We start from the raw sequence: 57671 nt of genomic DNA, 5'->3' as shown, positions 1-57671 counted from the left end.
CTTTGCCGCCCATTCCACCCATTTTACGGAATACAAGCACCCAAACGAAAATAAGTATAACCATAATAATAACTGTTGGAAGAATATTATATAGTAAAGAGTTATCAGCAGCTCTCTGAATATCATATTCCATAGGTTTATCCTTATGGTTGTTGTTGTAATCAGTAATGTACTGGTCAACCTTGTCAATAAATAGCTGAGTTGATGCTAACTTATAAGTCATTGTACTTTTGTTATCAACCTTATCAATCAGCTTCATTTCGATTTCACCTGTACCGTCATTTACGGTGAAACTCTCAACATTTTGTTTCTGGAACTGATATACAACATCACTATATGTGCAGTTTGATGTACTTCTGTTACTAAACATAAAGAACATTACAAGTAGCACCAAAACCGGAATAGCAATGTAAATCAGTTTTTTCAGATTATCTTTCTTCATATGATTCTCCTTGCTCTTTATTCCTCAGTATCTGAATATACAGATTCCTTAAGAACACCTATGTATGGAAGGTTTCTGTAATATTCGGCATAGTCAAGACCAAAGCCAACAACAAAAAGGTCATCAATTTCTTGACCGGAATATTTAACCGGTACTTCCTTTTTTCTGCGACTAGGCTTGTTTAGAAGTGTAGCAATCTCAACAGATGCACAGTTCTTAGCCTTAAAATACTGTAACATAAATGACAATGTGTTGCCACTGTCAATAATATCTTCAACAATTAGGATATCCATATTTTCAGCAGGTGTGGACATATCCTTTACGATATTTACTCTACCACTGCTTTCTGTACCTGAGCCGTATGATGACACAGCCATAAAGTCAATTACACAAGGAATAGTAACATACTTCATAAGTTCAGCCATAAAGCAGATACTACCTTTTAGTAGGCAAAGCAAAACCAGGTTCTTGCCCTTATAGTCTTTGCTGATTTGAGTACCAATATCCTTGGCAATAGCAGTAATTTGTTCCGGAGTTAATAAAACTTCCTTAATATCATTTTCCATAGTGAACCTCAATTTTGTGTAATTATTATCTTTACACATTCTTTCATATTATTTTTCACAACAGCTTTTTCAGAAACTGCTATGCCCTCTATCCAATGAACTTGGTTTCCATCAGCCAAAACAAGAAGATTATCTCGCTTTTCCTCAGGAATTTTCAGTTCGTTCATCAGTTTCTTCAAACTTTTTGTAACCTTTCTTTTTGCAAGATAAATTGTGTCACCTGCAAGTCGGTTACGAAGTCTTAGACTTGGAGTAATTATATCACTACTAATATAATTCTTACTAGCGAATTTGTCAAATTTTCCGTTAATTTTCACATTCTCAAAGGAAATAACTTTGTCATTATAAACAATAGGCTTTTCTATGTTTATTTTAGCTGAATAAAATTCAGTATCATTTGTCTTTGCTATTCTAAAAAGTCCTTGTTTGTTAATGGCAGATAAATTTTTCTTTAAATTTATTTTACCCCCATTTTCGATAATAGTCAAAGTTTCTTCTATATGTTTCCTAGAATATGAAAAATTATTCTGTCTAAATAAAATTGCAATTGCCTCTTTCAATACAACAATGTTGGCATCTCTCAGTTTATTGGTTAAGTAGCCTTCCCCACTTTGAGCAATCTTTAAAAGTAGCTGACCACTTTTCTCAATATATTCTGCAATTTCACTTAATGTACTATTCATTTGCAGAACAGTATTTTCAACAGATGGATTAATTTCTTTTAGCACAGGGATAACATTGTGACGAATTTTATTCCTTGTATATTCATCAGTAAGGTTTGTACTGTCTGTCACATACTTTAAACCATAACCCTTACAATATTCTTCAATTTTCTCCCTTGAAGTATTGATAAGTGGTCTGATAATATAATCCCTAACTTTTGGAATACCGGAAAGTCCTTTTAATAAAGCACCTCTGGTCATATTATAAATTGTTGTTTCTAAATTATCATCTGAATTGTGGGCAGTTGCAATTTTAGCATTATATTTTTCTGCTAAAGAATTAAAAAATTCATATCTGCAATTTCTGCCACATTCTTCATGACTAATCTTTAGTTCATTTGATAATTTATCAATATCAACTTCTTTTACAAAAAGTTCAATGTTGTTTTGCCTACAAAGTTCTTTGCAAAACTCCATATCGCTATTTGACTCTTCACCACGCAAATGGTGGTTAAGGTGACAAGCCATAACCTTAAGGTTATACTTGTCCTTTAACAAAACAAGATTATGGAGTAAACAAACTGAATCTGCTCCACCTGAAAGTGCAACAATTACAGTATCTCCATAATCAACCATATTATATTGATTTATTGCTAATTCAATTAAATTATTCATAGTTATGTTCTAATGAAGAGAAACGCATAAACTCACCTTGCCAATGAAGTTTAACTGCACTTGTTTCACCATGACGGTTCTTGGCAACTAAACATTCTGCTGAATTAAGGTCAACTTGAGCGTTTGCAGCATCTTCTCCCTTATCTGCATAGTAACCTTCTCTGTATAGGAAAAGAACAATATCGGCATCCTGTTCGATAGAACCGGAATCTCTAAGGTCAGAAAGCATAGGCTTATGGTCAGGTCTTTGTTCACTGGCACGAGATAGCTGAGAAAGACAAATTACCGGAACATTAATGTCCTTTGCCATAATCTTTAGATTTCTTGTAATTTCTGAAATTTCTTGAACTCTGTTGTTGGTAGCTTTTGCTGAACTCATAAGTTGCAAGTAGTCGATAATTACAAGGTCAACACCTCTAAGTCTTCTTAACTTAGCTTTCATTTCCGGAACAGTAATACCGGAAGTTTCATCAAGATAAATCTCTGTTTTACCAAGAACATCACTGGCAGAAATAATTCTCTGCCATTCTTCATCATTCAGTTTACCTGTTCTAAGTTTAACGCCACCAACAAGTGCCTCAACAGAAAGTAAACGGGATGCAAGCTGTTCCTTTGTCATTTCCAGAGAGAAGAAAGCAACTTTCTTCTTACTTTGAACTGCAACACTTCTTGCAATATTTAGAGCAAAAGAAGTTTTACCCATACCGGGTCTGGCAGCAAGAAGAATCAAGTCGGAACGGTTAAGACCTGTGATAACTCTGTCTAGGTCAGAAATACCTGTAGAAATAGCCTTGAAGTTTTCATCCTCTTTACTTAGCTTTTCAAGTCTGTCAAATGTTTGGTAGATAACTCTATCAATTCTTTCAAGACCATCAACAGTTTTACCTTGACGAATATCAAAAATCTTCTGTTCGGCAGCATCAATCAGTTTATCCGGTTCAACAGTACCGGAACTTGCTGTTTCTATAATATCTCTTGACGCTTCAATTAGCTGTCTTAAATTAAATTTATCTCTTACCAGTTTTGCATATTCAACTGCATTTGTAATTGACGGACAACTGTTTGCCAAATCAAACAAATAGGTTTTGCCGGTAGCCTCATCAAAATCTTTCTCAGACTTTAAAGCCTCCAAAAGTGTAACAGAGTCAAGTGGTCTGGACTCTGCAAACATTTCGGTCATCTTACCGTATATAACCTTATGGGTTTGAATATAGAAATAATCAGGATTAGGAATAATCTCAATTATACTATCAAGGCAACTTGGTTCCATTACAAGTGCACCCAGGACTGCTTGTTCAGCCTCAGGTGAATATGGCAAATTCATACTATCATAAGTACCTATTTCAGCCATAACAACCTCTTAAGCTTCTGTTACCTGTACTTTAATATTTGCAACAATACCGTTATATAGCTTTACTGTAGCATTGTATGTACCAAAAGCCTTAATATCTGTATCAAGAGTAACCTTTCTCTTATCTACAGAAATTGCATACTGTTTCTTAATTTCTTGAGCAATTTCCTTTGATGTAACAGAACCGAATAGTCTGCCGTTAGAACCTGCTTTTGCAGTCATTTTGAAAACTTGACCCTCCAGCTTGTTCTTACTTGCAGTTGCCTGTTTAATCTGAGTATCAATCTTAAACTGCTTACTGCTTTCAGCATTCTTTAGTTCATTCATAGCCTTGTTATCAGCTTCGGCAGCTAGATTTCTTGGGAAAAGAAAATTACGAGCATAACCGTCAGATGTTTCTACTAGCTCACCTTTTTTACCTAAATTTCTAACATCTTGTTTTAAAACTACTTTCATTTTAAAATTCCTTTCTTCCTAAGTTCTTTAATTTTTGCAATTAGCATATTTTCTGCTATTTCTTGATTTTCAACCTCTAGCTGACAAGCTGCCATTGTTAAATGGCCACCACCACCCAGAGCCTCCATAACTACCTGTACATTCAGTTTACCATAACTTCGTGCAGAGATACCTATGGTTTTATTATCTATTCTAAATATTACAAATGATGAATTTACACCTTCAAAGCTAAGTAGTTCATCTGCTGCTTGAGCAGCAACTACTCTGACATTTTGTACACCATCATTTGCGTGAGAAATTGCAATAGTATCCATAACTTTTGCATTACAAACAATTTCAGACTTTGTTCTGTAGGCCTCAATATCACCTGAGAAAAGTCGCTTAACATTAATAGTATTAGCACCTTTCTGCTTTAGATAAGCTGCTGCCTCAAAGGTTCTTACACCTGTTTTGATAACAAAGTTCTTTGTATCAAGCATAATACCGGCAAGTAATGCTCCTGCCTCAAAACCACTTAAATAATCATCCCCAATATATGAAATAATTTCAGAAACCATTTCACAAGCAGAAGATGCAAGTGGTTCGTGGAAAAAGATTAGTGCGTTATTGATAAAGTTAACCATTTTTCTGTGGTGGTCAATTACAATAACCTTTTTGCACTTTTCATAAATTTCTTTACTTTCAATAAATGTACTGATGTGAGTATCTAAGATAATAAGCAAAGTACCGTTATTAATTTTCTTAAGTCCCTCAGCAGGTGTAATGAAAGCATTTTCAAGTCCATTTTCTTTTGCTGAGTCAATAAGTTGCCTTGCGTTACTTGTTTTTTCGTTACAAACTATATAGGCATTTTTGTTAAGTGACTTTGTAATTGTGCTATACATACCGATTGATGCACCGACACAGTCAAGGTCACTGTAGTTATGTCCCATTAAGATTACATTGTCAGCCTTTAGGATAGTGTTCTTAATATTACCTGCAAATGTTCTTGTACGAACTTTACTACGCTTTTCAACACCGGCAGAAACACCACCATAAAACTCATATTCATCATTAATAGAAACTGCTACCTGGTCACCACCTCTGCCAAGTGCCATTTCAAGAGCTTTCTTAGCAGCCATATCACTTTCTCTAATACTGTCCTTACCTCTACCTATACCGATAGAAACTGTAGCACTTTTGCCTTCAAGTTTAATATCTCTGATTGTATCTAGGATTTTAAACTTACCCTCAGTAATTTCTTTAATAGCTGACTCTTCAAAGATTAGCATATATCTTGTTGGTGAAATTTTGGTGTACATAGCATTGTTTTCACTTGCCCACTTCTGAACAGTTCGTTCAACTGCTAAAAGAATTTCACCCTCAGTTTCACCATCTGAGTCAGTATCAAAGTCATCTGCATTATCAAATAATACAAATGCTACTGAGGCTTTTTTGTTGTAAAAATCATTTTCAATATTTCTATAATATGTATCGTCAATATAGTAAAGTACAGTAGTTTCCTTTGATAGATTACCAAACACTCTAAAGTACTTATCATTTAATTTGAGTTTAATTGGCTTTTTAGAAATAAAGTCCCTTAATCTTCTTGTACCGATATATGTATCTATCTTATAACCTATTGGGTCTTTACCCTTTGACAGTACATTTGTAAAGCTACTGTTAGTCCAGATAATATCATTATGAGGACCAACAATCACTATAGGAAAATCAAAATTTTCCAAATATATTTTATCTACATCAGCAGTTCTTTCAACTGCACCCTTTATCAGTCCTCTAACATATTTCCTGAATTTCAAATTCATAATGAGGACAAAGGCTAAACTAGCCAAGGAAACAACAAATTCAACTATAAATAGATAAACATTATATCTAATTGAGATAAAAGACATTAAGCACATTAACACTGCAAAAATCAAAAACATAGGTGTTAGTGACCATTTCTTTCTGTTCAATTTACTGCCTCCTTTCGGCTAAAATTTTAATTATAACTTTTAATATAAATTATACTTCCATTAAGATTGGTAAAATCATAGGGCTTCTACCTGTTTTATTAAAGATAACCTTTGAAACATCATCTTTAATTCTGTTCTTAATAACACCCCATTCGTGAATGTTATTGTCACAACAATCATCAAGTACATATAAAGCAGTTGACTTAATATCCTTCATTAAGTCCTCACTTTCTCTTACATATACAAAACCTCTTGAAACAATATCAGGACCTGAAATAACATGACCGTCATATACATCAAGTGATGCAACAATAATAATCAAACCATCCTGAGCAAGGTGCTTTCTGTCTCTTAATACGATACTACCAACATCACCAACACCAAAGCCATCAACAAATACCTTACCTGCCGGTACTTTTGGTAGTTCTTTCATAAAGTTTTCGTTAAGTTCAAGCTGAGTACCAATGTCAGCTATAAAGGTATTCTTCTTGTCAATACCAAGAGAAACTGCAATATCCTGACTTTTTCTTAAATGCTTTTGTTCACCATGTACAGGAATGTAGTACTTTGGCTTTACAAGACTTGTAATAATCTTATGTTCTTCAGCACAAGCATGGCCTGAAACATGAACTTCATACATTGACTCATAAACAACTCTACAGCCTTTTTTGAGAAGTTCATCAACAACATTACCAACTGACTTTTCATTACCCGGAATTGGGTTAGCTGAAATAATAATAAAGTCACCTGTACCGACAGTAATCTTTCTGTGGTCGGAGAATGCCATTCTTGTTAGAGCTGACATTGGTTCACCCTGTGAACCTGTTGTTACAAGAACAATCTCTTGTGGTGTATATTGTGGAATTTGGTCAATATCTATAATAATATTTTCCGGAATATCAATATAGCCAAGTTCATTAGCTACTTTCATATAGTTAATCATTGACCTACCGGAAAAGGCAACTTTTCTGCCAAATTTCTTAGCACAATTAATAATCTGCTGTACTCTGTTAACATTACTTGCAAATGTCGCAATAATAATTCTTTCTTTTTCTGCCTTTTGGAAAAGGTTTTTAAAGCTATCATAAACAGTATGTTCTGTTGGTGTATAGCCCTCTCTTGATGCATTTGTTGAGTCTGACATTAAAGCCAAGACACCCTCATCACCAAGTCTTGCAAATCTGTTAAGGTCAATCATACCACCTGAAATTGGTGTACAGTCAATCTTAAAGTCACCTGTATGAACAATAGTACCTGCAGGTGTATGAAGAGCAATTGCTACTGCATCAGGAATTGAGTGGTTAACATGGATAAACTCAGCAGTCATCTTGCCCAGTTTAACCTTATCACCGGCTTGAACTGTAATAAGTTCTGTGCTTTGTAGTAGAGAATGTTCCTTTAGCTTATTCTCTACAAGACCTAAAGTTAAAGGTGTACCATAGATTGGTGCTGACATTTCTGTCAGTAAATATGGCAAACCACCAATATGGTCCTCATGACCATGAGTTAGCAAAATAGCCTTTACCCTATCTTTGTTCTGAATTAGATAAGTAAAGTCAGGTATTACAAGGTCAACACCTAACATTTCACCATCAGGGAAAGCCATACCACAATCCAGTACAATGATTTCATCTTCACATTCAAATAGTGTAATATTCTTACCGATTTCATTAAGACCACCTAAGAATGAAATCTTAATTGATGGTTTTGGCTTTTGAATAGGCTTGTTATACTTTTTGCCATTAACATTAATTCGGTTACTGTTTCTTTTACTATTACTGTTAAAATACTTTTTACCGTTACCTCTATTGTTCCTGTTACTGTTCTTGCCATTGTTGTTACGATTCTTATACTGACTTCTGTTCTGGTAATTGTTTCTTCTGTTATTACCGTTATTTCTTTTGGCATTATTTTCTGAATTCACTTACTGTCCTCCGTTTTTCTTTATAATCTTTATATTAAAAAATATATGTATTAATGTGATGACACTCTAATAATTCCGTACAGATGTATCAATTCACTATCAACCTAAATTAAAAATACCGATGAGTTAGTATTAAGTAACTAATGATACTACTCCACAATATAGTTATATTATATAATACTATTATTTATATTTAAAGTCAAGACCACACCATCCCTACATAACCGATTTACCAAGTAATGGATAAAAGTAGTATTGGCTTAATTTCTATAAATATAAGTTATTGAAATTTTTTATTTAATATGATACCATACAAAATATAGAAAAGAGGTAGCTATGAAGAAAGTAGAAATTTTTACAGACGGTGCTTGTTCCGGTAATCCCGGTCCCGGTGGATATGGAGCAATACTAAGGTACAACGGTCACGAAAAAGAAATAAGTGGTGGTGAAAAAGAAACCACTAACAACAGAATGGAACTACTTGCAGTTATTGAGTCACTAAAGCTACTAAAAGAACCTTGTGAGGTTATGCTTTATTCCGACTCACAATATGTTTGCAATGCGTTTAACCTTGGTTGGATAAAAAAGTGGCATGCAAATAACTGGATGAGAAACAAGAAAGAATCAGTTAAAAACCCTGACCTATGGAAAGAACTATATGCACTTTGTGAAAAGCACAAGGTAACATACAATTGGGTTAAAGGTCATGCAGGTCATCCTGAAAATGAAAGATGTGACACTTTAGCAGTTAATTTTTATCAGCAATACTTATAATCAAACACTAATATTACAGAGAAAAAGAGGTTATCTAAAAACAGATAACCTCTTTCTATATACCTAAAAATCCTAAAATATTATTTTTCTTTTAGTAGCTTAGTAAGTTCTTCCATAAATGTGTTTATATCCTTAAATGAACGATAAACCGAAGCAAAACGAACATAAGCAACTTCATCAACAGATTTTAGTTTTTCCATTGTTAACTCACCGATAGACTGAGAAGTTACTTCCCTATCAAGTGAACTTTGAAGTGTGCTTTCGATAGAGTCAACAATTTGGTCAACTTGTTCAAGAGAAACAGGTCGCTTTTCACAAGCTCTAAGAATACCGGCAGTTAGCTTATTTCTGTCAAAAACTTCTCTTGACTTATCACGCTTTACAACAATAATCGGTACACTTTCGATTACTTCATGAGTTGTAAATCTCTTTTTACAATTTAAACATTCTCTACGACGACGAATTCTCTCACCATCATCAGCAGGTCGAGAATCAATAACTTTACTTTCTTCGTAACCACAGTAAGGACACTTCATATTACCACTCCAAAATATAACTAAACTATGTGTTTATAATTCTATAATAAAATTATACCACAATATATAGTAGAAACAAGTTAAAGTTTCATTACAAATAGGTTACAATATATCACTTTTTCTCAGTATTTATCTATATTATTCCATAGACACAAGGGAATTTTCTATTGTGTCTAATATTAATCAACTTTTTGTAGTAATTTGTCTATTAACATACATCAGTACTAATAATGGTTATTGAATTATTATTATAGAATAATATAATGTATATAAAAAGAATGGTGATGAGATATGGATTTTCACATTAGTGTATATACCATAGAAAATATATTCCTATGGTTAATGATTTACAGTGTTATTGGGTGGATATATGAAAGCACATTATGCTCAATAACAGAAAGAAGATTTGTCAACAGAGGTTTTCTAAACGGACCTTACTGCCCTATTTATGGGTTTGGTGCAATACTTGATATTTTAATTTTAGGATGGATAGAGAACCCTATACTATTATTTGTATTAAGTGCAATTCTTACTTGCACCCTGGAATATATAACATCCTACTTAATGGAAAAGCTATTCCATGCTAGATGGTGGGATTATTCAAACAGAAAGTTCAATATTAACGGTAGAGTATGCTTAATCGGTGCAGTAGTATTCGGTACATTGTCACTAATACTGATAAAGTTAGTTCATCCACTTGTACTGAAAATGATTGGTATGATGAACGACACTTTGTTCCACACAATTGTTATTGCACTTGCAGTTATTTTTATTACCGATAATGTTATTACTATTGCAGGTTTCTGTCACTTTGATAAGAAAATCAAGAAATTTGCTGATGAATTTAAAATTCAAACAGAAAAACTTTCTGAAAATATTAAGGTTAAAACTGAAGATATTACTGAGGATATTAAAGTTAAGGCTGAAAATATTAAGGCTAAAACAGAAAATATCAAAAGTAAAACCAACATTCAAGTTCCAAGTGTATTTTCCGATATTCAAGAAAATTTAGCTAAGAAATTTAACTTCCAAGAAAAAAGAATGTTAAAAGCCTTCCCTAAATTTAAATCAGTTAATTATAACGAAGTCCTAGAGGAACTAAAAGAAAAACTAAAAATTAAAAGGAAAAAATAGTTTTAATTCAATTTTACCATTAACCACCTACAATTATGTAGGTGGTTATTTTATTTATAAGGATGTTGTAGAACTTTTTGTACTTTTGTGTTACTATAAAGAAAATAAGATATAGTATAGGTGAGAAAATGAAAGTTATTACTTTATGTGGAAGTATGAAATTTGAAAAAGAAATGAAGAAGGTAGCTTTCACTTTAGAAACAAAATACAATATGTGCGTGTTACAATGTGTATACAATGAAGATAATTTAGAAATCACAAAAGATGAAATAACGGCTTTAAATAATGCACATTTTGAAAAAATAAAAATTTCAGATGCAATTTATGTAGTTAATTTTCAAGAATACATTGGTGAACAAGTAAAGAAAGAAATAGAGTTTGCCAAAAGCCTTGGTAAAGAAGTAATCTATCATACTCAGTTTATAGCAAGATAAAAATTATAAAGAAAAATAATTTTCTTAGTACAAATTTGGGTTTGTTAGTATATTTCACATCATATTATTGGCTTACAGTCGTAGGGGCGAACAGTGTTCGCCCGTTAAAAAGTGTGATACCTATGGGATTATTGCCCTGTTTACAAACTATAAATTTATAGGACAAAATACCAATAAAAATGTTGATTTGCTCGGTCCACCAATGGTGGACCCTACACCTGTGAGTTAGAGTTTTATATGATTTTATGTGCATATTCTCACTATAATTTTCTTTATATCCGATTGAAATTAAAAGGAATTCACCTTAACCCACAATCAAAATTAAAAAACAAATCTTAATTTGTCAAACAAATAAACAATTTATTTACAAAGGTGACAAGATGGCAAATATTTTTGAATTTAAATATGAATTTTATGACGGTTATTCAAATAACCCTAGTAAATATATAATTCTTCAAACAAATAAAAATGAATCATCAATGTTAACCTATAACTATGGTAAAAAGCAATGCATAAACATTACTGATAAAGTGGATAAATTTTGCAATGATATTTCTAAATCTGAGTTTTTAGAATGGTACAACAAGAACTTTCACTCTAATATTGACTTTTTCCCATCTATCCATTGGTTATTAAGAATTAAAACTAATTCTGTGATAATATATTGTAAGGGCAGAAATATGTTTCCTAATAATTGGAAAGAATTTATTGAAATTTTGAATAACATAGGAATAATAATTTAGTAATTCTATAAATTACAAAAACGCTAGTAGAATATTAAAATTTCTACTAGCGTTTTTTATGGCGTTCCCGAGGTGATTCGAACACCCGACCTACTGCTTAGGAGGCAGTCGCTCTATCCGGCTGAGCTACGGAAACATTTTTATTTTTTATTTTAATTTTTTTAATTTTATTTTATCTATTTCCAAATTTTCCAACAATCATAATCTAGAAATAATATATTGATGTATTATAGTAAAAAAGCACTTTCATAAAGAAAGTGCTTTGGCGGAGGACAAGGGATTCGAACCCTCGCGCCAGTTACCCGACCTACTCCCTTAGCAGGGGAGCCTCTTCACCACTTGAGTAATCCTCCAAAAGAAAAACCGCCATTAAAATAAAAATGGCGGAGGGGAAGGGATTCGAACCCTTGGTACCTTTCGGTATCACTAGTTTTCAAGACTAGCTCCTTAAACCACTCGGACACCCCTCCGTGTTTCAACGATATTTATTATAGCAGAGGGTTCTCATATTGTCAAGAAAAAATTTCAACTTTTTTCAGTTTTTTTGAATTTTTATTTATTTTCTACTTCCCTATTCTTTAGTATTCCCATAAACACTCGGCTACTGAGGATTTTATAATATTTAAAAATTTTCAAAAAACTTATAAAAATACTTTTTAGGCTATTAAAAATTATAAATAATCAAAAAATAAAGCGTAAACTCTAAAAAGAATTTACGCTTTTTCTACTTACTACTTACTAAATATATTTTCTTTCTTAAATAAAATTACTGCAACAATAGAAGTTATAACTTCTGCAATAATAAAAGTAGTCCATATTAAGAAATTTAAAGAATAATTCCATTTTACAATTAATGTAAATAAATATGCAACAGGTAATACAAGTACAAATTGTCTTAACAAAGAAATAATAAGGGACGGAATACCACTATTAATACCTTGAAAAACACCTTGTAATGCAATATTTATACCTGCAAATACGAAACTAACAGAAATCACTCTCACTGCACTAATGCAAATTCTCTGAGTTTCTCCGGACAATCCGAAAATTGATGAGAGTGGACTTGCAAAAATCTCCAATGCTACAAAACCTACCAACATAACAACTGTTGTATATAAAAGTCCACACTTTACACCTTTTCTAACCCTTTCTTTTGAACCCATACCATAGTTATATGAAACAATAGGAGTAATTGCATCTCTTAAACCAAAAGCTGCAAATAAGATGAACTGCTGAATTTTGTAGTACAAACCATATGCAGTTACATAGGACTCCCCTACTTTTACAAGAATAATATTTAAACCGTAAGTCATAAATGACATTAATGCTTGAGCAATAATTGCCGGTAGACCTATTGTGTAAATTTGTTTTATTATCATTTTATTTGGTTTACAGTATTTTAAACCATTCTTAATTTCAACATTAAATTTAAGATGAAATACAAATCCAAGTACCATAGAAACAATTTGACCGATTACTGTGGCATATGCTGCACCTTTTACACCCATTTCCGGACAACCTAACAGACCATAAATCATAATTGGGTCTAGAATAACATTTGTTATAGCACCGGCAATCTGTGCAATTGTAGCAAATATTGACCTACCTGTACTTTGAAGTAATTTTTCAAACATAGCAAAAAACACAATACCAAATGAAATATTGGTACAAATTGATAGGTAATCACTTGCCATTTCTTTAATTAAGTTATTAGTTGTTTGAGTAGAAATATAAGCATTGACACCGAAAATTCCAAATAACAAAAATACAATATAAATAACTGCACCTAAAAACATTGCATTTCCGGAAGTCATATTTACCTTTTCTTTATCTCCTTGACCTAATGAGCGTGACAGTAAAGCATTTGCACCAACACCTGTACCTATACTTATTGCTACCATAAACATTTGCACCGGAAAAGCTAATGTAAGGGCATTTAGCGCTTCTTCCCCATTATGTGCCATATTTGATATAAATGCACTATCTACAATATTATATACTGCTTGAAGTACCATAGAAATTACCATTGGAATACCCATCGACAACATAAGTTTATTGACTTCCATTATACCAAGTTTATTTTTCTTTTGTTTTTCCATATTCTTTCCTCCATTTTATTGCAAAAAAATAAAGCGTAAATCCATTTCCTGGATTTACGCTTTTTCGCTACTCGGTAATTAAATTATATCAAATAAAATATTCAAAAGTCAAGAAATATTTTACTGATTTCATTATCTCATGCGTCTTGCATGTCTCATTCTGCGTCTACGACGAGCTTTCTTCTTCTCGTTAATTGTAACCAGAACAAACACACTGCCCATTACGGCAATAACAACACATAGCCATTTAATTAGCTGAGAACTACTTTCATTTGTAATAGGAGTAACCTGTTCAAAGCTTTCACTTGATGTTACACCTGCAAGTGCTTTACTTGCCAGCTGATTTGATTCTAATACAACAGACTTGTTAGTAGTTTCATCTGTTGTTGAAATTGGTTCAGCTATTGTAGTTGGTTCTTCAGTAGCATCCTTAAATGTAAAGGTTGCAAGTTGCTTTTCTTCATTATTATCTTCTGTCTTTTCTTCAGTCTTAGCTTCAGGATTTGCAACAGCATTCTTGCTGAATAAAGCTTTCTTTGTTGCACTATCTACAGAACCTGTTACCGTGATTTCGTTGTAATCCTGGAAATCCTTAATAGCCTGTTCTGTATCTTCGCCAAAGTAACCTGTTGCATTACCCTTTTCTAGGTAATTTAACTTGATAAGCTGATTCTGAATTGATGTTACATCTTTGCTATAATCACCAACAGAGATAACTTTTTCTTGTTTCTTTGTTTTTGTTGTAGTCTTTTTAGTTGACTGTTTCTTTGTAGTAGTTTTCTTCTTTGCTACAGTTGTAGGAGCTACATATACCGGAGCATTATCGGAATAAAGAATATCTCTATCTGTTTTACCACAGATACCGTCAACAACTACACCGGCAGCAGTCTGGAATGCCTTGTAGGCTTTCTGAGTGTCTGTGCCAAAGTAACCTGTAATGTCACCGTTATAGAAACCAAGTTCTTTTAGTCTCTTCTGGATTTTAGTTACCTGACTACCGGAGTCACCTAACTGCCATGCTGTTTTCTTTTTCTTATGTTTCTTATTACTTGAGGAAGAGTCTGCAGTAGAACTCATATTACTAGGTGTCTTGTTAGATGCACCATCTGAGCCAAATGAATATGTAACACCATCAATAGTTCTTGATGTATTTACGATATACTGACCATCTTCGTAATAATAATACTGTCCGGCAACTTCCTGCCAACCAGATGTAGGGTAGCTTACACCTGAAATCTTAAACCACTGAGTCCAAGATTTGTTACTAATAGAGTCAAGACATACATTAGAGATTTCGTCACGAGCATCAATACCCATGCCACCACCAACATATACACCAACATGACCATACTGATAAAGACCAAGACCATGAATTCTTGGTATTGAACTGATTGAGCCTGATTCAGGAGAAGCAGCAATCATAGATTCTGTTACTCTCTCACCACCGGCATATGAATAGATAAGTCCACTACAGTCAACAGAGCCAACTGAAGCACCACCCCAAACATACTTCCAATGTTCGTTATAAGCTCGATAAGCCCAACTTACTAGCCCGGCACCTGACCCGGATGCAGAAGCAGTTGATGTACCGATTACTGTTGCACTTGCTAAAATTGCAACACATATAATCAGCGTCAATATTCTCTTAATTTTTGTCATAGATCAACCTCCAAAAATAAAAGCGTCTACCACACGCTGTTATAAGCAAATTACAATAATTACATTACTGTAACAAAATTATAACAAATTGATTACTGCATTGCAAGGAAATCAAGGCAATTTCTCAACATTTAGTGGATATTTATATAATGTACACAAGATTATTCTATATAAGAATTATGGATTGGTAACAATTTTGTTAATATTTTTCTTTATAAGAATTATCTTTGTAACTTTTAATAAATTTAATTGTAGAATAATGTAAAAAATCACTATATAAATAGACCTTTTGTCAAAATCTATCCCTATAGTGATGTGCATTTTGCTATATGATTTTTGTTTGTAAATTTAGTTACTGTTGTGTTGAATTATAATTTAGTATGTTAGTAAAATTAATTGTTTTGATTTTGTCCTTAATATTAATATGTAGTACAAATTAGGGTTTTTCAATTTTGTCTGTGGGTAAAGGTTAGAAGGATAAATTAGGGTTTGTAGAGTTGTTTATGTAATATAAGTTAATTAGATAGTAGCCGATTAATTCATCTAATTTATAGTTTTATCCCTCCTTCAGTCGATTTATAAAAGGTAAATTGCCGTACCGTCAATTTACAATCGACAGCTCCCTCGTCTGAGGGAGCCAAACATAATATGTACAAATTTACAAGCTTGTACACAATCAAGAAATTGTAATGACTTTGTAGCTTCCCTCGCTGAGGGAAGTGTCACCGAATGGTGACGAAAGGAGTGGTTGGAATTGTAAATTCATTTACAATTCCATATTATCTGAAACTTTCCTTTATTTCTCACTATTAAATGTAACAAGAATTATGAGTTACAGTTGTAGGGTCCAACATTGTTGGACCGTTACAAACTATCCTAAATAAAGGTATTATGCCCTATGCTGATATTATAAATTTATTGTCTGCAAACAGGACAATAATCTCATAGGTATCACACTTTTTAACGGGCGAACGGTGTTCGCCCCTACAACTGTAAGCCATAATATGATATAAAAAATGGCATTGCTTTTGCTACAAAATATTGTTATATTATGAATTATACAATCTCATAGTTTACAGTTTATACAAGAATATCGTTTACACTTTTTATATTTTAATAACCCCACAAACCCAAATTTGTTTAAACAAATTGCAAGGAAAATTGAAAATAAAATTACAATATAAAATGAAATAACCACCTACTAATGTAAGTGGTTACTTTGATTATTTTTTTAGGTGAACTGTTTGCCTAGATGGCTTGAGCCACTTTATATCATTTTGACAAATAAATCTATGTCACAAAATCATTTATTAATTGATTAAACTAGGTTAACCTTATGGTGGACTTTCTTACCCTTTTTGATAACAAGTTCATTATCTGTAAAGTCATCTTCCTTAATTTCTAGGAAAATGTCAGTTACTTTAGCATCATTTACAGAGATACCGTTCTGAGTGATAAGTCTTCTGCCTTCACCCTTACTTGAGATAAGACCACACTTAACTAGTAGGTCAAGAATCTGAATACCCTCACCTAGTTCATCCTTAGTTAGGTCTGTTGATGGCATATTGGCATCTTTACCACCACCGGCAAATACTGTTCTTGCAGTATTCTGAGCCTTAGTAGCTTCTTCTTCACCGTGAACAAGTTTTGTTAGTTCAAATGCAAGAACTTCCTTAGCCTTGTTGATTTCAGCACCTTCTAGCTTTTCTAATTCAGCAATTTCTTCTAATGAAAGGAATGTTAACATCTTTAGACACTTAATAACATCACTATCATCAACATTTCTCCAATACTGGTAGAAATCGTATGGTGAAGTCTTTTCAGCAGAAAGCCAAACTGCACCTGACTGTGTCTTACCCATCTTCTTACCTTCTGAGTTTAGAAGTAGGTTAATAGTCATTGCATATGCGTCCTTGCCAAGTTTTCTTCTGATAAGTTCAGTACCACCTAGCATATTAGACCACTGGTCATCACCACCGAACTGCATATTACAACCATACTTCTTATATAGTGCATAGAAGTCATAAGACTGCATAATCATATAGTTAAATTCAAGGAAAGATAGACCTTTTTCCATTCTCTGCTTGTAACATTCAGCAGTTAGCATTCTGTTAACACTAAAGTGTGCACCTACATCTCTAAGTACATCAACATAGTTAAGGTCCATTAGCCAATCTGCATTGTTTACCATTAGAGCCTTGTCATCAGAAAAGTCAATAAATCTGCTCATCTGCTTCTTGAAACAATCAACATTGTGCTGAATAGTTTCAGGTGTCATCATCTGACGCATATCAGTTCTGCCTGATGGGTCACCAACCATTGCAGTACCACCACCGATTAGGGCAATAGGCTTATTACCTGCCATCTGTAGTCTTTTCATTAGGCATAGTGCCATAAAGTGACCTACATGTAGGCTATCGGCAGTTGGGTCAAAACCAATATAGAATACAGCTTTACCACTGTTTACAAGTTCTCTAATTTCTTTTTCATCTGTAACCTGTGCAATTAATCCTCTTGCAACTAGTTCTTCATATACGCCCATTTCTAGTTTCCTCTCATTCATTTAATTATATATTATATAGAGTATAACAAAAACATTTGATTTTGTAAAGAATTATCTTCTGCCACTTCTGTTGTGATTGTTGTGGTGTCTGTTTCTGTTTACATTTCTGTTTTTGTTTTTATTTTTGTTACGGTTATTTTGTTTGCCCTGAGAATTCTTTTGAGTTCTCATATTTTGTGGCATAGATACAAGACAGTTCTTGCCATTACCGATTAAATCGGTTCTACCGGCTTTTCTAAGTGCCTCTACAACAATTTCCTTATTCTTAGGGTTAAAGTATTGTAGCAATGCTCTCTGCATATGCTTTTCTTTCATAGTCTTTGGCACATATACAGGTTCTAGTGTATATGGGTCAAGTTCTGTATAGAACATTGCAGTACTGATTGTACCCGGTGTTGGGTAAAAGTCCTGTACCTGTTCAGGTCTAATATGTTCTTTCTTTAGGAACAATGCAAGTTCTACTGCATCCTTTAGAGTTGAACCGGGATGTGAACTCATTAGGTATGGTACAAGGTACTGTTCCTTACCAACTTGTTTTGTAAATTTATAGAATTCATCCTGAAATCTCTTGTAAGTTTCAATATGAGGCTTACCCATTTTATCAAGGACTGCTGCTGAACAATGTTCAGGTGCAACCTTTAACTGACCACTAACATGGTACTTAACAAGTTCATGGAAAAACTCTTTACTTTCATCCTCCATAAGGTAATCAAAACGAATACCTGAACGGATAAACACCTTTTTGATACCCTTAATTGCTCTCATTTCTCGTAGAATATCAATATATTCTTCGTGATTAACTTGAAGATTTCTGCAAGGCTTTGGTGCAAGACACTTTTTGTTCTTACACATACCATGTTCTTTTTGGAAAGTACAAGAAGGCAATCTAAAGTTAGCAGTTGGTCCACCTACATCGTGAATGTATCCTTTAAATCTTGGATTATCAACTAATCTTCTTGCCTCATCAAGTACACTTTCTTTACTTCTGACAGTAATCGCTCTGCCTTGATGGAATGCAATTGAACAAAAATTACAAGCACCAAAACAACCTCTGTTGTGGGTAATTGAAAATTCAACTTCCTTAATTCCAGGTACACCACCAAGTGCCTCATAACTAGGATGATAATACTTTTCGTATGGTAAAGAATACACCCAATCAAGTTCTTCTGTTGTAAGTGGTGGCATTGGTGGGTTTTGTACAAGAATATACTTACCATGTCGCTGAATAACTGTTCTGCCTCTTACTGCATCAGCCTCTTCAAGTTCTTTCCTAGCAGCAATGGCATAGTCCTTTTTGCTTTCACAAACTCTTTCATAGCTTGGCAAATCAACTACAGGACCAGGCTTATATTCACTTGTAGGTACATAGTAACAAATACCCTTAATGTCTCTTAACTGCTTAACTGACTTACCTTGTGCAAGTCTTTTTGCAATTTCAATTGTTTGATTTTCACCCATACCATAGGTCAAAATATCTGCTTGGCTGTCAAATAGAATTGACTGTCTTACAGAATCATCCCAATAGTCATAATGGGCAAATCTTCTAAGTGATGCCTCCAGTCCACCAAGAATAATAGGTGAATCAGGATATAGCTTTCTGAGAATTCTACTATACACAATTACTGCTCTATCAGGTCTTTTACCTGATTTACCACCTGCAGTATAGGCATCATCAGAACGCTTTTTCTTATTTACTGTATAGTGTGCTACCATTGAGTCAATGTTACCGGAAGTAACAAAGAAACCTAGCTTTGGCTTACCGAATGGATTGAAGTTTCTTTCATCTTTCCAATTAGGTTGTGAAAGAATTGCAACCCTATAACCTTTAGCCTCTAAAACTCTTGAAATAATAGACACACCGAAAGATGGATGGTCAACATAACTGTCACCTGTTACAAAGACAAAGTCAATTTCGTCCCATCCTCTTTCTTCAACTTCTTCTACTGTAATCGGAAGAAATGCCATAACTCTTACTCCTGTGAAGTTTTTTCTTCACTTTCTTTTCCTAAATTATTTTTTCTTTCAAGCCAATCTTGATAAGTCATTAAAACTTCTCTTGGCTTACTGCCTTGGTGTGGTCCTACAATGCCCAGACTTTCCATTTCGTCAATCATTCGTCCTGCTCTTGCATAACCAACCTTTAGTCTTCTTTGTACAAGGCTTGTTGATGCTTGTCCTGCATCAATAACAATCTTAATAGCTTCTTCTATCTTTTCATCAAGATCCAAGTCACCGTTGCCACCCTTATTGTCAGCTTCCATTCCCTCAACTGTAATCTTCTTGATTCTTGCTTCAACTTCTTCGTTGTACTGAGAACGGTGGTGATTCTTGATATATCTTGTAACACCTTCAATTTCTTGGTCACTGGCAAAACAACCTTGAACACGAATTGGCTTTGGTGCACCAACAGGAGAATATAGCATATCACCTTTACCGATTAGTTTTTCAGCACCACCAAAGTCAAGAATTGTTCTTGAGTCAATATTTGAAGAAACCTTTAGTGAAATTCTTGATGGAATGTTAGCCTTGATAACACCGGTAATAACATTTACAGATGGTCTCTGTGTTGCAATAACAAGGTGCATACCAGCTGCTCTAGCCATCTGTGCAAGACGGCAAATGCTTTCTTCTACTTCTGAAGGTGCTGCCATCATAAGGTCAGCAAGTTCATCAATAGCAATAACACAACGGAACATTTTTTCTGTTCTAACAGGTAGTCCGTTAATTTCCATAACCTCAGGTTCTTCACCTTCAGGTACATCTTGTTCTGCAATAAACTGCAAGTTACTTTCAATTAAGTCATTGTAAGAATTAATATCCTTACAATCATATTCAGAAAACAGTTGGTATCTCTGTAGCATTTCGCTTACTGCCCAGTTAAGTGCTGCTGCTGCTTTCTTAGCATCAGAAACTACAGGAATAAGCAAATGAGGAATACCTTTATATTTAGAAAATTCAACCATCTTAGGGTCAATAAGTAGGAACTTAACTTCATCAGGGGTTGCTCTGTAAAGGATACTCATTAGCAGTGAGTTAACACAAACAGATTTACCTGAACCTGTTGTACCGGCAATAAGTAGATGAGGCATTTTTGCAAGGTCAGTTGTAACAATCTCACCACTAATATCTCTACCAAGTACACAAGTTAATTTACTCTTAGCATTTCTAAATTCTTCACTATCAATCAGTTCACGCATAGAAACCATTGATACTACCTTGTTAGGTACTTCAATACCTACAGCAGCTTTACCCGGAATAGGTGCTTCAATTCTTACACCGTTAGCTGCAAGGTTAAGGGCAATATCATCTGCAAGGTTAGTGATTTTACTAATCTTAACACCTGGAGCAGGTTGAAGTTCATATCGAGTAACTGATGGACCTCTGCAAATATTTGTAATCTTAACCTTAACACCAAATGAATCTAGAGTTGAAACAAGTTTTTCGGCTTTTTCTTGCATTTCATTTCTAATATTAGATGCACTTTTGTTTTCGGCAAGTTTTAATAGCTGAATTGGTGGGAACTCATAGTTGCTATGTTTTTCGTTACCGGTTGCCTTAATTTGTTCATCAAGTGCTTTTGTTTCATCTTCAATTTCAGCAGTATCAACAGATTGGTTAGCAAGTTTTGCTGCATCTTTAAGTGCTTGAGTTTTTTCTTTGCGAACATTCTCTTTAATAGCATCTAAAGTTGATGGGTTGTCATTTTCAATCTGTTGATTTGCCTTTTTGATAATGTCAATTAAATTATCAGTTTCATCTCTCTGTTTAGCAAGAGAAGTATCTGCATTAGCATTTGTATCGCTATTATCTGTATTTTTATTTTCACTAGAAGAATTATCTTTCTTTTTCTTTCTAATCGGTCCATCTAGTGGAATATCTATCGGACCGTTATAAGTAGGTACAAGGCTTTCTTCTTCATAAGGCTTCTCAAGTTCTCTTTGCTTTTCCTTTTCAATTCTTTCTTGCTTACGAATTTCAGCTTGATGCATTGCTTTTTCCATAGGCTTTCTTGCTGCCTTTGCAATATCAAGAAGTGAAACACCTGTAATAATAAGTAGCAATACTAAAATCAAAAGTACAAGTAGAATAACTGAAATAGTGTTACCCAGTCCGTAACTCATAGGGTAGCCAAGTAATGCACCAAAAAGTCCACCACCACGACTTACAAAGGAATCACCATTAAAACCTGCCATAAATTCATGACCAAGCTCTACAAAGTAATTACCCTTTTGATAGCCACTGAAAATGTACCACAATGTACAAGCCAGAAACACTGTTAAAGCACAGAAGCCTACCTTAGCTTTTAGTCTATGTACTTCCTTTTCTTTAGCAGTCATAACTGCTATATATAATAATGAAACAGAAATTAAAACTGCCGAACCTCCAAAGATACCGTAAATAGAGTTACTGATAAAACTCCAAACAAAGTTACCTTTGATAAATAACAAACAAAAAGACAGAACAGCTAGGGCAAGTAAAATAATTGCTCTTACTCTGTAATTTGCAGGTTTCTTTTCTTTCACAGAGGAAGACTTCTGGCTTTTGCTTTTATTATTTACTTTTCCTTTACCGGAATTAGAAGTCTTTTTGGTAGGGGTTTTTCCCTTAGTTTGTTTAGTTGACTTCTTATCTGTATTTTTTGTCGCCATTAATTAACCTTCTTTTACTATAGTGGAGTGTGTGAGAAAATATTGAAACCACAATTCATCTCAATTAGTGCAATAATAATACCCACAATACCGATTACTGCAGTATAAATTGCGAATATGTACATCTTGTCTGTCTTTAAGAACCATTTAAAAATCAAAATTGCTAAGTAACCTACAACTGCAGAAACTACCATACCGATAATAAGTGGAGCAACACCAAGTTCAGCAGTAGGTGATACATTTGAACCTAGAGCATCTTTTAGTTCAAAAACTGCTGACGCTAAAATTGTTGGAATACCTAGGATAAATGTATAGTCAATAGCCTTTTGCTTGTTGATACCACGCATTTCGCCAACTGCAAGAGTTGAACCTGAACGAGAGATACCCGGTAGTGTAGCAAATACCTGCATTACACCAACACAAATTGCATCAAGAACATTGTAGTTCTTTCTACCGTCTTCATTTTCTAAATCTTTTCTTGAATGAATTGCATGAGTACAAGTACGCTTATTACAAGCAATACCAATCCAAAGTAAAATTGAAGTGATAACTAAGAAACTTGCAACATAAATTAGGTACTTATTACCTGAGAACATTTCCGAAACATCCTTAAATACCATATCTGTACCCGGTACAGGAACAAATAGTAGGAACAGTGGAAGTAAACCGATAATAAGCATAAAAATCATATTTTCATCATCAGTTCTGTTTTTCCAACTAAACTTACCTGTGAAAATCTTTTTGATTAAACCGAAGAATGACTTTATCAAACTCCAAAGCAATTTGTAATAGAAAACACAAACTGCAAATAGTGTACCAACATGAAGCATAATGTTAAAGAAGAAGTTGCTTTCTCCGTCAACACCAAAGATATGTTGTACAAGTGTTAAATGTCCGGATGATGATACAGGTAAAAATTCTGTTAAACCTTGAACAATACCCATAACGATTGAATAGATATAATCCATAATTCTCTCTCCTTATGTAACTGCCGAAGCAGTTATTTTTGGTTGTTTATCATATCATAAAGTGAAGAAATTGCCTCACTTAATGTGCCTACCGAATCAATTAAGCCACATTTTACGGCTTTCTCTGAATCAAGAATTGTTCCAATATCCGTAACAAGTTCTCCGGTATTCAGTACAAGGCTACTGTACTTTTCCTTTGAAATGTTGGAATTGTCGCTGACGAATGTATTTATTCTTTCTTGCATTCTCTGAAAATACTCAAAACTCTGTGGCACACCAACAGTAAGACCGTTTGTCCTTACAGGATGTGCAGTCATTGTGGCACTTTTTGCAATAAAGCTTTTCTTTGCCGATACTGCAAGTGGTATACCGATTGAATGACCACCACCAAGTACAATAGAAACTGTTGGTTTCTTCATACCGGCAATAACCTCAGCAATTGCAAGTCCTGCCTCTACATCGCCACCGACTGTATTAAGCAAAATCAAAAGTCCCTTAACATTTGGGTCTTCCTCTACCGAAACCAGCAAAGGAATAATATGCTCATACTTAGTTGTTTTGTTCTGACTTGGAAGAATATAATGTCCCTCAATCTGTCCGATTATTGTCAGACAATGAATTAAGGTATCTTCCCTACCTGTTAAAACTGAACCGATGTTCTTGATACCCTCTGCATTTTCAGCAGATAGTGACGCCTCATCATTTTGTTCGTCATTTTCTTGATTAGATTTTAAATTAAAGTTATCTACATTATTCATTATATACACCTCAGCATTAGTTTTTGCCAAAGTTCAGATATAATGTACAAACTCCATATAATTATATCATTATATATATGTTTATTTCAAGAATATTTTTCCCATTTTATCCTTAAATTAATGATTGAAAATTGTATATAATGTGCTATAATTAGAATAATAATATTTTTGGGAGGAAATAATTGAATAGTAATGTAATATTAGGAATTGTCATAGGGCTACTTATCCTATGCTCTAGTTTCTTTTCCTGTATAGAAACTGCTTTCTCTTGTGTTAGTACAGCAAGGCTAAAGAATGAGGAAAGCAAAGGTAACAAGAAAGCAAAGAATGCTCTCTTTATCACAGAAAATTTTGACAAAGCACTAACCACAATATTAATTGGCAATAATGTTGTGAACCTTGGTTGTTCATCTTTGGCAACTGTACTTTGTATGAATATTTTTCAGAATTTTGCTGCTGCAATTTCAACCGGTCTTACAACAATACTTGTTCTTACATTTGGTGAGATTATTCCAAAATGTATCGGTAAAGAAAAAAGTGAGGCTGTTGCACTTAACACTGCAATTATCCTAAAAGGTTTAATGATTGTACTTACTCCACTATCATTTCTTTTCATTGCAATTAAAACCGGTGCATTAAAGTTACTTAACATTAGAAACGACTCACCTACTGTAACAGAAGATGAACTAAAATATATTATTGAACATTCTGAAAATGAAGGTGTGCTTGAAGAAGAAGAAAGTGAAATGGTACAGTCAGCCCTAGAGTTTGACGAAAAGTCAGCATTTGAGGTACTTACTCCTAGAGTTGATATGTTGGCACTTGACATTGATGATGACTTTGAAACTAACAAAAACAAGATTCTCACAGAAAGATACAGTAGAGTTCCTGTATATAAAGAAAATCTTGACAATATCTTAGGTATCCTATACACAAGGGATTACTTAGAAGAACTGATTGATGGTAAAACACCTGACATTAAGCTACTTATCAATGATGCATTCTTCACATATAAAAGCAGAAAGCTAAGTGCATTAATGAATGACCTTAGAAAAAATCAAGTTAATATGGCAATTGTTACTGATGAATACGGTGGTACACTGGGCATTGTAACAATGGAAGACTTGATTGAAGAAATTGTCGGTGAAATCTATGATGAAGATGAGGATATAGAGAAAGAATACACAAAGCTAAGAGAAAACTGCTACTTTGTTAGTGGCGACCTTGAATTTGACCAACTCCTTGAACTTACCGACAGAGAGGACTTTGACAATGATACAGAAAGTCACACCGTTGGTGGTTTTATCTTTGAACATATGGGAAGAATCCCTAAAGAGGGAGATAAGTTTGAGATTGATGGTCTTTCTTTTGAAGTTTATAAGGTTGAAGAAAGAAGAATCATCAGTGCAATTGTTAAGGTTGACCCATCAAAAGTAAAGAAAGAAGAAGAGTAATTTTAAGTATTAATTTTATGATTTTTCTGTTTTTGTTTTCAGGTTCTGACTTTTGGCCTTAAACTTTCGGTTTCCTAAATCTTTGGAATTCTAAACTTTTTTGACTTAAATTTGGAACTTAGATTTTAGAACTTTAAATTTTGGGGACTTTAAATTTGGGGACTTTAAATTTGGGGACTTTAAATTTTAAATTTCATATAAGTGGATTAAATAACTTATTCTAAACTAGGTGGTTATCCCACCTAGTTTTTCTTTTGTTATTTTTTATTTTAATTTTATTTGTAGGTTAGGGTAAATTCGTTCTGCAAATTAGGGTTTGTCTTTTTAATTTAAATTGTTGGTTAAGGTGAATTTGTTTTAAATTAAATCGGCTATAAAGAAAAATTCATAGTGAGAATATGTACATAAAATCGTATAAAACCCTGACTCACAGGTGTAGGGGACATCATTGATGTCCCGTTACAAACTAGCCTTTATATAGGTACTTTGCCCTATGTAGATATTATAAATTTATAGTCTGCAAATAGGACAATAATCCCATAGGTATCACACTTTTTGACGGGCGAACGATGTTCGCCCCTACCTCTGTGAGCCATAATATGATATAAAAATTGATACTGTTTATGCTCCGAAATATCGTTGTAATATGAATTGTGCAACCACAAAATTTACATTTTATACAAGGACATAGTTTACACTTTTTATAATATAACAACTCCACAAACCCTAATTTATAAAGCAGAACGGCAAATGTAAAATATAATTTAACAAAGAAAATTTGTAAATTTAATAATTTATATGTTGACATATGTTATAAATTGGTATATAATACAATCATCCTAAATGTTTAGGTAAATATTTAACATTTTTATTTGATTAACCAATTGTATTTTCTTAAGTGAAATAATAGTACTATTTTATAATTGGTTTGGAAAGGAGTCAATTATGACTAAAAAAAGACTAATCCCTTTTGCAGTTGTTTTAGTAATGTTGTTCTCTATTTTCTCTGCTATTCCATCTGTTGGGGCTACATCAACAACACCGGTAAAACTGATTTATGCAACACCTAACGGAGTAGATGGTATTGGTGCATCAGGTTACATTGAGGTTGAAAACATTGCTTATGAAAAGAATGTTACTGTTCATTATTCATATAACGGTATTGACTGGTATGACTGTTCAGCACAGTACTACAAGCCTACTCACGGTAACTATGAGGCTTGGTCATTTACAACACCGGGTATTGCAAGACCGGGTGGTGATTTACCTGTAACTGTTCAGTTTGCTATTAAGTATGAAGTAAACGGCAACACATATTGGGACAACAATGACGGTAATAACTACAAAGTATATTCCGGTTATCACGCACCATCTTTCTATGATTTTGGTTGTGGTGGAGCTAAAAGCTACTATTCTTTTATAGATATAGACAATAATTTTTCCGGTGCAGTTCAGCTAAAAAATCTTGGCTATGAAAAGGATGTAAAGGTAGTTTACTCTACTGACAACTGGAAAACAACTAATACTGTTAATGCTGAATATTATTCATCTTCAAAGGGTTATGTAGATGGCTCTGTTGAAGTATGGTACTATTCTGTTCCTGTTGATGCTAATTCACTACAGTACAGAATTGAATACACAGTAAACGGCACAACTTATGTTGATGACAACTTTGGTGCTAATTATACTGTCACAAAATAAAGTACAAGTTTTAGTTTTTATTCATATACCTACTTCCTATGGAATGCTGAGGCATTATGCCTCAGCATTTCTCTTTTGTGGATTTTTATTATTTTAAAATAAAATACATTTATGCATAGATAAAAAAATTCAGGACTCTGCAACTTTCCTAATTTTATTTGCAATAAAGTTGATTGGAATACAGAGGAAACCCCACAATGTGCTATAAAGAATACAAATCTGACCTGACAGATTAAGTGGCATTCTGCTGTAATTCCACACATTCATATGAAAAGTTAAGTTAACTATACAACCAACCACAAATTCAAGTGCAGTTATTACAATTGCACCTAAAACGCATTTTTCCATTAAAGAATAATTACTCATATATCCAAACAGTTTATACAAAGTTAAAAAGCATAATCCACCAAGTAGTACCATTGTCCAATGGGTGTTACCTCTCCACATAATTTCAATCATTGCATAGGTAACTCCACCAATCAGAAACACCACCATATCCCATTTTATACTCATAAAAAATCACCACTTTTAGTATTAGTTAAAGTGGTGATTTTATTTATCATATTAATTTTTCTCTAGAATTTCTTTTATCTCATCTTTTGTAACCAGCACATTTAAAGCTGAAATCATTGCATTAGTTGTTAGGTATGTAGGTAGGTCAAGATACTTTAGCACCTTTTCCCTATTTACCTTTGAATTATCTCTACCTGTTAAGCCAAGTTCAAAGAAATCATTTTTTGTAATTTCTTCGGTTTGCTTAACATTTTCCCCTTCAATAGTGGCATTTGACCTTTTGATTGCATTTATAATTTCTTCATCACTAATACCCTCAACACCTAGGTAACCCTCTTTTGATGGTTTTTCTTTTCTCTTTTCCTTACCCTTTAGCTGAGGAATATAGCACTGTTTAATTGTACTGTCCTTTACAATACCCTTTAAGAAATTTCTAATTACAAAACCTGCTGAGTCACTGTCTGTAATTATCAGCAGTCCTCTTTTATTTGCCAGTTGCCTAATTAAATTTTGCTTTTCTTTATCCTTGAAAACTCTAAAACCGTTTGTTTCAATAATAGGTGCATCAATAATGCCTTTTAGCTTTATTTTGTCATACTTACCTTCTACAACAACTGCCTCTTTAATTCTTAGCATAGCTAATCTCCTTTGCTATTAAAGAAAGTTTTGCAATTAATTTTTCTACTAATATTCTACCGTTAGCTGATGTACTTTTTAGCTTTAAGTCTGTATTAATAATTTCATCAATACTTTTTCTGATTGCCGGTGTTGAGATATACCTACCGTCTCTAGCTGAATTAGTCAGCACAAAGCTTCTTTTGCCATAGTTAAATTCATTTGCTACCACAGTAATCGGAATTCCACTTTCACCGGCTACTCTAGCTCTATACAAATCCATATATGCATTTGCAATATTTGCAACAATAATAATAGGCTCTGTCTTTTGATAAAAGAGAATATCAAGTTCTTTATATGCTCTTTGCAAATCATTTTTGATAATATAATTTGAAATATAATAAACCTTAGTTTCTAGATTAATATGAACCAAATCGTTTATCATATCAATGGTAATTTCTTTACCGTCAGCATAGGCACAAAGTTTATCAATTTCATTTTGTAAAGCAGTTAAATCTGTACCAACATAATCAACAATTTTACCTGCATTAGCTAGGGTTAATGGGCATCCTCTCTTGGACGCTGCTCTGACTAACTCTTTTGATGTTGCATGAGAATCATACTTGGGGTACTCAACCACAACACCGTTTTTATTAACCAGCTTTACAATAGACTTAAACTGAGCCTTTCTTGTATCTTTTCTGCCTTCCATACCACCTGTTGACAGTGTAGGGAAAGTAAAAATCAACTTAGTTGATGGTGAAAGATTCTTGATAATAGTCTTTAGCTTTTCCATATCTGACTTAATAAGTGAATCAATGTTTAAGTCAGTTACCACAACACAATTGTATTCACTCATAAATGGCATAACATCACAAGCTACTGCAATATCATTTAGTTCACTGTTATTGTCAAAATTATGGAAGTTAAATTCAGGTGGTTCTTCCCCCATTATTGCAGTTACAAGTTGCTTTGTATAAACCTTTACCAAGAACTTTTCTTCACCATAGATTAAATAAACATTGCTAAATTCTTTTTTCTTAATTTGTCTTTTAAATTCCGATTCATTTAGTACCATTTACCACACCTCTGTTTTTGAAGAAAAGTCACCATTAAAAGTTGTATAAAGTTCATTTGAATTTATTGCGATATTTTTCATTGCATTTTTATAACTGTCTTCTGTACAACACAAAATAAGAAGATTTGTATTTATCAAATTGCTATTACTTATGTAAGATTTATCTGTAACTGTAATGTTAGGGTTACGATACTGTTTGTCTAAGTATTTACAATCACCATTAGGTGGCAAAATCAAAATTGACTTATCATTAACTTTAGCATAAATAAAAACACTATTATTTCTAACAAGATATGTTATCTTTATATCACCTATATTTACAGTAGTGTCTTTCTTAAATTCTGAAATATTTTCATAGCTATATGTACTTTCATAATTTCTTTTATCTATCCTATGATATAGTAAAACCTTCTTTAAGTCAAATTCATTTAAAACATCACTACTGAAAATTGACCTTTTACTACTGTTATCTGTAATACCGAAAAAGTCATAACTGTTGCTACTGTCACCTAAACCGGTAATAGGATCGTAGGTAACAGAACCACCACTACTGAGGATTGCTGATTTATTCTTACAATGAACACTAAGGGTTATGCCATTACCTGTATCATAAACATTGATTCTAGGTGTATTGTAGCTAACTATATAATCAGAAACCGAACCTACCACTAACACAAAAATCATAACCAAAGTAGCTAAAGGTACAGTTCTTTTATAATTCTTTGAAAGAACTACTAAGCAAATCATTGCAAAACACATTCCAAGGAATACATATACAAAAACTTTATTTGTACTAATATAACTGAAAGGTAATTTTGATGTAGTACTTGCCACCCAACTAATATAGGTTGCCAATTTATCAGCTATAAATAGAAATGGTGAATATAGTACTGCAATGCCTGTTAGTCCTAAAACTCCACCTATCATAACCACAACAAGTAACAATTCAAACACAGGTGAAATAAGTAAATTTGAAAATACTTGTACCAATGAAATTCTTTTAAAGAATAATATTAATATAGGTGTTGAGAAAGTACAAGCTGACAAAGTTATTGCTATTAAGTCTAATATATAAATTAAAATTCTTTTATGGGATTTTAACTTCTCTACTAAGAAAATTCTTATAGGTTTTGAGAAAAGTATTATTCCCATTGTTGAACCAAAAGAAAGCAACAACCCAACATCACCGGCAGAATAAGGATTGAAAAGCAAAATCACAAATGCTGAAATACCAAGGCTATTTAAAGAGTCAGACTGTCTACTAACCATCATTCCAAGTAACATAAGGATAACCATTATGCTACTTCTGATTACAGAAAAAGAAAGTCCCGTAAGCACCATATAAAACAAAACTAAAAGTATTGTTAATGGACAATAGATAAACTTTTTCCTAAACAGCTTTTTGAATATGAATAGAAATATCATAGATACAACACTCATATGCATACCGGAAACCACCAACAAATGTGACATACCGGCCTTTTTAAAGTCACTTTTCACATTATCGGTAAGGTAATTCCTTTCGCCAAAGCCTATTGCACTACAAATACCACCATTGTCACTACCCATATAAGAATTGATTACAGTTACTAACATTTCCCTTAATTTATAAGGAAAATATTTTAAAGAATGTGATGTTGCCTTAGTTACTGCACAATTACTGTTGTCATAGATTGTTGCCTTCAGATAGTAACCTTTAGTTTTGTAATAGTCAGTTGAATTATTCTTTAGAGTGCCTACAAAATCAACAGTATCATCCAAATCAGCCTTTATGTCACCTTTTGAAATTAGGGTAAGTTTTACTGATTTTTCTTCACTTCCAATGGTAGTGGTTTTTACAGGATAATAATACTGACCAAAGTTTTCATATGGTGAGTCAATTACAATTCCCGATACTGTTGTTTCTTCATCAGAATTATTATATACAATCGGTTTATAATAGAAACTTGTGAAAATAGCGAAAAACAGTGCTGAAAAAATTACAACACCTAAAACCAACTTTATATAGTAATTCTTCCTATACTTCTTCATTATGAAAGAAAGTACAAACAATACAAAAGCAATAGCAGAAAGAATTAGTGAAAACTTTACACCAACAAAATAAGCGAATGAAAGCACTACTAAAGAAGTTATCCCAAGTAATGCACCCATTCGCTTCATAGTTTTACCTCATATTATGTAAATAGTGGTAGTTTCTCTAGGAATACAATGTCATCTCTTTCAGCAGCATCACCCTCAGCAAGAACTGATGCACAACAAGCAGTATGACCACCGGCAGACTTACAAAGAGCCTTTAGTGCTTCTAGGCTTTCACCTGTGCTGATAACATCATCAACAATAAGAACATTCTTACCCTTAAGCATATTAGCCTTTGCACCGTCAAGATATAGCTTTTGTACTTTTTGTGTTGTGATAGACTTTACATTAACAGACACAATATCGTTCATATAAAGTTTAACTGACTTTCTTGCAACAACATAAGGCTTGTTGCTTTGTCTTGATATTTCATAAGCTAAAGGAATACCCTTTGCTTCAGCAGTCAAAATAACATCAAAGTCACTGACTTTCTTTAGTAATTCCGTTGCTGACTTTACAGTAACTTCTGTGTCACCAAACATAATAAATGCTGCAATAGTTAGGTTGTCATCAACTTTACAAAGTGGAAGTTCTCTCTCACAACCGGCAATAGTCATTTTATATGATTTCATAATTTACTCCTTAAGCCATTTCTGTGTTAAGTTTCTTACCACCAAGTAGATGGAAATGTAGGTGGAAAACTGTCTGACCTGCTTCCTCTTTGCAGTTAGTTACTACTCTGTAGCCGTTTTCAAGTCCAAGTTCCTTTGCAACCTTAGGAATAACTTCAAAAATGTGAGCAACTACTGAAGAATTTTCACTTGTAATTTCATCAGCACAACATATATGTTCCTTTGGAATAAATAAAACATGAACGGGAGCCATAGGGTTTAAATCCTTGAAACAAAGAATTTGGTCATCCTCGTAAACCTTTGTTGATGGGATTTCACCTGAGGCAATTTTACAAAAAATACAATCACTCATAACAAATACTCCTTACTTTTTTGCTTTTATTTTTTTCTCTTCCCCACGAAGTAGTCTGCCGATATTCTCATGGTGCTTGATTATAACAACAACACCTGTTAGCAACGCAATGGCAGAAACAATAAATACATAGGTTAGAGATAGAATTTGTGTAGTCTGATTTCTATATTCAAAGAAATATGTAACTAAGAAAGTAATTGGTCCGTAAAGTGCTGCACAAATAAGTGAACCTAGAGAAATAATCTTGCTACATAGGAAGATTATTAGGAAGATACCTAGGATAATTAGGAATGTTCTCCAGTCCAGTACAAAAATCATACCGATTGCAGCAACAACACCCTTACCACCTTTAAAGTGGAAATAAATTGGGAACATATGACCAAGAATACAACAGAAACCTGCAACATAGTTACATATTGAAGTACCTTCTACAAGTAAGTTTTGGTTAGTAGCCAAGAACACCTGTGCATCATTACTGTGGAAAATTGATGTAAATACTGCAACACCTACCCACATAAATACATTGGATAAAAGCACTGCCACAACAGCCTTTAAAAAGTCACACACAATGGTGATGATAGCCGGAACTTTACCAACACAACGAAGTACATTGGTAAAACCGGCATTGCCACTACCCATTTCTTTAATATTGCCACCTTTAGTTACAATCTTAGTAACAATGATGGCTGTGTTAATTGAACCAAGCAAATAAGCTAATATTGCCGGAATAATGCAAGATAAAGCAATTATCAAATACATTAGTACTTTTCTCCTCTCTCTCTGACAATAATACGGATTGGTGTACCCTCTAGTCCAAATGACTCACGAATACGGTTTTCCAAATATCTTTGATATGAGAAGTGAAAAAGCTCCTTATTATTACAGAAAAATACAAATGTAGGAGGCTTAGTAGATGCCTGAGTACAATAATAAATTTTAAGTCTTTTACCCTTATCTGTAGGTGGCTGAACTCTGGTTGTTGCAACATTTAATAAATCATTTAGCATACCTGTACGGATACGCATTGCGTTATTGTTTGCAACAGTTGTAATAAGTTCAAACAGGTTGTTAACTCTCTGACCTGTTTTTGCAGAAATGAAAATATATGGTGTATAGCTCATAAATGCAAATTCTCTGTCAAGAGTCTTTCTAAAGTCACCCATTGTGTGAGTATCTTTATCAATAGCATCCCACTTATTAACTGCGATAATACAACCTTTACCGGCTTCAAGTGCCATACCGGCAACCTTACTGTCCTGTTCAGTATAGCCAACTTCAGCATCAATCATAATTACACAAACATCACATCTGTCAATTGCCATTCTGGCTCTGATGATACTGTACTTTTCAATATTGTCATAAACTCTGGCTTTTCTACGCATACCGGCAGTATCAATAAAGTTGAATTTACCAAATTCGTTTTCAACAATAGTATCAATAGAATCTCTTGTTGTACCGGCAATATCAGAAACAATACAACGGTTCTCACCTGTAATATAGTTAATAAGTGATGACTTACCAACATTAGGCTTACCGATAACTGCAACAGAAATTACATCTTCATCAAGTTCAGCTTCATCTTCCGGTGGTAGGAACTTACAAACCTCTTCAAGCAAGTCGCCTGTACCTGTACCATGAACAGAAGAAACCTGAATTGGTTCACCTAAACCTAGGTTATAAAATTCATAAAACTGTGCAGGTGGTTCACCGATTTGGTCACATTTATTTACACAAAGTACAACCGGCTTACCACTCTTCTGTAGCATTTGAGCAACTTCTTCATCAGTTGCAACAACACCATCACGAACATCAGTTACAAGAACAGTAACATCAGCAGTATCAATAGCAAGTTCTGCTTGTCGTCTCATTTGTTTTAGGATAACATCATCGGAATATGGTTCAATACCACCTGTATCAATAATACGGATTTTGCGATTGTTCCACTCACATTCACCATAAATTCTATCACGAGTAACACCGGGAGTATCATCTACAATAGAAAGACGCTCACCTATAAGTTTATTAAACAATGTTGATTTACCAACATTCGGTCTGCCTACAATAGCTACGATTGGTGTGGACATAAAACCCCTCCTATCTATAAATCAAAATTTTTAATTTTTCAATTCTTAACATTTGAGCATAATCAAATATTACAAATAAAAATATTTATCTCAAATACTAAACATAATAATCCATTAATTTTAAGCTAAATATACTTTTATTATACCCTATTTAACGGCAAAATAAAAGATAATATAAGAAATATTTGACATAAAAAAAGACGGATATGAAATCCGTCTGTTTTTTATAAATTAAAATTATTCAGCTTCTACTGCAATAACCTGTCTGCCGTTGTACTGACCACAGTTCTTGCAAACCTTATGTGGAGCTTTGTATTCGCCACATGTTGGACAAACTGCAAGTGCAGGAGTGTTTAACTTCCAAACATTGGATCTTCTCTTCATTTTTCTTGCGTGTGAATGTTTTCTCTTTGGTACTGCCATTTTTATTTCCTCCTGTAATATATGTTATTTCAATAATTCCTTTAGTACCTCTAAACGAGGGTCAATTTCTTCTGTCTGACAACCACATTCTCCATCATTCAAGTCCTTACCACACTTAGGGCAAATACCCTTGCAGTCCTCTTTACATAGGAACTTAACAGGTAAGTTAAGAATAATATCTGTTTGAACACAATTATCAACATCAAGAGTGTAATCCGGAACTTCAATGTAGTCATCATTGTCATCACCCTGAAGTGAAACCACAAGACGATGATTAAACTGGTAATTTAATTCTCTACTAACATCCTTAAAACACCTGTCACAAGGACGGTTGTAGGTAAATGATACATCAAAATTAACATCAACAAGACCAGCACGGTTTAAAGCCTCACCCTTTACCATTATAGGTGAAACGAATGGATAAACACCACTAATGTCTATGTCTGACATTGAAAAGGAATACTCAAAAGCCTTTTTACTGCCTTCCTGTAGGAAAACTTCTTTAAGGTTTAATATCATAAATACACCTTCTCCCAATAAACACGACTAATATTATACTCATCAAGTAGCATTTTGTCAATAGAAAAATGCCATTTTATTAGATTTTTTCTGAATTTTTTGTAATTTCTTCTTCAATACATTTTACAAGCTCATGAGGTTTCATTTCCAGTGCATTTGCAATCTTCCATATTGTTTCAAAATTTGCTTTCTTAGTGCCGTTTTCCACCATAGCAAGGTGACTTCTTGCCATACCGGCAAAGCCACTTAAAATCTCTTGAGAGATTTTCTTTTCCTTTCTAAGTTTCCTTATCACATTGCCAACTGCATATTTATCGAATTCCATATAAACACCTCAAAGGTTAGTTTATAAAAAATTTCTCATTTTTATGTATACGATAGTAGACAATTTATAATTTATATGATACAATAAACAAAAAGAAATCACATAATACTACACTATTATTGCAAATTGTTCAATAATATATAAGGAGGTCATTATATGGTTAGATAATAATTTTTTAACAATATTTTAATTTTATTAAGGAGTGTAGAAAATGAAAAAAATAATATCATCCATCATTGTGCTTACCCTACTGGCAAGTACAATCCTCATTACCCCTATTGTTGCAAGTGCCAATACTGTTATCCCTAATGACAACAAGTGGCATCAGTTTAATGTTAATGCAGAAAGCACATATACATATGACATTGTTGTTCCTGCAACAGGTAGAATTAATATTAATATGTTCTTTGCTAATTATGGTGGTAACTGTGAGTACTATCTATACGATAACGATTATCAAACTGAATTAGTTAGAAATTCTACATACATTGATGAAAGTATTCCTAAAACAGAGAATTTTGAAGTTATACTCTCAAAAGGAACTTATCATTTAGTTTTTAAAATTTACGAACGAGGTGGATATATAAAAGCTAAATCAAAGTTTATTAATTATCATTGTAATACCAAGAATAATAGTGCATATGATAACCCTAATGTTTTAGCTAATAACAAGATTTATACAGGTGCTTTTACTGAAACGAACAACGACTATGCTTGGTATAAATTCACTATTCCATCAAGAAGAATTGTAAAAATTTCTTTTTGGTCATACTTTTCTTGGTTAGAATATGACATATATAATAAAGATATACAAAAATCATATATTTCTGGTGCTTTATCAGGAACGGTGTCTTCGCCAAGTGGAAAAACCGAAACATTCATACTTAATAAAGGTACATACTATATAAAAACAAAAGTAGGATGGAATGATATAGATAAATACAAAGTCAGAGTAACTTCTTTTACAACGCCAAAACTTAACTGCAAATCTGCTACCATTAAGAGAAACAGAACAAAGCAACTAAAAGTTTCAGGTGGTTTAGGTGCTATTAAATGGTCATCATCTAACAAAAGAATTGCAGTAGTTAATTCTAAAGGTAAAGTTACCGGCAAGAAAAAGGGTACTTGCTACATTTACTCAAGAAGATGTGGTTACAAAATGAGTTGCAAAATTAGGGTAAAATAATAATAGCAAAACGGAGTTGTAAAACTACAACTCCGTTATTTTTACGCCTTTTAAATTTAACTAAAATAATTCATCCTAAACAAATAATGGTAAACCGTCAAAAAAGGACTGTTAAGTAACAGCCCTTTTAAGAGTTTTTAATTTAATTTTGAAAACTAATCTAAAATTAAACCTTTTCGCAAACTGCGTTAATACCTACCGGTAGGTCTTCTTCAGCAGCAGAAATTAGGAAAGTAATCTTTGTTTCTGATGCGTCAGCTAGGTTAGATGCTTTCTTAACGAATGCTTCTAAACCGTCAATACCTTCTGGGCAAATCTTAAGTGTGCTATCAACAAAGATGTCTGTAACATCATAGTTACCTGCACAGATACCACTTAGGAAACCGAATAAAGCATCATAGCCCTGAATTTCGTAATGGTCAGTGTCAACAAGTCTAGCCTTATGAGTTACATCATATGTAAGCTTTTGACCTTTCTCAACAACAACAACATTGCCACTTGATGAAGCAACAGCTTCGTTAGCAAGTTGGATTAATTTCTTAGTTTTGCCTGAACCTTTCTTACCTGTTAGTAAAGTTACCATTTAGTCGTCCTCCTTTTAGGATAAATTTTAATATTTTTTAGTTAAGTCTTGCTTCTAGTTCAGCTTTCTGATCTTCATAACCAGGTTTGCCAAGTAGAGCAAACATATTCTTCTTGTATGATTCTACACCAGGCTGGTTGAATGGGTTAACACCTAGTAGGTAACCACTGATTGCACAAGCCTTTTCAAAGAAGTAAATTAGGTAGCCTAGTTCTGTTTCTGTCATTTCTTCAACATCAAGAACCATATTAGGAACGCCACCGTCATTATGAGCAAGAACTGTACCCTGGAAAGCCTTCTTGTTAACAAAGTCCATAGTCTTGCCTGATAGGAAGTTTAGACCATCAACATTTTCAGGGTCTGTATCAAGAGTAATTTCTCTTGCAACCTTACCAAACTGTACAACAGTTTCGAATAATGTTCTTCTGCCTTCCTGAATGTACTGACCCATTGAGTGTAGGTCTGTTGAGAATACAACAGATGCAGGGAAGATACCCTTGTTGTCCTTACCTTCACTTTCACCAAACAACTGCTTGAACCATTCGTTCATCATTGTAAATGCTGGTTCATAAGCAACAAGTAGTTCTGTCTGGTAACCCTTTCTGTAAAGAATGTTACGAAGTGCAGCATACTTATAACAGTCATTTGTAAATAGGTCATCGTTATCAAAGTCGTTCTGAGCCTTTCTAGCACCTGCCATAAGAGCATCAATGTCACAACCTGCAACTGCAATTGGAAGTAGACCAACAGCTGTTAGTACTGAGAATCTACCACCTACATCATCAGGTACTACGAATGTTTCGTAACCTTCCTTAGTAGCAAGTTCCTTTAGAGTACCCTTTGCCTTATCAGTAGTACAGAAGATTCTTTCCTTAGCACCTTCCTTGCCGTACTTCTTTTCCAGCATTTCACGAAGAACTCTGAAAGCGATAGCAGGTTCTGTTGTTGTACCTGACTTTGAAATCATATTAATAGAAACATCTTTACCCTCACAGATTTCTACAAGTTCAGAAAGAGCATTACTGCTGATTGAGTTACCTGTAAAGAAAATTTGTGGAGTATCTTTGCATAGTAGATTATAGTTAGGGGATTTTAAAAATTCAATAGCTGCTCTTGCACCAAGGTAAGAACCACCAATACCGATAACGATAAATACATCAGTATTCTTCTTAACTTTTTCAGCAGCTGCCTTAATACGAGCAAATTCTTCCTTATCGTAATCTGTTGGAAGTGTTAACCAACCGATAAAGTCATTACCTAGGCAATCACCTGTATGAAGTGCATTATGAGCAAGTTTCACCTGTGGTGCCATTGCTTCATATTCATGTTCACTTACAAATCCCTTTAAATATTTGTCACTTAACTTAGTAGCCATTTCTTTTTGTGCCTCCTTATCATTCCATAAAAGAATTATACACATATTATTTTATGGATTGGCACTATTATACTATATTTTGTATGTTTTTGCAACAGAAAAGTAACACTTTCACTAAATAAAATTTAATTTTTTATAAAGACACTAAAAAAGCCCACAAGTATCGGAAAGAATTAGCAAAAGAACATTCTTCTATATCTTCTTTTGCCTTAACTTTTACCTTTTCCACTAACTTTCCGTTTAAATTATATTCAATTTCACCAATCACCCGGTCTTGCTTTACCGGTGCATCTATTGAGTCAGGAATGTTTACTTTTGTATCTATTTTATCATTATTGCCTTTTGAAATTAAAATCGACTTAGGTTCATTTGCAATTAGTGAAAGTTCTTTTTTCATCCCTTTATTTACTTTGATTATATCAATCTTTACTTTTTCAGGTACTTTTATTCCGAAATTATTAAAACCATAGTCAAGCATTGTTGAGGCACTTTTGAATCTTTCATTGGTACTGTCACAACCTAAGGACACTGCAATTAGGTTCATTCCATCTCTTCTTGCTGTTGCAGAAATACAACTTCCCGCCTCTGATGTTGTGCCTGTTTTTAGTCCTGTAATGCCGTTATATGACTTTAAAAGTTTATTGGTATTTACAATTTGAGTTTTGCCATCTCGCAAGAAATCAAGCCATATGGAAGTATAATCAAAAACTTTAGTATGTTTTATAAGTTCTGCTGACATTAAAGCCACATCATATGCACTTGAATAATGACCTTCCTCATCAAGTCCGTTGCAATTCTTAAAAACAGTATCTTTCATACCAAGTTCTTTTGCTCTTGTGTTCATTCGCTTTACAAAGGCATCTTCACTACCTTCGGTATATTCAGCCAAAGCTACTGCTGCATCATTAGCAGAAGCAACTAATGTTGCCTTTAGCATATCATCAAGGGACATTTGCTCTCCCTCTTCAAGCCAAATATCCGAACCACCCATTGAGGATGCGTGTTTACTTGCAGTTACAGTATCTTTCAGGCTGATTTTTCCACTTTCAATATCCTCCATAACAAGCAAAACGGTCATTACTTTTGTAATAGAGGCTACTGACCTTTTTTTGTGACTATTTTTCTCATAAAGAATATTAAAGTTATCACCCTCAACCAATATTGCTGATGGTGCTGATATATCTTCGGCAGTAAGTGCCTTTGCTCCTATCGGCAAAGAAAACAATATCATCAACACGCTGAGTAATATTGAAAAGCTCCTTTTCACATACATTTTAACACCTCTTTCAAATAGTAAAATGTATGTGGATAAGGCTTATATTATGAATTGAGATTATCTAAATTTTCTAATTCTTCAATAGTTTTATTTACTACTTTTCCCTCTTCAACTTCCTTTATGGCTTTCTCAATTTGTATTTTGTTTGAGTCTGAATAGAATAATTTATTTTCTTTTATAGAATTTTGATTATTTTTCTTATTCATTATTATCACTTCCTTACTTCATTTTAATAAAATAATCATCCTTAATCAAGGTAGTTGTTATGTAATTTTTTCATATAAAAAATTTTAAATTTTCCGATTTCATTTGTAGGTTAAAATAAATTAGGGTTTGTGGGGTTATTAAAATATAAAAAGTGTAAACGATATTCTTGTATAAACTGTAAACTATGAGATTGTATAATTCATAATATAACAATATTTTGTAGCAAAAGCAATGCCATTTTTTATATCATATTATGGCTCACAGATGTAGGGGCGAACACCGTTCGCCCGTTAAAAAGTGTGATACCTATGGGATTATTGTCCTGTTTGCAGACAATAAATTTATAATATCAGCATAGGGCATAATACCTTTATTTAGGATAGTTTGTAACGGTCCAACAATGTTGGACCCTACAACTGTAACTCATAATTCTTGTTACATTTAATAGTTAGAAATAAAGGAAAGTTTCAGATAATATGGAATTGTAAATGAATTTACAATTCCAACCACTCCTTTCGTCACCATTCGGTGACACTTTCCTCAGCGAGGGAAGCTACAAAGTCATTACAATTTCTTGATTGTGTACAAGCTTGTAAATTTGTACATATTATGTTTGGCTACCTCAGACGAGGGAGCTGTCGATTGTAAATTGACGGTACGGCAATTTACCTTTTATAAATCGACTGAAGGAGGGATAAAACTATAAATTAGATGAATTAATCGGCTACTATCTAATTAACTTATATTACATAAACAACTCTACAAACCCTAATTTATCAAACTAATCTTTATCCATAGACAAAATTGAAAAAACTAATTTATCTAACTAATCTTTACCCACAATTAAAACTAAAAAACATTAATAAAAATCATCTTCATCCCGTAAATCTGTTGGGAGAAACTGATACATTTCGTCATAATTTTCGTATTCATCTTGGTTAACTACTTCTGATGGAATAAGACCTGTACAATCATATGATGAGCAAGTACTAAACTCCATATCCATATCAGGTTCTTCTATATTTGAAATATTAAATCTTTTACTGGATTTTCTATTATTAGGTTCTTTATTATTTTTATTTCTTAACATAAAAAATCACCTCACACTTATTATGTGCAAGGTGATTTGAATTATAAATTTTAATTTAATTTTCAAAAAATTAATTCTTTTCGTTAATTAGGCAAACACTATGAGCAGAGATACCCTCTTTTCTGCCGGTAAAGCCTAGGTGTTCTTCTGTTGTAGCCTTTACACTGACTCTATCAACATCAATATTACAAGCCTTTGCAATATTTTCTCTCATAGTAAGAATATAGTCTTTCATCTTAGGAGCTTGAGCAATAATTGTTGAGTCTATGTTTTCAATATAATAACCATTTTGGTCAAGTAACTTTACAACTTCTTTAAGTAGCATTAAGCTATCAGCACCTTTATACTTAGGGTCGGTATCAGGAAAATGTTTACCAATATCACCTAAAGCACAAGCACCTAAAAGTGCATCGGAAATTGCGTGTAAAAGCACATCTGCATCACTATGACCAAGTAGTCCCATAGTATGAGGAATCTTTACCCCACCAATTATTAAATCTCTATTTTCTACTAATTTATGAACATCATAACCATGACCTATTCTCATATTATTCTCTACCTCGTATAATAAAGTAGTAGTATTTATAGACCCTCTCCAAGGTCTGTGTGCTATAATGATAGAGATACTGTGGATTGTTTACAATCTCCTACCACTTGATGGTTTTTGAAAGGCTACAACCACAGTCTCTTTGTATATTTGTTAATTAGTTAGATACCGCATGACGGTTTATTTAGAACGAGGTTACAATCGCAAGGAGTACCAGTGGTCTAAACAGTATCAAAATACACTCACAAGGAGTTTTCATTATGATTTATATTGGAATTGATGTTGCTAAAGATAAACACGACTGTTTTATTACCAATTCAGATGGTGAAGTCTTATTTAAATCTTTTACTATCTCTAACAATCGTGAAGGCTTTGAAACCTTATTTCAGAAAGTACAATCCATTTCAGATGATTTAACAAAAGTAAAAGTAGGACTTGAAGCCACCGGACACTATAGTTACAATCTTCTGGGATTCCTTCTTGATAAAGGTTTGCCGACCTACATTATCAATCCATTACATACAAATCTATACAGAAAAAGTTTAAGTCTTAGAAAGACGAAAACAGATAAAGTTGATGCCCGTACAATTGCTTCTATGATTATGTCTGATGTAAACTTAAAGTCCTACTCAGATACATCATACCACAATGAGGAGCTAAAGTCACTAACTAGATACCGTTTTGATAAAGTAAAAGAAAGAGCAAAATTAAAATCTTCTATTTCTAGACTTGTATGTATCCTTTTTCCTGAATTAGAAAAACTCGTTCCTACACTTCATATGGCTTCAGTTTATGCCTTATTATCTGAATTTCCATCTGCTAATGCTATTGCATCTTCACACCTTACCAGACTTACCAATTTGCTATCTGAAAATTCACATGGACGATATGGTAAAGATACAGCCAATCTAATTCGTAATGCTGCCAGAAATTCTATTGGTTCACATATGCCGCAAAATCCTTAGAACTAAAACACACTATTAAGCTTATCAAAGAATTAACTACTGAAATTAATGAAATTGAAACAGAAATCAAATCTATTATGGATAAAATTGATTCTCCAATACTTACAATCCCAGGTATCGGTTATAATACAGGAGCTATGATTATCGCTGAAATTGGAGATTTCAATCGCTTTGATTCAGCTGATAAAATACTTGCATATGCAGGTATGTCACCTTCTACCTACCAATCCGGTCAATTAGAGAACTGCCATTCTCATATGGAAAAGCGTGGTTCAAGGTACTTACGATACGCTCTGTACAATGCAACAAAATATGTTTGTTACTGGGATGAATCTTTCGGTGTATATCTTGGTAAGAAACGCTCAGAAGGCAAACATTACAATGTTGCATTATCCCATGCAACAAAGAAACTTGTTCGCTTAATTTTTGCAATGGAGAAATCTAAACAACCATACCAACCAACAGTTTAATTCTTTTCATAAATATCTTATTTTTGAGCACCATTTATGATGCTCTTTTTGTCATACAATTTTTTATAATTCCAATATGATCTAAAGAATTTTTTTGATTAATTCAAAATATCTTCATTATAGCCTTGACTTTTAATAGTTAGTCTTTCAAAATACTTTCTGCCAAAATAATATCGTCTTGAGTTGTTAACTTTATGTTTGTATATAAACCATCAACAACAGTTACCTTTTCTCCAAAGTATTCAAAAAGTTTGCAATCATCCGTAAAGTCAACTGCATCATTTTTTGCATTTTCAAGGAACTTTATGTATTTATCTTTGTCAAAAACTTGTGGTGTTTGAATTGCTCTTAATGTACTTCTGTCAGGTGTATCCTTAATAGTTTCATCATCATTTACAACCTTAATTGTATCCTTAACTTTAACACCTAAAGCTGATGCACCTGTAAGTAGTGCTGACAAAATTACCTTTTCAATTTCATTTGTTGTGATTAAGCATCTTGCACCGTCATGAATAGCAATATGAGTTGCCTTTTCACTTGTTGCATCAATGCCATTCTTTACACTTAATGAACGAGTTTCTCCACCATTTACAATGGCTACTACTTTTGTAAAACCATACTTTGCAACAATATTTTGAAAATCTGCTTTATCACATTCTCTGCATACAATAACAACTTCTTTAACTGACAAAGAATTTTCAAAGGCTAAAAGGGTATAATATACTGCCGGATTGCCTAGTAAATCAATAAACTGCTTTGATTTATTAAGTCCCATTCTTGTGCTGTTACCTGCACAAACAATTACTGCTGAAACGTAAGGTTCTTTCTTATTCATTTTTTCTTTTTCATATGGATTAAAATGTTTGTTTAGAACTTTAGTTAATCTCATTTTTTCCTCTTACTTATAGAACAATGTTTTGATAAAATCAATTAGCCAGTCTGCTCCCCAAATAAATAGGCAGAAAACTAAAATAAGTAATAATGCAGAAACAATCCTTACAAGTGTTCTTTTCTTAGGAGTCATTTCTTCAAATTCTTCAATGTCTTTATCATACTGTTCTTTTTTATTTTCAATATCTTCTTTAGTCTTTTCGTCAATGGTATCTTCATCAACTACACCGATGCCTATGCAAATGTCAAGTGCCTTGTCATATGCTTGATAAGGTACTGTAATAATAACATCAGAAAGGTCACCACCGGTAATAGCCTCAGCAGAAACTTTGCTCTTTACTCTCTGTTCACCGGATGGGATACCTGCATCTTCCAAAGCAGCATGAACCCTCATTCTATCCACACCTGAAACTGTACAAACACCTACAGGTGTGTTCTTGTTTTCAATTGGTTTTAGTGACTTTTTACAGTCAGGACAAGAAGCTATTGACTCATCATATATTTTCTTACATTTTGGACAAATCTTCATACTATCATTCCTTATTTCAGATAGTCACATTCTATCATATAGTGTAGTAAAAAACAAGTAGCCCCATATACATGAGGCTACAAAATTTATTAATCTATATAAACACAGGCTGATATTGTTTATTCTCGTAAGCTAATGTTATACATTCCGGAATAAGGGTAAAATCACTTACCAAGGAATTAGGCTTTTTCACACAATCATCCTGTGACATTGGAACAAAATATACATTTTTGGTATTTAGGAGTTTTCCTATATTCATTGCAGATGCACCAAGACCATCATTAGTAGCTATTGCAAGTAGTACAGGTCGCTGAATTCTCAGGTGACTTTTTACTGCCATAGTAACAGGTGTGTCGGTTATAGCGTTGGCAATTTTCCCAAGGGTATTGCCGGTACAAGGAGCTACTACAAGAACATCACACATTTTCTTTGGTCCAACCGGCTCTGCATCTTCTATTGTCCTAATAACTTTCTTATTTGTCAGGTTTTCTACTTCCGTTACAAATGTCTGTGCAGTTCCAAATCTTGTGTCTTTAGTACTTGCATTTGTGGACATAATGGGAATAACATCATACCCCATCTCCACTAATTTTTTTAGCTGTGCTATTGATTTACTCAAGGTACAAAAGGAAGCCGACAGAGCATATCCGACGGCAAGCTTTTTCACCCGTCATCCTCCTTGAGTATGCTCAAAATTGTGCTTTCAATAATTTCTCCGGCTGACTTCGGTGCTACCTTTCCCGGTAAAGACAAGGCATGAATTGTTTTTATCCCAAGCTCTTTAGCTTTTTCAAAGTCCACCCCACCCGGGGAAGAAGCTAAATCTATAATTAACGCACCGGACTTTATTCTCTTTAACTTTTCTTCATCAAAAATCATAGCAGGTACAGTATTAAATATCAGGTCAAATTTTTCTAATTCAGAAAAATAACCTGTCTTTACACCCTGAAAACTATTGAGCTTTATCCACGCAAGGTCACTGCTCTTTCTGGCAGAAACAGTGACCTCAGAACCCATCCCACGAAGCATCTCCGAAAGTACCTTGCCAATTCTACCATAGCCACAAACAAGTGACTTGCTACCGTTTATGGTAAAGTCACTGCTGTTTATTGCTTTTTCTATTGCACCCTCTGCTGTAGGTACTGCATTTTTCACAGAAAACTCTTCTCTATCACTATATGACAAGGTTTCCTTTTCCATACCTGAAAATTCAGAAAGAAATTTTTCTCTCTTGCCTGTAAAGACTTTTTTACCCTTTAATTTATCTTCATAACCACTTAGGTCAACAGTCTTTTCAGCATAAGGAGACTTTACCTCTTTTCCCTTTTCAAAAGGAATAATAGGAAGAACAAGCACATCACTGTCTAAAGCAGAAGCTACTTCACAACTCATATTTGATAGTTTTTCAAAGCCACATAGCTTTACTTCATAACCATCATTCTTTAGTGCCTTAGCTAGGTAGTAATTTCTTTTATCTCCACCGAGAATACCAAAAGTCAGTTTATCACTTTTCATAAAAAGCACCTTTTATCTTATTATCTTAACTATTTATTTTTCGTCTTATACTTTATTATATGTAAGCGACACTAAGATGTGTCGCCATAAAATAATTTAATGAGCAAAAGTTATTAGCAACTGCACTTTGACTTTGCTACAAAACTTTCGCAGTCAACACATTTACTTTCACTTGGATGTGGTTCATGTGTACCGATATTTACTGTGTCAAGTGCACAATAGTTTTCTGACATATTGTGGTTTTCACAAGAAGTAACGGTACAACGGATTGAATGGTTCTTATTTGTCTTGTCCATATTTATCACCTCAAAATATTTTGCACAACTCTTTGTGCCTAATTATTATGGATTAAAATTTAATAAATTATACAGACAAAATTAAATTATCAACATATTATGTAGTGAGGTGGTTATATGGTATTTCTATATACATTACTTTTTATATTTGCTATTGTTGGTTTTACGGAAATTATCAGCTACTTAATCTTTAGAATTATGAGTGTAAAAAATGAATGTTCCACTATGCTGATTACACCTATTAACAGTAATTCAAATTATGAATTTATCATTAGAAGTGCAATAGAAAAAGCAAAATGGATGGGTAGCTTTAGACCACAGAAAATTATTATTGTTACTGAAAATTTATCTAAAGAAAAAATTAATGACATTAAGTCCCTGACCTATGGTTATGACTTTATAAAAATTATTGACAAAAAGTGTCTTTCTAATGAAGTTAACACATTGTAAATATACACCTAGAGTGGTATAATAAAAGTTATGGATAATAATGAAATTTTACAAATTACAGGGACAATTGAAGATATTATTTACAGAAACAATGACAACGGTTACAGTGTAGTTGATGTAGATGTTAAGAAAGAATTAATCACCGCTACAGGAGTAATGCCTACTGTTGAAGTTGGTATGGAGGTTAGGCTATACGGTCGGTATAAAAGCCATCCAAGTTACGGTTTACAGTTTTGTGTAGAAACTTTTGAACCTACTATTCCAACAACCTCTAACGGTATTTTGCGTTATCTTTCATCCGGTGCAATCAAAGGTGTGGGTTCATCTACTGCAACAATGCTTGTAAAAGAATTTGGAGAAAAAACCCTTGAAGTACTGGAAAATGAACCTGAGAGAGTTGCTTTGTTAAAAGGTATTTCAGAAAAGAAAGCCAATGATATTTCCAAACAACTAAAGGAAAGTATCGGCATAAGGGAGCTTATGCTATACCTTAGTGAATTCCAAATTTCTGCAAATACTGCTGTAAGAATTTACAAATATTTTGGCAACAGAAGTCTTGAATATATTAGGGATAATCCATATACATTATGTGACAATGGACTTAGAGTCAGCTTTGAAATGGCTGATATGATAGCAAAAAAGCAAGACAGACCTATTGATGACAAAAACAGAGTGAGAGCAGGTATTGCCCATGTACTAAACCACAACAAGCAAAACGGTCACACTTGTTTACCGGAAGAAAGGCTAATTGCCACTACTACAAACTTCTTACAAGTGGATACGGACCTTGTGAAAGACGCACTTAATAATATGATTTTTGATGCATCACTTATGCGTGAAAATTTTGATGATAAGGATTTTATTTTCTTACCTGAAATGCACAGAGCAGAAACTTTCATTGCAAACAGAATAAAGCTAATGCAAAGTTTCCCTGCTGCTAAGTTTTCAAATACAGATACTCTTATTGAAAAGATACAACAAGAGGGCAACATTCAGTATGCAGAAAAGCAGATTGAGGCTATTAAGTCAGCTATGGAAAAAGGCTTTCTTATTCTTACAGGTGGTCCCGGTACAGGTAAAACAACAACGCTAAATGCCATTATTAAGATACTTGAAAAGAATGGACAAACTGTACTGCTAACTGCACCTACAGGCAGAGCATCACAGAGAATGGGTGAAGTTACCGGTAAAGAGGCAAAGACAATTCACAGACTACTTGAAGTTGCCTATGATAAGGATGATAAGCCGGTATTTAAGAAAAACGAAAAGAACCTACTAAAATGTGATGCACTTATTGTTGATGAAGTTTCTATGGTGGATAGTCAGCTATTTGCAAGTTTAATAGAGGCTTTGCCATTTGCCACAAGACTTATCCTTGTAGGTGACAGCAATCAGCTACCATCAGTTGGTCCGGGTAATGTTCTTGGTAACTTAATTGAATGTGAAAGATTGCCGTTTGTAGAATTAACAGAAATTTTCAGACAATCACTAAAAAGTCTTATTGTTACTAATGCTCACAAAATTGTTGAGGGTGAACTGCCTGATATTTCAAAACACAACAATGACTTTTTCTTCTTGCCAACTAAAAATGGCACAGAGGCAACTAACCTTGTAATTGACTTATTTACAAGACGACTTGTAAAAAGCTACAACTACTCCCCTACTGAGGATATACAAATCTTGTGTCCCGGTAGAAAAGGTGCTTTAGGTGCAACTGACTTAAATGAAAGACTACAGAATGCACTTAACCCACCGGCTAAAGACAAACAAGAAATTAAGTTTGGCAGAAAGATTCTTCGTATTGGTGACAAGGTTATGCAGTACAAAAACAACTATGACATAATGTACACTAAAGATGATGGAGAAACTTCTACCGGTATTTTTAACGGTGATATTGGCACAATAATTGAAATTAACAAAAAACAACAGTACATTAAAATTCGATTTGATGACAAAGTTGCCACCTATGACTATGACTCAGCACAGGATGTTGAATTAAGCTATGCAACAACTATACATAAAAGTCAGGGTAATGAATTTGAGGCAGTTATTATTCCTTTGTTCCACACACCACCACAGTTATGTTACAGAAACTTACTTTACACAGGTGTTACAAGGGCAAAGAAATTGCTTATTATTGTTGGGGACAGCAACATTATTGCAAATATGACCCACAGTAACAAGAAGAATAAACGATATACAGGACTAAAATATTTTTTACAACAAGATAGTGCTATATGAGTATTGCAGATAAAATCAAAAACTTTTTCTTTCCAAACAGATGTCCTTTCTGTAACAAAGTTATTGAAGAAAAGGAAATTGTATGTAAAGATTGCATCAGCAAATTCCCTATAAATTATTTTGATGGTTTTGCTATTGGTGGATTTAGGTGTATTTCACCATTTTACTATGAAGGTGATTTTAGGAAAGGTATGCTGAACTTTAAATTTAATGATAAGAAATACTTTGGTAAGTCTATGGGAATTTTAATGGTTGATACTATTAAGAAAAGTTATGGTGACTTACACTTTGACATTATTACTGCAGTACCTTTACATAATAAAAGGCTGAAAGAGAGAGGTTACAATCAATCGGAAATTTTGGCCAGAACAATTGCCGAAGAACTTAACATTCCCTACACAGAAACACTGTTTAAACACAAAAACAACAAAGTGCAACACACCTTAAAAGGCAAAGACAGAATGAACAATGTTAAGAATGCATACAAGGTAATTGACAAAAGTCTAATAAAAGACAAAAATATACTTATTGTTGATGATATAATTACAACAGGTTGTACCATTGGTGAATGTGCAAAAACACTTTTCAAGGGTGGATGCAACACAGTATGTTGTTGTACACTATGCAAAGCATAAATTTAGGAGAATATAATGAATATTGCTATAGATATTGGCACTTGCAATACTCAAGTTGCTACAAAAAATAAAGGTGTTATAATCTCTGAACCATCAGTTATTACATATGACACCTATACAAATTCAATAATAGCAGTTGGTGATATGGCATACAAAACTATCGGAAAAACTCCTGAGAGAGTAAAGGCTACCTTTCCTATGGTTGACGGTGCAGTATCTGCATCAGAACTTATGGAAAATATGATAAGAATTTTCATAGAAAAAGGTTGCAGAAAAAGAATTTCTATGCCTAAAATTATAACTGCTGTTCCGGGTGGAATAACCGAGGTTGAAAAAAGAGCAATAGTAAATGCTATCAGCAGTTATGGTGTACGGTCTGTGTATTTAATTGAAACACCTAAAGCATCAGCAATAGGTGCAGGTCTTGACATACTTTCAGGTGAAGGTAAATTGGTTGCTGACTTAGGTGGTGGTACTGCTGACATTGCAGTACTTTCATTAGGTGGAGTCAGTTCCGGTATCTCCATCAAAAAAGCCGGTAATGAAATGGACAAGAATATTATTAAATATATGAAAAATCATTACAACCTTTCAATCGGTCAACAAATGGCTGAACAATGCAAGAAAGAAATCGGTGCAGTTAAATTTGTTGATGCTGACAAAACCTTTATTATGAAAGGCAGAGATATGGTAAGTGGCTTACCTAAGGCAATTGAAGTTAGGAAAAGTCAGTTAATACCTATCTATCAAAGAACTATGCTGGAAATTATCAGAGGTATTGTTGATGTACTGGAAAACACACCTCCGGAATTAAACGGTGATATTCTTAAAAGTGGCATTGTATTTACCGGTGGACTTAGCAAAATTGAGGGCTTAAAAGAGCTTGTTAAGGACTACATAAGAAACCTAAAAATCACCATTGCCAGTGAGCCTGAACTTTGTACAATCAAAGGCATTGTAAAAGCCTCTCAGTATATAAATAAGGTTGATAATAATAAAGGTCACGAGATTAACCCTTTACTTGCAGTTTATTAAAATTTTTATTAAAGATTTAATTATAAAATTTACATTATAAAAATTATGCCATAAAGAATAATATATTGAAAAATTGCTTTATGAAATTTGCAGTATATTACTTCCATTAAAAATTACATTATGTTAAAAGGTCGGTAATAAAATACCGACCTTTCTTTTTTGTTAACTGTATTCCATTATTTTTTATCTTTGTTTTTGCCAACGGGTTATCTTAACCCTTCCCTATAAATTAGGGTTTTTCAATTTTGTCTGTGGGTTAAGGTAAATATGTTTTTTAGTTTTTATTGTGGTTTAAGAAAAGTTTTTTCATTTAACATAAAGGAAATTTTACAAAAATATCATACCTTATACCATCGTTAAAGTGTGGCTAACAGGTGTAGGGTCTTTCAACAAAAGTTTTTTACAAAAAACTTTTGCATAAGTTCACATTAGCAAATCAAACTTCGCCTATGGCTCGTTTTCTTTGATGTTCACTTAATTGATGTCCCGTTACAAACTAGCCTTTATATAGGTACTTTGCCCTATATGGTAAGTTATAATTTTTAGTTTCTACATAGGACTAAGTTACATAAAACATTTTACTATTAAACGGGCGAACGATGTTCGCCCCTACGACTGTGAGCCAAAATTTTGTTATAATTCACACCCACAAACCCAAATTTATAAAACTAATTTATCTTTACACACAAACGAAAATTAAAGCCCTAATTTATATTGAAAACAACTACAAAAGCAAAAAAGGGAATGGTACTAGCCATCCCCTTAAATTTATGTTTATTGATTGATGAACAAATAAATATATCGCTCAGCAATATATCACTTGGTAAATGCATCACTAAATAAATTCACTATAAAGTAATTCATCACTAAGTAAATTCATTTCAAATAAAATTCATTACTAAGTACATTTACTGAATAGATTTAACACTCAACAAATCGCAACAAAAAAAGTTATTAAAAATTACTTTTCAAACTGAATTCTCTCTTCGATATATGGTACAAGTTCTTCAACTTTTAGTTCGATTTGTTCCATAGTATCTCTGTCACGAAGAGTAACAATGTTTTCTTCAACTGTCTTTTCATCAACGCTAATCTGCCATGGTGTACCGATAGCATCAGCTCTTCTGTATCTCTTACCGATTGAGCCTGATTCATCATAGCTTGTCATAAAGTGCTTTTTGCACATTGCAAGAATTTCTTTAGCTTTTTCACTATGGAATTTCTTTTTAATAGGACAGATGTTTAGTTTAATTGGTGCAAGTGCAGGAGAAATCTTTAGAAGTTCTCTTGTGTCACCATTTTCAAGTTCTTCAATAGTATATGCTTCAAATAAAACTGCAAGAGTAATTCTGTCAAGACCATATGTTGATTCAATAATGTATGGTGTGAACTTTTCACCTGTTGTCTGGTCACAGTATTCCTGCTTCTTACCACTGAATTCAGCATGTCTTGATAGGTCAAAGTCAGTTCTGTTGTGAGTACCGTTGATTTCACCCCAACCAAATGGGAATAGATATTCAATATCACAAGCTGCCTTTGCATAGTGAGCAAGTTTTTCATGGTCGTGGTGACGAAGTTTTTCTTTTGGAAGACCTAGCATATTGAAGAATTCAATACCATAGTTCTTGAAGTATTCATAAATATCTTCATCATCACCATGTTTACAGAATGTCTGGAATTCCATCTGCTCAAATTCAATTGTTCTGAATGTAAAGTTACCCGGTGTAATTTCGTTTCTGAAAGCCTTACCAATCTGACCGATTGAGAAAGGTAGCTTTGTTCTTGTTGTTCTTAGTACATTTAGGAAGTTTACATATTCACCCTGTGCATTTTCAGGTCTTAGATAAACAGTGTTAGCAGAGTCATTTGTAACACCTCTCTGAGTAGCGAACATTAGGTTAAACTGACGAATATCAGTAAAGTTAGACTTACCACAATTTGGACAAGGAACATTATGTTCCTTAATGTAGTTCATCATTTCTTCCTGAGTCATACCATCAGCATGAGCATTTTCGTCAAAATCATCAATTAGGTTATCTGCTCTGTGACGAGTCTTACATTCTTTACAGTCAACAAGTGGGTCAGAGAAACTCTGAACATGACCACTTGCTTCCCATACTCTAGGGTTCATAAGAATGTCAGCATCAACTTCATATGCGTTATCTCTCTTCTGAATGAAGAAATATCTCCAAGCATCTTTGATAGTATTCTTTAGTCTTGAACCTAATGGACCGTAGTCCCATGTGTTTGCAAGACCACCGTAAATTTCACTACCCTGAAAAATAAAGCCGTAGTTATTACAGTAATCTACCAAATCTTTCATTTCAATCTTTTTAGCTTTGTTATCCATTTTGTGCCTCCATATTATAGTTAAAGACTTACCCTTTAATACTACTATTTAACTAGAATTATGTCAAGATTTTTAGAAGTATATTAGTTACAAATTTCTTATTTTTCTTTGTAAAACTCTTTTGACATATAAATAATGTGGTGTATAATGTAAGTAGAATAATATATAGAAGGTGGATATTATGTATAAACTAGTTGTTTTTGATTTAGACGGAACTTTAGCAAATACACTTGAGGACCTTGCAAATGCTACTAACTACGGACTTGAAAAGGCAGGACTAAAGACTTATCCTGTTGAAGATTACAAGCAGTTGGTAGGTAGTGGTGTTGTAAACCTAGTAAAGAGAGCAATGTCACCTGAAACTGATGAAAAGATTTTTGACATTGTAAAGGGTGGCTTTGACTATTATTACAATGCTCATTCAATAGACAAAACTGCACCATATGAAGGTACAGAAAAGTTACTCAATGACCTTGAAGAAAAGGGCATTAAGACAGCTGTACTTTCTAACAAACCTGATGAATTTGTTGCAAAAATTTTGGCAAAGATTTTCCCTAATCATAAATTTGCTTTTGCTTGGGGTAAAAAGCCTGAATTTGACATTAAACCTAGTCCTGATGCACTTTATGCAATGTTAAAAGAACTTAATATTAAAAAAGAAGAATGTATCTATGTTGGTGACAGTAATGTTGACTGTTATACTGCACAGAATGCCGGTGTAAAGTGTTGTGGTGTTAGCTGGGGCTTTAGAGGCAGAAAAGAGCTTGAAGAAGCCGGTGCTGATGTTGTTATTGACAATGCAGATGAATTTTTGGAGAAGTTTTCACTATGAAAATAAATTATCAGAAAAAGTTGGATAGGCTTATTGCCTATCATCAAAGTAAGGGTGAAGTGCCTACCCTACTTTTACATTCTTGTTGTGCACCTTGCAGTAGCTATTGCATAGAATATCTATCAAACTACTTTAAGATTACTGTACTGTACTTTAACCCTAATATTGGTGAAAAGTCAGAATACTTAAAAAGAAGAGATGAACAGAAAAAGTTAATCTCTAAAATGAAAACTAAGTATGAAGTAAAGTTTATTGATGGTGACTACAACCCTCAGGACTTTTATGATGCAGTACAAGGTTTTGAAAACGAACCTGAAAGAGGCAAAAGATGTGCAATCTGTTTTGCACTTAGACTTAATTACACAGGTAAAGTTGCTGAGCAAATCGGTGCTGATTATTTTGCTACTACATTAACTTTAAGTCCATTAAAGAATGCTCATTTAATAAACGAAATAGGCAAAAATATTAAATGTAAATCACAGTACCTATGTACTGACTTTAAGAAAAAAGAAGGCTACAAAAGAAGTATTGAACTTTCAAAAGAGTTTGAACTTTATAGGCAAAATTATTGTGGTTGTATTTTTTCAAAGAGAAATCGAAAGTAAATTTATAGCACTTACTGAAAATGTAAGTGCTATTTTAATATAATCTGAAATTATAATTCCTTAAAAGAAAAACTACTCTCAAATAATAACGAGAGTAGTTTTAGCTATATATAAGGAAATTCTATGTAATTTATGCCTGATTATTTTCCTCATCATCTTCTTTTAAATTTTCAAGTGCAACTTTTACTGCTTCAACAACAAATGCAGAAAAGGTACAATCTGTACCGATAAGTGCTTCTTCAACTTCTTCAATTACATCATTAGGAAATCTAATACTTTTGGTTGTGGTTTGGGGCATTTGTGGAATTTTAAACTTTCTCATATTAAATACACTCTTGTATTACATCTTATAATACTATTGTATGCAATTTGCACAAAAAAGTTGTGCTACATTTTGTATTACATTATGTATTGCAATATGTGTAGTATGGTGATATAATTTAGTCAATGGAGCTTCACAAAATATTATTTTTACAAATAAGAGGTAATTTTTATGCATCTAAATGTTATGAGTTATACGAGTTTTGAAAGTAATGATATAATTGTAATTTATATAATTGCTTCAATTGTTTCATTAATAATAAGTGCATTACTTGCTTTGATACCGGCTAATATAGCTAAGAAAAAGGGTTACAGCTTTGGTGTTTGGTGGCTATATGGTTGGTTCTTGTTTATTGTGGCACTTATCCATGTTCAATTTATTGAGGATAAAAATGCACCTAAAATGCCTTATCCAAATGGTTATATACCTTATGTTCCTGTTGAAACAAAGAGTGAAAGTGAATCGGTTGCTGATGAACTGAGTAAATATAAAAAGCTTTTTGACCAAGGTGTTTTAACTGAGGAAGAATTTAACGCAAAGAAAGAACAACTGCTAAAGTTGATTTAAGGTGATTATTATGAAAGAATTAAATATTAAAAGAGTCTTTTCCATTATTTCTGCAATCTGTTTTCTGGTGTTTGGTATTATGAATTTTATGTCCTTTTATTCTATTATTAATACTTCATATGCAAACCCAACTGACTTATCAAGCACTCTTACATGGAGTTCCCTTTATACTTTTGATTATAAATTTAATCATATAATGGAAATAATTGTTTCAATTACATTTGGAATTTTAGCAATTATGTTATTCACAAATAAGAAAAATAAAATTCTTTTAGCTAGTTCTGGTTTAAATTTAATAGCAAGTCTTATTTTATTAGTGAATGTTATTAAGTTATTTAAATTAGGTCGTATGGATATTATTTTTATTTGTTTGGCATCAATAGTACTATTTGTTGATATTCTTGTTAATGTTATCCCATCACTAAATAAAAATCTTAATATCACAAAAGTACTTACTTTTATTTTGCCTGTTGTGATGTTAATTTCTATTATATTTTATTTGATTAAATTCTTTAGTTCTGATTATGATTCTTATGACATTCCATATCTCGTAAGAGGATTATTATTGTTAATTGGTTTTATATCTGCAGGTTTATGGTTAAGTAATTTTGAGTTTGGTAAAGCTAAAAATACAACAACAACTACTCAATACCAACCTGTGCAAAAGAAAAAAACAAGTGATGCTGATAAACTACTTACATATAAAAAATTGCTAGATAATGGTTCAATTACTCAGGAAGAGTTTGAACAAAAGAAAAGTGAAGTTATAAACAACAAATAACTCCTATCATACCCAATATTTTTCCTTTAGCCCGGATTAATTCCGGGCTTTTCTATTAGGTTATAAATGCACTTACTACACTAAATAAAAAGGCTATAACATACTTAACAAGTAATAATTAACAACAATTTTACAAATAAAGCAAGTATATATGTTTATTTGTCTTGCTAATGAACAATACTTTTGTTATAATGATATTGTATATTTTGATGAAAGGGGATATTTACTTATGGACAAAAACGAGTATTGTCACATTCAAAATATAATATCCCAATATCTATCAAAAGATACAAGGGTTATGGATTTAAGGTGTGGTTATGACTACTTTTCTAAATGGATTAAGGAGAATAACTTAGGAAAAATTGTTCCTCTATCCCCTAAAGATTTGGAGCATATTGACCACGAAAATCCATTTGTTGCTTACAACAACTTTATAAACGACAGTAGGAAAATTCCTACAAAGAATAAAGCTGATGTTGTTCTGCTACTTGGTCCACTATACACAATGGAAAGTGGCAAAAAGAGAACTCACATTCTTTCTGAAATTAAAAGGCTTGTTGCTACTGATGGAAAGGTTATCACCTTGAGCAAATGTAGCAACAAAAAAAGTTGCAGTGAAGAATTTTTACTAAACAATGCCGGTTTTACTGTTGATGAAGTGGCTGAAATTCCTTTAAAGAATAATACAACCACTATAAAGGACTATGAAAAATACTACCTAACTGTTGCAACTCCTAAACCGGTTATTACTGAATATGATGTACCACCGGAAGTTTATGTTCGTATTCCGGAAAAAACTGCTA

General features: G+C 33.2%; 55 protein-coding genes, 3 tRNA genes and 1 pseudogene (2 of these 59 cut by a window edge). 17 read left to right on the top strand and 42 right to left on the bottom strand.

Going from position 1 to position 57671, the window contains the following annotated elements; all coding sequences use genetic code 11:
* The 7 genes in view from ftsH to E5Z56_RS08350 are tightly spaced (at most 49 nt apart) and all read right to left on the bottom strand, a layout consistent with a single transcriptional unit that may run on beyond the window.
* Positions 1-442, bottom strand: partial view of an ATP-dependent zinc metalloprotease FtsH gene (ftsH, locus tag E5Z56_RS08380; RefSeq protein WP_138157397.1) — the 5' end (the start) only. It extends 1445 nt beyond the left edge of the window; only the first 442 of its 1887 coding nucleotides appear in the window; it begins with the start codon at positions 440-442; its stop codon lies off the left edge, out of view.
* A gap of 17 nt (positions 443-459) precedes the next feature.
* Positions 460-1008, bottom strand: coding sequence for a hypoxanthine phosphoribosyltransferase (gene hpt / locus E5Z56_RS08375; protein ID WP_022504770.1), 549 nt, complete (start codon positions 1006-1008; stop codon positions 460-462).
* A gap of 8 nt (positions 1009-1016) precedes the next feature.
* Entirely contained in the window at positions 1017-2345 is a 1329-nt protein-coding gene (gene tilS / locus E5Z56_RS08370) for a tRNA lysidine(34) synthetase TilS (protein WP_138157396.1), read from the bottom strand.
* Positions 2338-3696, bottom strand: coding sequence for a replicative DNA helicase (dnaB, locus tag E5Z56_RS08365; protein ID WP_138157395.1), 1359 nt, complete (start codon positions 3694-3696; stop codon positions 2338-2340). Before dnaB ends, tilS begins: the two co-directional genes overlap by 8 nt.
* 9 nt (positions 3697-3705) lie before the next feature.
* Complete coding sequence (rplI, locus tag E5Z56_RS08360) at positions 3706-4152, bottom strand: 50S ribosomal protein L9 (protein ID WP_022504773.1); 447 nt, start codon at positions 4150-4152, stop codon at positions 3706-3708.
* Positions 4149-6107 (bottom strand): DHH family phosphoesterase, encoded by a 1959-nt coding sequence (locus E5Z56_RS08355; RefSeq protein WP_138157394.1) that lies wholly within the window; start codon positions 6105-6107, stop codon positions 4149-4151. Before E5Z56_RS08355 ends, rplI begins: the two co-directional genes overlap by 4 nt.
* A gap of 49 nt (positions 6108-6156) precedes the next feature.
* Entirely contained in the window at positions 6157-8031 is a 1875-nt protein-coding gene (locus E5Z56_RS08350) for a ribonuclease J (RefSeq protein ID WP_138157393.1), read from the bottom strand.
* A 336-nt stretch (positions 8032-8367) separates the two neighbouring features.
* Between E5Z56_RS08350 and rnhA the strand changes: the two genes are divergently transcribed.
* Entirely contained in the window at positions 8368-8805 is a 438-nt protein-coding gene (gene rnhA, locus E5Z56_RS08345; protein WP_022504776.1) for a ribonuclease HI, read from the top strand.
* Positions 8806-8885: 80 nt separating this feature from the next.
* Here the strand turns inward: rnhA and nrdR are convergent, their stop codons facing one another.
* Entirely contained in the window at positions 8886-9341 is a 456-nt protein-coding gene (gene nrdR / locus E5Z56_RS08340; RefSeq protein WP_022504777.1) for a transcriptional regulator NrdR, read from the bottom strand.
* A gap of 291 nt (positions 9342-9632) precedes the next feature.
* Between nrdR and E5Z56_RS08335 the strand changes: the two genes are divergently transcribed.
* The 3 genes from E5Z56_RS08335 (at position 9633) to E5Z56_RS08325 (ending at position 11652) form a co-directional block, all read left to right on the top strand.
* On the top strand, positions 9633-10475 hold the full coding sequence (locus tag E5Z56_RS08335) for a putative ABC transporter permease (RefSeq protein WP_138157392.1): 843 nt from the start codon (positions 9633-9635) through the stop codon (positions 10473-10475).
* 128 nt (positions 10476-10603) lie between these two features.
* Complete coding sequence (locus E5Z56_RS08330; RefSeq protein ID WP_138157391.1) at positions 10604-10909, top strand: hypothetical protein; 306 nt, start codon at positions 10604-10606, stop codon at positions 10907-10909.
* A gap of 380 nt (positions 10910-11289) precedes the next feature.
* Complete coding sequence (locus tag E5Z56_RS08325; protein WP_138157390.1) at positions 11290-11652, top strand: hypothetical protein; 363 nt, start codon at positions 11290-11292, stop codon at positions 11650-11652.
* Between the two features lie 59 nt (positions 11653-11711).
* Here E5Z56_RS08325 and E5Z56_RS08320 read toward each other — a convergent pair.
* From E5Z56_RS08320 to E5Z56_RS08275, 10 genes are all read right to left on the bottom strand, one after another.
* A tRNA-Arg gene (locus tag E5Z56_RS08320) sits at positions 11712-11788 on the bottom strand.
* Between the two features lie 127 nt (positions 11789-11915).
* A tRNA-Ser gene (locus E5Z56_RS08315) sits at positions 11916-12005 on the bottom strand.
* Between the two features lie 28 nt (positions 12006-12033).
* Positions 12034-12122, bottom strand: a tRNA-Ser gene (locus E5Z56_RS08310).
* Between the two features lie 261 nt (positions 12123-12383).
* Complete coding sequence (locus E5Z56_RS08305; RefSeq protein ID WP_138157389.1) at positions 12384-13751, bottom strand: MATE family efflux transporter; 1368 nt, start codon at positions 13749-13751, stop codon at positions 12384-12386.
* Positions 13752-13883: 132 nt separating this feature from the next.
* A complete protein-coding gene (locus E5Z56_RS08300) occupies positions 13884-15410 on the bottom strand; it encodes a C40 family peptidase (RefSeq protein WP_138157388.1) in 1527 nt (508 codons plus the stop codon).
* Positions 15411-16728: 1318 nt separating this feature from the next.
* Positions 16729-17952: a tyrosine--tRNA ligase gene (gene tyrS / locus E5Z56_RS08295; protein WP_138157387.1), complete on the bottom strand. Its 1224-nt coding sequence runs from the start codon at positions 17950-17952 to the stop codon at positions 16729-16731.
* A gap of 72 nt (positions 17953-18024) precedes the next feature.
* Positions 18025-19938: a YgiQ family radical SAM protein gene (locus E5Z56_RS08290; RefSeq protein WP_138157386.1), complete on the bottom strand. Its 1914-nt coding sequence runs from the start codon at positions 19936-19938 to the stop codon at positions 18025-18027.
* Positions 19939-19943: 5 nt separating this feature from the next.
* Entirely contained in the window at positions 19944-22622 is a 2679-nt protein-coding gene (locus E5Z56_RS08285) for a DNA translocase FtsK (RefSeq protein ID WP_138157385.1), read from the bottom strand.
* A gap of 17 nt (positions 22623-22639) precedes the next feature.
* On the bottom strand, positions 22640-23590 hold the full coding sequence (locus E5Z56_RS08280; protein WP_138157384.1) for an undecaprenyl-diphosphate phosphatase: 951 nt from the start codon (positions 23588-23590) through the stop codon (positions 22640-22642).
* 32 nt (positions 23591-23622) lie between these two features.
* Entirely contained in the window at positions 23623-24348 is a 726-nt protein-coding gene (locus E5Z56_RS08275; protein ID WP_138157383.1) for a ClpP family protease, read from the bottom strand.
* A 182-nt stretch (positions 24349-24530) separates the two neighbouring features.
* On the opposite strand from E5Z56_RS08275, the gene E5Z56_RS08270 reads away from it, so the two are divergent.
* Positions 24531-25802 carry a hemolysin family protein gene (locus E5Z56_RS08270; protein ID WP_022505557.1) on the top strand — a complete coding sequence of 424 codons (1272 nt, stop codon included), beginning with the start codon at positions 24531-24533 and terminating at the stop codon, positions 25800-25802.
* A gap of 945 nt (positions 25803-26747) precedes the next feature.
* Complete coding sequence (locus E5Z56_RS08265) at positions 26748-27503, top strand: carbohydrate-binding protein (protein WP_138157382.1); 756 nt, start codon at positions 26748-26750, stop codon at positions 27501-27503.
* A gap of 129 nt (positions 27504-27632) precedes the next feature.
* Here the strand turns inward: E5Z56_RS08265 and E5Z56_RS08260 are convergent, their stop codons facing one another.
* The 11 genes from E5Z56_RS08260 to E5Z56_RS08210 all read right to left on the bottom strand — a co-directional run bounded on the left by E5Z56_RS08260 (position 27633) and on the right by E5Z56_RS08210 (position 36120).
* Positions 27633-28016, bottom strand: a complete 384-nt coding sequence (locus E5Z56_RS08260; RefSeq protein WP_138157381.1) for a putative ABC transporter permease — start codon at positions 28014-28016, stop codon at positions 27633-27635.
* Between the two features lie 51 nt (positions 28017-28067).
* Positions 28068-28652 (bottom strand): toprim domain-containing protein, encoded by a 585-nt coding sequence (locus E5Z56_RS08255; RefSeq protein WP_138157380.1) that lies wholly within the window; start codon positions 28650-28652, stop codon positions 28068-28070.
* On the bottom strand, positions 28639-29709 hold the full coding sequence (holA, locus tag E5Z56_RS08250) for a DNA polymerase III subunit delta (RefSeq protein WP_138157379.1): 1071 nt from the start codon (positions 29707-29709) through the stop codon (positions 28639-28641). The genes E5Z56_RS08255 and holA overlap by 14 nt, the downstream gene beginning before the upstream one ends.
* A complete protein-coding gene (locus E5Z56_RS08245) occupies positions 29710-31869 on the bottom strand; it encodes a ComEC/Rec2 family competence protein (protein ID WP_138157378.1) in 2160 nt (719 codons plus the stop codon).
* 14 nt (positions 31870-31883) lie between these two features.
* Positions 31884-32417, bottom strand: coding sequence for a phosphoribosyltransferase family protein (locus E5Z56_RS08240; RefSeq protein ID WP_138157377.1), 534 nt, complete (start codon positions 32415-32417; stop codon positions 31884-31886).
* 10 nt (positions 32418-32427) lie between these two features.
* Complete coding sequence (locus E5Z56_RS08235) at positions 32428-32769, bottom strand: histidine triad nucleotide-binding protein (protein WP_022505564.1); 342 nt, start codon at positions 32767-32769, stop codon at positions 32428-32430.
* Between the two features lie 12 nt (positions 32770-32781).
* Complete coding sequence (gene plsY / locus E5Z56_RS08230; RefSeq protein ID WP_138157376.1) at positions 32782-33528, bottom strand: glycerol-3-phosphate 1-O-acyltransferase PlsY; 747 nt, start codon at positions 33526-33528, stop codon at positions 32782-32784.
* Positions 33528-34853 (bottom strand): ribosome biogenesis GTPase Der, encoded by a 1326-nt coding sequence (gene der / locus E5Z56_RS08225; protein WP_138157375.1) that lies wholly within the window; start codon positions 34851-34853, stop codon positions 33528-33530. The genes plsY and der overlap by 1 nt, the downstream gene beginning before the upstream one ends.
* A gap of 237 nt (positions 34854-35090) precedes the next feature.
* Positions 35091-35276 (bottom strand): 50S ribosomal protein L32, encoded by a 186-nt coding sequence (rpmF, locus tag E5Z56_RS08220; RefSeq protein ID WP_022505567.1) that lies wholly within the window; start codon positions 35274-35276, stop codon positions 35091-35093.
* A gap of 24 nt (positions 35277-35300) precedes the next feature.
* A complete protein-coding gene (locus E5Z56_RS08215; protein WP_138157374.1) occupies positions 35301-35795 on the bottom strand; it encodes a YceD family protein in 495 nt (164 codons plus the stop codon).
* A 79-nt stretch (positions 35796-35874) separates the two neighbouring features.
* Entirely contained in the window at positions 35875-36120 is a 246-nt protein-coding gene (locus E5Z56_RS08210) for a helix-turn-helix domain-containing protein (protein WP_138157373.1), read from the bottom strand.
* A 211-nt stretch (positions 36121-36331) separates the two neighbouring features.
* On the opposite strand from E5Z56_RS08210, the gene E5Z56_RS08205 reads away from it, so the two are divergent.
* Positions 36332-37306, top strand: coding sequence for an Ig-like domain-containing protein (locus tag E5Z56_RS08205; protein WP_232842419.1), 975 nt, complete (start codon positions 36332-36334; stop codon positions 37304-37306).
* Positions 37307-37472: 166 nt separating this feature from the next.
* On the opposite strand, the gene E5Z56_RS08200 is transcribed toward E5Z56_RS08205, so the two are convergent.
* From E5Z56_RS08200 to ispF, 6 genes are all read right to left on the bottom strand, one after another.
* Positions 37473-37889: a hypothetical protein gene (locus tag E5Z56_RS08200; RefSeq protein WP_138157372.1), complete on the bottom strand. Its 417-nt coding sequence runs from the start codon at positions 37887-37889 to the stop codon at positions 37473-37475.
* A 37-nt stretch (positions 37890-37926) separates the two neighbouring features.
* A complete protein-coding gene (locus tag E5Z56_RS08195; protein WP_138157371.1) occupies positions 37927-39264 on the bottom strand; it encodes a glucose-6-phosphate isomerase in 1338 nt (445 codons plus the stop codon).
* A 133-nt stretch (positions 39265-39397) separates the two neighbouring features.
* Positions 39398-40537, bottom strand: coding sequence for a D-alanyl-D-alanine carboxypeptidase family protein (locus tag E5Z56_RS08190; protein WP_138157370.1), 1140 nt, complete (start codon positions 40535-40537; stop codon positions 39398-39400).
* 47 nt (positions 40538-40584) lie between these two features.
* Positions 40585-40746 carry a hypothetical protein gene (locus E5Z56_RS11705; RefSeq protein ID WP_175405429.1) on the bottom strand — a complete coding sequence of 54 codons (162 nt, stop codon included), beginning with the start codon at positions 40744-40746 and terminating at the stop codon, positions 40585-40587.
* Positions 40747-41606: 860 nt separating this feature from the next.
* The gene (locus E5Z56_RS08185) at positions 41607-41837 is read right to left on the bottom strand and encodes a hypothetical protein (RefSeq protein ID WP_138157369.1); all 231 of its coding nucleotides are present in this window, start codon (positions 41835-41837) and stop codon (positions 41607-41609) included.
* Between the two features lie 70 nt (positions 41838-41907).
* Complete coding sequence (ispF, locus tag E5Z56_RS08180) at positions 41908-42384, bottom strand: 2-C-methyl-D-erythritol 2,4-cyclodiphosphate synthase (RefSeq protein WP_022505597.1); 477 nt, start codon at positions 42382-42384, stop codon at positions 41908-41910.
* A 260-nt stretch (positions 42385-42644) separates the two neighbouring features.
* Here ispF and E5Z56_RS08175 point away from each other — a divergent pair.
* Positions 42645-43819: pseudogene (locus E5Z56_RS08175) on the top strand (IS110 family RNA-guided transposase).
* A gap of 139 nt (positions 43820-43958) precedes the next feature.
* Here E5Z56_RS08175 and ispD read toward each other — a convergent pair.
* The 5 genes from ispD to E5Z56_RS08150 all read right to left on the bottom strand — a co-directional run bounded on the left by ispD (position 43959) and on the right by E5Z56_RS08150 (position 47050).
* The gene (gene ispD / locus E5Z56_RS08170; protein WP_138157368.1) at positions 43959-44708 is read right to left on the bottom strand and encodes a 2-C-methyl-D-erythritol 4-phosphate cytidylyltransferase; all 750 of its coding nucleotides are present in this window, start codon (positions 44706-44708) and stop codon (positions 43959-43961) included.
* Between the two features lie 9 nt (positions 44709-44717).
* The gene (locus tag E5Z56_RS08165) at positions 44718-45239 is read right to left on the bottom strand and encodes a hypothetical protein (RefSeq protein ID WP_138157367.1); all 522 of its coding nucleotides are present in this window, start codon (positions 45237-45239) and stop codon (positions 44718-44720) included.
* Positions 45240-45333: 94 nt separating this feature from the next.
* A complete protein-coding gene (locus E5Z56_RS08160) occupies positions 45334-45906 on the bottom strand; it encodes a dipicolinate synthase subunit B (protein WP_138157366.1) in 573 nt (190 codons plus the stop codon).
* Positions 45903-46754 carry a dipicolinate synthase subunit DpsA gene (dpsA, locus tag E5Z56_RS08155; protein WP_138157365.1) on the bottom strand — a complete coding sequence of 284 codons (852 nt, stop codon included), beginning with the start codon at positions 46752-46754 and terminating at the stop codon, positions 45903-45905. Before dpsA ends, E5Z56_RS08160 begins: the two co-directional genes overlap by 4 nt.
* A gap of 113 nt (positions 46755-46867) precedes the next feature.
* Positions 46868-47050 (bottom strand): DUF1540 domain-containing protein, encoded by a 183-nt coding sequence (locus tag E5Z56_RS08150; RefSeq protein WP_022505602.1) that lies wholly within the window; start codon positions 47048-47050, stop codon positions 46868-46870.
* A gap of 117 nt (positions 47051-47167) precedes the next feature.
* Between E5Z56_RS08150 and E5Z56_RS08145 the strand changes: the two genes are divergently transcribed.
* From E5Z56_RS08145 to mreB, 4 genes are read left to right on the top strand one after another with little or no spacing between them, the layout of a single operon-like run.
* A complete protein-coding gene (locus tag E5Z56_RS08145) occupies positions 47168-47500 on the top strand; it encodes a hypothetical protein (RefSeq protein ID WP_138157364.1) in 333 nt (110 codons plus the stop codon).
* A gap of 30 nt (positions 47501-47530) precedes the next feature.
* On the top strand, positions 47531-49741 hold the full coding sequence (recD2, locus tag E5Z56_RS08140) for an SF1B family DNA helicase RecD2 (RefSeq protein WP_138157363.1): 2211 nt from the start codon (positions 47531-47533) through the stop codon (positions 49739-49741).
* A complete protein-coding gene (locus tag E5Z56_RS08135; RefSeq protein WP_138157362.1) occupies positions 49738-50376 on the top strand; it encodes a ComF family protein in 639 nt (212 codons plus the stop codon). Before recD2 ends, E5Z56_RS08135 begins: the two co-directional genes overlap by 4 nt.
* 15 nt (positions 50377-50391) lie before the next feature.
* Positions 50392-51411: a rod shape-determining protein gene (gene mreB / locus E5Z56_RS08130; protein WP_138157361.1), complete on the top strand. Its 1020-nt coding sequence runs from the start codon at positions 50392-50394 to the stop codon at positions 51409-51411.
* A gap of 961 nt (positions 51412-52372) precedes the next feature.
* On the opposite strand, the gene E5Z56_RS08125 is transcribed toward mreB, so the two are convergent.
* Positions 52373-53761 carry a glycine--tRNA ligase gene (locus E5Z56_RS08125; RefSeq protein WP_207668581.1) on the bottom strand — a complete coding sequence of 463 codons (1389 nt, stop codon included), beginning with the start codon at positions 53759-53761 and terminating at the stop codon, positions 52373-52375.
* Between the two features lie 181 nt (positions 53762-53942).
* Here E5Z56_RS08125 and E5Z56_RS08120 point away from each other — a divergent pair, with 181 nt between their 5' ends.
* On the top strand, positions 53943-54593 hold the full coding sequence (locus tag E5Z56_RS08120; protein ID WP_138157360.1) for an HAD family hydrolase: 651 nt from the start codon (positions 53943-53945) through the stop codon (positions 54591-54593).
* On the top strand, positions 54590-55198 hold the full coding sequence (locus E5Z56_RS08115) for an epoxyqueuosine reductase QueH (protein WP_138157359.1): 609 nt from the start codon (positions 54590-54592) through the stop codon (positions 55196-55198). Before E5Z56_RS08120 ends, E5Z56_RS08115 begins: the two co-directional genes overlap by 4 nt.
* A gap of 130 nt (positions 55199-55328) precedes the next feature.
* On the opposite strand, the gene E5Z56_RS08110 is transcribed toward E5Z56_RS08115, so the two are convergent.
* Entirely contained in the window at positions 55329-55520 is a 192-nt protein-coding gene (locus tag E5Z56_RS08110) for a YlcI/YnfO family protein (RefSeq protein ID WP_138157358.1), read from the bottom strand.
* A 171-nt stretch (positions 55521-55691) separates the two neighbouring features.
* On the opposite strand from E5Z56_RS08110, the gene E5Z56_RS08105 reads away from it, so the two are divergent.
* From E5Z56_RS08105 to E5Z56_RS08095, 3 genes are all read left to right on the top strand, one after another.
* Positions 55692-56087, top strand: coding sequence for an SHOCT domain-containing protein (locus tag E5Z56_RS08105; RefSeq protein WP_138157357.1), 396 nt, complete (start codon positions 55692-55694; stop codon positions 56085-56087).
* Between the two features lie 10 nt (positions 56088-56097).
* Positions 56098-56868 (top strand): SHOCT domain-containing protein, encoded by a 771-nt coding sequence (locus E5Z56_RS08100; protein WP_138157356.1) that lies wholly within the window; start codon positions 56098-56100, stop codon positions 56866-56868.
* A gap of 229 nt (positions 56869-57097) precedes the next feature.
* A protein-coding gene (locus E5Z56_RS08095; protein ID WP_138157355.1) for a hypothetical protein crosses the window boundary here: on the top strand, positions 57098-57671 show its 5' portion. 542 nt of this gene lie beyond the right edge of the window; the window shows 574 of its 1116 coding nt (coding positions 1-574); it begins with the start codon at positions 57098-57100; its stop codon lies off the right edge, out of view.

The sequence above is a fragment of the Ruminococcus bovis genome, assembly GCF_005601135.1.
Taxonomy (GTDB): domain Bacteria; phylum Bacillota; class Clostridia; order Oscillospirales; family Acutalibacteraceae; genus Ruminococcoides; species Ruminococcoides bovis.
The sequence above is the reverse complement of the archived record's forward strand: the minus strand, read 5'-3'. Positions and strand labels throughout refer to the sequence as shown.

What these genes read in the sequence shown, in the direction of transcription:
- dpsA (WP_138157365.1), bottom strand. Translation starts at nt 46,754, where the DNA reads ATGAAAAGTGATAAACTGACTTTTGGTATTCTCGGTGGAGATAAAAGA.
- rplI (WP_022504773.1), bottom strand. Translation starts at nt 4,152, where the DNA reads ATGAAAGTAGTTTTAAAACAAGATGTTAGAAATTTAGGTAAAAAAGGT.
- recD2 (WP_138157363.1), top strand. Translation starts at nt 47,531, where the DNA reads ATGGATAATAATGAAATTTTACAAATTACAGGGACAATTGAAGATATT.
- rpmF (WP_022505567.1), bottom strand. Translation starts at nt 35,276, where the DNA reads ATGGCAGTACCAAAGAGAAAACATTCACACGCAAGAAAAATGAAGAGA.
- E5Z56_RS08285 (WP_138157385.1), bottom strand. Translation starts at nt 22,622, where the DNA reads ATGGCGACAAAAAATACAGATAAGAAGTCAACTAAACAAACTAAGGGA.
- E5Z56_RS08305 (WP_138157389.1), bottom strand. Translation starts at nt 13,751, where the DNA reads ATGGAAAAACAAAAGAAAAATAAACTTGGTATAATGGAAGTCAATAAA.
- rnhA (WP_022504776.1), top strand. Translation starts at nt 8,368, where the DNA reads ATGAAGAAAGTAGAAATTTTTACAGACGGTGCTTGTTCCGGTAATCCC.
- E5Z56_RS08190 (WP_138157370.1), bottom strand. Translation starts at nt 40,537, where the DNA reads ATGTATGTGAAAAGGAGCTTTTCAATATTACTCAGCGTGTTGATGATA.
- mreB (WP_138157361.1), top strand. Translation starts at nt 50,392, where the DNA reads ATGAATATTGCTATAGATATTGGCACTTGCAATACTCAAGTTGCTACA.
- E5Z56_RS08145 (WP_138157364.1), top strand. Translation starts at nt 47,168, where the DNA reads ATGGTATTTCTATATACATTACTTTTTATATTTGCTATTGTTGGTTTT.
- E5Z56_RS08330 (WP_138157391.1), top strand. Translation starts at nt 10,604, where the DNA reads ATGAAAGTTATTACTTTATGTGGAAGTATGAAATTTGAAAAAGAAATG.
- E5Z56_RS08325 (WP_138157390.1), top strand. Translation starts at nt 11,290, where the DNA reads ATGGCAAATATTTTTGAATTTAAATATGAATTTTATGACGGTTATTCA.
- E5Z56_RS08195 (WP_138157371.1), bottom strand. Translation starts at nt 39,264, where the DNA reads ATGGCTACTAAGTTAAGTGACAAATATTTAAAGGGATTTGTAAGTGAA.
- E5Z56_RS08215 (WP_138157374.1), bottom strand. Translation starts at nt 35,795, where the DNA reads ATGATATTAAACCTTAAAGAAGTTTTCCTACAGGAAGGCAGTAAAAAG.
- E5Z56_RS08275 (WP_138157383.1), bottom strand. Translation starts at nt 24,348, where the DNA reads ATGAATAATGTAGATAACTTTAATTTAAAATCTAATCAAGAAAATGAC.
- E5Z56_RS08150 (WP_022505602.1), bottom strand. Translation starts at nt 47,050, where the DNA reads ATGGACAAGACAAATAAGAACCATTCAATCCGTTGTACCGTTACTTCT.
- E5Z56_RS08245 (WP_138157378.1), bottom strand. Translation starts at nt 31,869, where the DNA reads ATGAAGCGAATGGGTGCATTACTTGGGATAACTTCTTTAGTAGTGCTT.
- E5Z56_RS08105 (WP_138157357.1), top strand. Translation starts at nt 55,692, where the DNA reads ATGCATCTAAATGTTATGAGTTATACGAGTTTTGAAAGTAATGATATA.
- E5Z56_RS08110 (WP_138157358.1), bottom strand. Translation starts at nt 55,520, where the DNA reads ATGAGAAAGTTTAAAATTCCACAAATGCCCCAAACCACAACCAAAAGT.
- dnaB (WP_138157395.1), bottom strand. Translation starts at nt 3,696, where the DNA reads ATGGCTGAAATAGGTACTTATGATAGTATGAATTTGCCATATTCACCT.
- E5Z56_RS08100 (WP_138157356.1), top strand. Translation starts at nt 56,098, where the DNA reads ATGAAAGAATTAAATATTAAAAGAGTCTTTTCCATTATTTCTGCAATC.
- E5Z56_RS08135 (WP_138157362.1), top strand. Translation starts at nt 49,738, where the DNA reads ATGAGTATTGCAGATAAAATCAAAAACTTTTTCTTTCCAAACAGATGT.
- E5Z56_RS08115 (WP_138157359.1), top strand. Translation starts at nt 54,590, where the DNA reads ATGAAAATAAATTATCAGAAAAAGTTGGATAGGCTTATTGCCTATCAT.
- hpt (WP_022504770.1), bottom strand. Translation starts at nt 1,008, where the DNA reads ATGGAAAATGATATTAAGGAAGTTTTATTAACTCCGGAACAAATTACT.
- E5Z56_RS08205 (WP_232842419.1), top strand. Translation starts at nt 36,332, where the DNA reads ATGAAAAAAATAATATCATCCATCATTGTGCTTACCCTACTGGCAAGT.
- E5Z56_RS08335 (WP_138157392.1), top strand. Translation starts at nt 9,633, where the DNA reads ATGGATTTTCACATTAGTGTATATACCATAGAAAATATATTCCTATGG.
- plsY (WP_138157376.1), bottom strand. Translation starts at nt 33,528, where the DNA reads ATGTATTTGATAATTGCTTTATCTTGCATTATTCCGGCAATATTAGCT.
- E5Z56_RS11705 (WP_175405429.1), bottom strand. Translation starts at nt 40,746, where the DNA reads ATGAATAAGAAAAATAATCAAAATTCTATAAAAGAAAATAAATTATTC.
- E5Z56_RS08265 (WP_138157382.1), top strand. Translation starts at nt 26,748, where the DNA reads ATGACTAAAAAAAGACTAATCCCTTTTGCAGTTGTTTTAGTAATGTTG.
- E5Z56_RS08280 (WP_138157384.1), bottom strand. Translation starts at nt 23,590, where the DNA reads ATGGATTATATCTATTCAATCGTTATGGGTATTGTTCAAGGTTTAACA.
- E5Z56_RS08120 (WP_138157360.1), top strand. Translation starts at nt 53,943, where the DNA reads ATGTATAAACTAGTTGTTTTTGATTTAGACGGAACTTTAGCAAATACA.
- tilS (WP_138157396.1), bottom strand. Translation starts at nt 2,345, where the DNA reads ATGAATAATTTAATTGAATTAGCAATAAATCAATATAATATGGTTGAT.
- E5Z56_RS08260 (WP_138157381.1), bottom strand. Translation starts at nt 28,016, where the DNA reads ATGAGTATAAAATGGGATATGGTGGTGTTTCTGATTGGTGGAGTTACC.
- nrdR (WP_022504777.1), bottom strand. Translation starts at nt 9,341, where the DNA reads ATGAAGTGTCCTTACTGTGGTTACGAAGAAAGTAAAGTTATTGATTCT.
- E5Z56_RS08125 (WP_207668581.1), bottom strand. Translation starts at nt 53,761, where the DNA reads ATGGATAACAAAGCTAAAAAGATTGAAATGAAAGATTTGGTAGATTAC.
- E5Z56_RS08200 (WP_138157372.1), bottom strand. Translation starts at nt 37,889, where the DNA reads ATGGTAACTTTACTAACAGGTAAGAAAGGTTCAGGCAAAACTAAGAAA.
- E5Z56_RS08235 (WP_022505564.1), bottom strand. Translation starts at nt 32,769, where the DNA reads ATGAGTGATTGTATTTTTTGTAAAATTGCCTCAGGTGAAATCCCATCA.
- holA (WP_138157379.1), bottom strand. Translation starts at nt 29,709, where the DNA reads ATGGTACTAAATGAATCGGAATTTAAAAGACAAATTAAGAAAAAAGAA.
- E5Z56_RS08165 (WP_138157367.1), bottom strand. Translation starts at nt 45,239, where the DNA reads ATGAAGATTTGTCCAAAATGTAAGAAAATATATGATGAGTCAATAGCT.
- tyrS (WP_138157387.1), bottom strand. Translation starts at nt 17,952, where the DNA reads ATGGGCGTATATGAAGAACTAGTTGCAAGAGGATTAATTGCACAGGTT.
- ispF (WP_022505597.1), bottom strand. Translation starts at nt 42,384, where the DNA reads ATGAGAATAGGTCATGGTTATGATGTTCATAAATTAGTAGAAAATAGA.
- der (WP_138157375.1), bottom strand. Translation starts at nt 34,853, where the DNA reads ATGTCCACACCAATCGTAGCTATTGTAGGCAGACCGAATGTTGGTAAA.
- E5Z56_RS08290 (WP_138157386.1), bottom strand. Translation starts at nt 19,938, where the DNA reads ATGGCATTTCTTCCGATTACAGTAGAAGAAGTTGAAGAAAGAGGATGG.
- E5Z56_RS08210 (WP_138157373.1), bottom strand. Translation starts at nt 36,120, where the DNA reads ATGGAATTCGATAAATATGCAGTTGGCAATGTGATAAGGAAACTTAGA.
- ispD (WP_138157368.1), bottom strand. Translation starts at nt 44,708, where the DNA reads ATGAGATTAACTAAAGTTCTAAACAAACATTTTAATCCATATGAAAAA.
- E5Z56_RS08240 (WP_138157377.1), bottom strand. Translation starts at nt 32,417, where the DNA reads ATGAAATCATATAAAATGACTATTGCCGGTTGTGAGAGAGAACTTCCA.
- E5Z56_RS08255 (WP_138157380.1), bottom strand. Translation starts at nt 28,652, where the DNA reads ATGCTAAGAATTAAAGAGGCAGTTGTTGTAGAAGGTAAGTATGACAAA.
- E5Z56_RS08300 (WP_138157388.1), bottom strand. Translation starts at nt 15,410, where the DNA reads ATGACAAAAATTAAGAGAATATTGACGCTGATTATATGTGTTGCAATT.
- E5Z56_RS08185 (WP_138157369.1), bottom strand. Translation starts at nt 41,837, where the DNA reads ATGTTAAGAAATAAAAATAATAAAGAACCTAATAATAGAAAATCCAGT.